Source organism: Megasphaera vaginalis (ex Srinivasan et al. 2021) (assembly GCF_000478965.1).
In the GTDB taxonomy this organism is placed as follows: Bacteria; Bacillota; Negativicutes; order Veillonellales; family Megasphaeraceae; genus Megasphaera; species Megasphaera vaginalis.
In genome coordinates this window covers 1-41,142 of the sequence record NZ_AWXA01000011.1, presented here as the reverse complement: position 1 = coordinate 41,142, position 41,142 = coordinate 1, and the positions used below count along the sequence as shown (strand labels likewise).

General features: G+C 51.2%; 43 protein-coding genes and 1 riboswitch. Of the genes, 25 read left to right on the top strand and 18 right to left on the bottom strand.

Going from position 1 to position 41,142, the window contains the following annotated elements; all coding sequences use genetic code 11:
• The coding region (locus HMPREF1250_RS03380) for an acyl CoA:acetate/3-ketoacid CoA transferase (RefSeq protein WP_023053187.1) at positions 1 to 1,541 on the bottom strand (1,541 nt) is incomplete at its 3' end.
• Positions 1,542 to 1,989: 448 nt separating this feature from the next.
• Here HMPREF1250_RS03380 and HMPREF1250_RS10885 point away from each other — a divergent pair.
• A complete protein-coding gene (locus HMPREF1250_RS10885) occupies positions 1,990 to 2,835 on the top strand; it encodes an alpha/beta hydrolase (protein ID WP_023053184.1) in 846 nt (281 codons plus the stop codon).
• A 3-nt stretch (positions 2,836 to 2,838) separates the two neighbouring features.
• Here HMPREF1250_RS10885 and HMPREF1250_RS03365 read toward each other — a convergent pair whose 3' ends face one another.
• From HMPREF1250_RS03365 to HMPREF1250_RS03350, 4 genes are all read right to left on the bottom strand, one after another.
• Positions 2,839 to 4,185, bottom strand: coding sequence for a branched-chain amino acid transport system II carrier protein (locus HMPREF1250_RS03365; RefSeq protein WP_023053193.1), 1,347 nt, complete (start codon positions 4,183 to 4,185; stop codon positions 2,839 to 2,841).
• Positions 4,186 to 4,633: 448 nt separating this feature from the next.
• Positions 4,634 to 5,308 carry a DUF4405 domain-containing protein gene (locus tag HMPREF1250_RS03360; protein ID WP_023053207.1) on the bottom strand — a complete coding sequence of 225 codons (675 nt, stop codon included), beginning with the start codon at positions 5,306 to 5,308 and terminating at the stop codon, positions 4,634 to 4,636.
• A gap of 12 nt (positions 5,309 to 5,320) precedes the next feature.
• The gene (locus HMPREF1250_RS03355) at positions 5,321 to 5,920 is read right to left on the bottom strand and encodes a flavodoxin (protein WP_023053195.1); all 600 of its coding nucleotides are present in this window, start codon (positions 5,918 to 5,920) and stop codon (positions 5,321 to 5,323) included.
• Positions 5,921 to 6,363: 443 nt separating this feature from the next.
• Positions 6,364 to 8,724 (bottom strand): YadA-like family protein, encoded by a 2,361-nt coding sequence (locus HMPREF1250_RS03350; RefSeq protein WP_023053214.1) that lies wholly within the window; start codon positions 8,722 to 8,724, stop codon positions 6,364 to 6,366.
• Positions 8,725 to 8,803: 79 nt separating this feature from the next.
• Between HMPREF1250_RS03350 and HMPREF1250_RS03345 the strand changes: the two genes are divergently transcribed.
• From HMPREF1250_RS03345 to HMPREF1250_RS03325, 5 genes are all read left to right on the top strand, one after another.
• The gene (locus HMPREF1250_RS03345) at positions 8,804 to 9,076 is read left to right on the top strand and encodes a hypothetical protein (protein WP_155914482.1); all 273 of its coding nucleotides are present in this window, start codon (positions 8,804 to 8,806) and stop codon (positions 9,074 to 9,076) included.
• A 385-nt stretch (positions 9,077 to 9,461) separates the two neighbouring features.
• Positions 9,462 to 9,677, top strand: coding sequence for a hypothetical protein (locus HMPREF1250_RS11740; RefSeq protein WP_196806844.1), 216 nt, complete (start codon positions 9,462 to 9,464; stop codon positions 9,675 to 9,677).
• Positions 9,678 to 9,843: 166 nt separating this feature from the next.
• A complete protein-coding gene (locus tag HMPREF1250_RS03335) occupies positions 9,844 to 11,208 on the top strand; it encodes an FAD-dependent oxidoreductase (protein ID WP_036242514.1) in 1,365 nt (454 codons plus the stop codon).
• 9 nt (positions 11,209 to 11,217) lie between these two features.
• Positions 11,218 to 11,799, top strand: a complete 582-nt coding sequence (locus HMPREF1250_RS03330; RefSeq protein ID WP_023053199.1) for a beta-class carbonic anhydrase — start codon at positions 11,218 to 11,220, stop codon at positions 11,797 to 11,799.
• Entirely contained in the window at positions 11,783 to 12,340 is a 558-nt protein-coding gene (locus tag HMPREF1250_RS03325; RefSeq protein ID WP_023053220.1) for a D-sedoheptulose-7-phosphate isomerase, read from the top strand. The genes HMPREF1250_RS03330 and HMPREF1250_RS03325 overlap by 17 nt, the downstream gene beginning before the upstream one ends.
• A gap of 51 nt (positions 12,341 to 12,391) precedes the next feature.
• Here the strand turns inward: HMPREF1250_RS03325 and HMPREF1250_RS03320 are convergent, their stop codons facing one another.
• Complete coding sequence (locus tag HMPREF1250_RS03320; RefSeq protein WP_023053188.1) at positions 12,392 to 13,333, bottom strand: DMT family transporter; 942 nt, start codon at positions 13,331 to 13,333, stop codon at positions 12,392 to 12,394.
• A gap of 118 nt (positions 13,334 to 13,451) precedes the next feature.
• Here HMPREF1250_RS03320 and HMPREF1250_RS03315 point away from each other — a divergent pair, with 118 nt between their 5' ends.
• Complete coding sequence (locus tag HMPREF1250_RS03315; RefSeq protein WP_023053198.1) at positions 13,452 to 14,324, top strand: LysR family transcriptional regulator; 873 nt, start codon at positions 13,452 to 13,454, stop codon at positions 14,322 to 14,324.
• A 2-nt stretch (positions 14,325 to 14,326) separates the two neighbouring features.
• On the opposite strand, the gene HMPREF1250_RS03310 is transcribed toward HMPREF1250_RS03315, so the two are convergent.
• On the bottom strand, positions 14,327 to 14,971 hold the full coding sequence (locus tag HMPREF1250_RS03310; protein ID WP_023053176.1) for a lactate utilization protein: 645 nt from the start codon (positions 14,969 to 14,971) through the stop codon (positions 14,327 to 14,329).
• A 14-nt stretch (positions 14,972 to 14,985) separates the two neighbouring features.
• On the bottom strand, positions 14,986 to 15,603 hold the full coding sequence (locus HMPREF1250_RS03305; RefSeq protein WP_023053178.1) for a tetratricopeptide repeat protein: 618 nt from the start codon (positions 15,601 to 15,603) through the stop codon (positions 14,986 to 14,988).
• A 171-nt stretch (positions 15,604 to 15,774) separates the two neighbouring features.
• On the opposite strand from HMPREF1250_RS03305, the gene HMPREF1250_RS03300 reads away from it, so the two are divergent.
• Positions 15,775 to 16,443, top strand: coding sequence for a 3'-5' exonuclease (locus tag HMPREF1250_RS03300; protein WP_023053210.1), 669 nt, complete (start codon positions 15,775 to 15,777; stop codon positions 16,441 to 16,443).
• Positions 16,444 to 16,499: 56 nt separating this feature from the next.
• Entirely contained in the window at positions 16,500 to 17,477 is a 978-nt protein-coding gene (locus tag HMPREF1250_RS03295; RefSeq protein WP_023053186.1) for an AEC family transporter, read from the top strand.
• Positions 17,478 to 17,577: 100 nt separating this feature from the next.
• Here HMPREF1250_RS03295 and HMPREF1250_RS03290 read toward each other — a convergent pair whose 3' ends face one another.
• From HMPREF1250_RS03290 to HMPREF1250_RS03280, 3 genes are read right to left on the bottom strand one after another with little or no spacing between them, the layout of a single operon-like run.
• The gene (locus tag HMPREF1250_RS03290; RefSeq protein WP_023053219.1) at positions 17,578 to 18,102 is read right to left on the bottom strand and encodes a Gx transporter family protein; all 525 of its coding nucleotides are present in this window, start codon (positions 18,100 to 18,102) and stop codon (positions 17,578 to 17,580) included.
• Positions 18,103 to 18,112: 10 nt separating this feature from the next.
• Positions 18,113 to 18,502, bottom strand: a complete 390-nt coding sequence (locus tag HMPREF1250_RS03285; protein WP_023053180.1) for a NusG domain II-containing protein — start codon at positions 18,500 to 18,502, stop codon at positions 18,113 to 18,115.
• Positions 18,503 to 18,522: 20 nt separating this feature from the next.
• On the bottom strand, positions 18,523 to 18,981 hold the full coding sequence (locus HMPREF1250_RS03280; protein WP_023053218.1) for a PTS sugar transporter subunit IIA: 459 nt from the start codon (positions 18,979 to 18,981) through the stop codon (positions 18,523 to 18,525).
• Positions 18,982 to 19,037: 56 nt separating this feature from the next.
• Here HMPREF1250_RS03280 and HMPREF1250_RS12120 point away from each other — a divergent pair, with 56 nt between their 5' ends.
• From HMPREF1250_RS12120 to HMPREF1250_RS03270, 3 genes are read left to right on the top strand one after another with little or no spacing between them, the layout of a single operon-like run.
• The gene (locus tag HMPREF1250_RS12120) at positions 19,038 to 19,163 is read left to right on the top strand and encodes a hypothetical protein (RefSeq protein ID WP_269208536.1); all 126 of its coding nucleotides are present in this window, start codon (positions 19,038 to 19,040) and stop codon (positions 19,161 to 19,163) included.
• A gap of 2 nt (positions 19,164 to 19,165) precedes the next feature.
• A complete protein-coding gene (locus HMPREF1250_RS03275; RefSeq protein ID WP_023053215.1) occupies positions 19,166 to 20,131 on the top strand; it encodes a LysR family transcriptional regulator in 966 nt (321 codons plus the stop codon).
• 29 nt (positions 20,132 to 20,160) lie between these two features.
• Positions 20,161 to 21,414, top strand: a complete 1,254-nt coding sequence (locus HMPREF1250_RS03270) for an MFS transporter (RefSeq protein WP_023053217.1) — start codon at positions 20,161 to 20,163, stop codon at positions 21,412 to 21,414.
• A 79-nt stretch (positions 21,415 to 21,493) separates the two neighbouring features.
• Here the strand turns inward: HMPREF1250_RS03270 and HMPREF1250_RS03265 are convergent, their stop codons facing one another.
• Positions 21,494 to 21,907 carry a flavodoxin gene (locus tag HMPREF1250_RS03265; protein ID WP_023053194.1) on the bottom strand — a complete coding sequence of 138 codons (414 nt, stop codon included), beginning with the start codon at positions 21,905 to 21,907 and terminating at the stop codon, positions 21,494 to 21,496.
• A 12-nt stretch (positions 21,908 to 21,919) separates the two neighbouring features.
• Positions 21,920 to 22,471, bottom strand: a complete 552-nt coding sequence (locus HMPREF1250_RS03260; protein WP_231391274.1) for a DUF3793 family protein — start codon at positions 22,469 to 22,471, stop codon at positions 21,920 to 21,922.
• Between the two features lie 164 nt (positions 22,472 to 22,635).
• Here HMPREF1250_RS03260 and HMPREF1250_RS03255 point away from each other — a divergent pair, with 164 nt between their 5' ends.
• The 9 genes from HMPREF1250_RS03255 (at position 22,636) to HMPREF1250_RS03215 (ending at position 30,261) form a co-directional block, all read left to right on the top strand.
• Positions 22,636 to 23,037, top strand: coding sequence for a PaaI family thioesterase (locus tag HMPREF1250_RS03255; protein ID WP_023053181.1), 402 nt, complete (start codon positions 22,636 to 22,638; stop codon positions 23,035 to 23,037).
• A gap of 64 nt (positions 23,038 to 23,101) precedes the next feature.
• On the top strand, positions 23,102 to 23,362 hold the full coding sequence (locus HMPREF1250_RS03250; RefSeq protein WP_023053209.1) for a GlsB/YeaQ/YmgE family stress response membrane protein: 261 nt from the start codon (positions 23,102 to 23,104) through the stop codon (positions 23,360 to 23,362).
• A gap of 236 nt (positions 23,363 to 23,598) precedes the next feature.
• Positions 23,599 to 24,297: a FadR/GntR family transcriptional regulator gene (locus tag HMPREF1250_RS03245; protein ID WP_159459044.1), complete on the top strand. Its 699-nt coding sequence runs from the start codon at positions 23,599 to 23,601 to the stop codon at positions 24,295 to 24,297.
• A gap of 262 nt (positions 24,298 to 24,559) precedes the next feature.
• Positions 24,560 to 25,393 (top strand): transketolase, encoded by an 834-nt coding sequence (locus tag HMPREF1250_RS03240; protein WP_023053182.1) that lies wholly within the window; start codon positions 24,560 to 24,562, stop codon positions 25,391 to 25,393.
• Complete coding sequence (locus HMPREF1250_RS03235; RefSeq protein WP_023053179.1) at positions 25,390 to 26,319, top strand: transketolase family protein; 930 nt, start codon at positions 25,390 to 25,392, stop codon at positions 26,317 to 26,319. Before HMPREF1250_RS03240 ends, HMPREF1250_RS03235 begins: the two co-directional genes overlap by 4 nt.
• Before the next feature lie 38 nt (positions 26,320 to 26,357).
• Complete coding sequence (locus tag HMPREF1250_RS03230) at positions 26,358 to 27,650, top strand: MFS transporter (protein WP_023053192.1); 1,293 nt, start codon at positions 26,358 to 26,360, stop codon at positions 27,648 to 27,650.
• A 56-nt stretch (positions 27,651 to 27,706) separates the two neighbouring features.
• The gene (locus tag HMPREF1250_RS03225; RefSeq protein WP_023053183.1) at positions 27,707 to 28,465 is read left to right on the top strand and encodes an SDR family NAD(P)-dependent oxidoreductase; all 759 of its coding nucleotides are present in this window, start codon (positions 27,707 to 27,709) and stop codon (positions 28,463 to 28,465) included.
• A gap of 110 nt (positions 28,466 to 28,575) precedes the next feature.
• Entirely contained in the window at positions 28,576 to 29,604 is a 1,029-nt protein-coding gene (locus tag HMPREF1250_RS03220) for a zinc-dependent alcohol dehydrogenase (protein ID WP_023053208.1), read from the top strand.
• Positions 29,605 to 29,652: 48 nt separating this feature from the next.
• Positions 29,653 to 30,261 (top strand): 6-phosphofructokinase, encoded by a 609-nt coding sequence (locus HMPREF1250_RS03215; RefSeq protein ID WP_023053177.1) that lies wholly within the window; start codon positions 29,653 to 29,655, stop codon positions 30,259 to 30,261.
• 169 nt (positions 30,262 to 30,430) lie between these two features.
• Here HMPREF1250_RS03215 and HMPREF1250_RS11520 read toward each other — a convergent pair whose 3' ends face one another.
• On the bottom strand, positions 30,431 to 30,625 hold the full coding sequence (locus HMPREF1250_RS11520; RefSeq protein WP_155914481.1) for a hypothetical protein: 195 nt from the start codon (positions 30,623 to 30,625) through the stop codon (positions 30,431 to 30,433).
• Between HMPREF1250_RS11520 and HMPREF1250_RS03205 the strand changes: the two genes are divergently transcribed.
• Positions 30,618 to 32,012 carry a PLP-dependent aminotransferase family protein gene (locus tag HMPREF1250_RS03205; RefSeq protein WP_023053196.1) on the top strand — a complete coding sequence of 465 codons (1,395 nt, stop codon included), beginning with the start codon at positions 30,618 to 30,620 and terminating at the stop codon, positions 32,010 to 32,012. The two genes, HMPREF1250_RS11520 and HMPREF1250_RS03205, sit on opposite strands and share 8 nt — an antisense overlap.
• A 55-nt stretch (positions 32,013 to 32,067) precedes the next feature.
• Here HMPREF1250_RS03205 and HMPREF1250_RS03200 read toward each other — a convergent pair whose 3' ends face one another.
• Positions 32,068 to 33,009 (bottom strand): LysR family transcriptional regulator, encoded by a 942-nt coding sequence (locus HMPREF1250_RS03200; RefSeq protein WP_023053191.1) that lies wholly within the window; start codon positions 33,007 to 33,009, stop codon positions 32,068 to 32,070.
• A 153-nt stretch (positions 33,010 to 33,162) separates the two neighbouring features.
• Here HMPREF1250_RS03200 and megL point away from each other — a divergent pair, with 153 nt between their 5' ends.
• From megL to HMPREF1250_RS03185, 3 genes are all read left to right on the top strand, one after another.
• Complete coding sequence (gene megL, locus HMPREF1250_RS03195; protein ID WP_023053185.1) at positions 33,163 to 34,365, top strand: methionine gamma-lyase; 1,203 nt, start codon at positions 33,163 to 33,165, stop codon at positions 34,363 to 34,365.
• A gap of 370 nt (positions 34,366 to 34,735) precedes the next feature.
• Complete coding sequence (locus HMPREF1250_RS03190; RefSeq protein ID WP_023053204.1) at positions 34,736 to 36,154, top strand: Na+/H+ antiporter NhaC family protein; 1,419 nt, start codon at positions 34,736 to 34,738, stop codon at positions 36,152 to 36,154.
• A gap of 149 nt (positions 36,155 to 36,303) precedes the next feature.
• Positions 36,304 to 37,077, top strand: coding sequence for a PhzF family phenazine biosynthesis protein (locus HMPREF1250_RS03185; RefSeq protein WP_023053211.1), 774 nt, complete (start codon positions 36,304 to 36,306; stop codon positions 37,075 to 37,077).
• Between the two features lie 199 nt (positions 37,078 to 37,276).
• Here HMPREF1250_RS03185 and HMPREF1250_RS03180 read toward each other — a convergent pair whose 3' ends face one another.
• The 3 genes from HMPREF1250_RS03180 to HMPREF1250_RS03170 all read right to left on the bottom strand — a co-directional run bounded on the left by HMPREF1250_RS03180 (position 37,277) and on the right by HMPREF1250_RS03170 (position 40,976).
• Entirely contained in the window at positions 37,277 to 38,095 is an 819-nt protein-coding gene (locus tag HMPREF1250_RS03180; protein WP_023053205.1) for a MetQ/NlpA family ABC transporter substrate-binding protein, read from the bottom strand.
• A gap of 113 nt (positions 38,096 to 38,208) precedes the next feature.
• Positions 38,209 to 38,307, bottom strand: a riboswitch (SAM riboswitch).
• 112 nt (positions 38,308 to 38,419) lie between these two features.
• Complete coding sequence (locus HMPREF1250_RS03175) at positions 38,420 to 39,706, bottom strand: DUF445 domain-containing protein (protein WP_023053212.1); 1,287 nt, start codon at positions 39,704 to 39,706, stop codon at positions 38,420 to 38,422.
• A 1-nt stretch (position 39,707) separates the two neighbouring features.
• Positions 39,708 to 40,976, bottom strand: a complete 1,269-nt coding sequence (locus tag HMPREF1250_RS03170; protein ID WP_036242508.1) for a DUF445 family protein — start codon at positions 40,974 to 40,976, stop codon at positions 39,708 to 39,710.
• Between the last annotated feature and the right edge of the window lie 166 nt (positions 40,977 to 41,142).

Here is a 41,142-nt window from a genome sequence, read left to right as displayed (position 1 = left end):
CCCATGAGGGCTTCTGCAAATATCTTTATATTCATCGTTTTGTATGTATCGATGATGGGGGTGAATTCCATTTGATCCAAAATATCGCGTTTCACGTCAATGCCGGGCGCTACTTCAAGCAGATGGAGCCCGGCGGCGGTCAGTTCGAACACACAGCGCTCCGTAATATAAAATACTCGCCTTTGCTGACGTGCGGCGTAAGGGCCGCTGAAGGTGATTTGGTCGACGTTCTTGACGAATTTCTTCATTTTTCCTTCTTGGAGAATCTGCAAGGCCCCGTCTTTTATCGCAATTTTTAAGCCGCCGGCCGTAAAGGTGCCGCAGAAATATACTTGCTTCGTCTTTTGGGCGATATTGGGAAAACCGCCGCAGCCGGCGATATGCGTACCGAATTTGCTGACGTTAATGCTGCCTGTCCGATCGCACTGCGCCAAGCCGAGAAAGGCCATCGTCAGGCCGCCGCCGTCATAAAAGTCGAACTGATACGGATGATCAATGAGGGCCTCCGGATTCATGGAAGCGCCGAAGCGGGCGCCGCCTTGCGGTACGCCGCCGATAGCGCCTCCTTCTACGGTCAGCGTAATGGAGTCGGCGATCCCTTCTTCCGCCGCAACGAGGGCGACGTATTCGGGAGCGCCCACACCCAGATTAGCTACGGCGCCGTTTGTCAGCTCGAGCGCCGCTCTTCTGCCGATTATTTTTTTTGCATTCAAGGGAATCATAGCGTTGGCGGCGATGAACGGATTTCGGCATTGGCCGGACAAGGTGGGGTCGTAAGCGCAGTCAAAGCTTTGTTGATGGTCCTTTTCTTCGGCAACAACGACAGCGTCCACGTAAATGCCGGGAATTTTCACCAGGCGGGGATCGAGATCGCCGCTGGCGACGACCCGCTTGACTTGAACGACGACGATGCCGCCGCTGTTTTTGACGGCTTGGGCAACGGATGTGTTTTCCAAGGGAACGATTTCCTCTTCCATCGTAATATTACCGTGCTCATCGGCGTACGTACCGCGGAGGAATGCGATGTTGACCGGAAAACAGGGATAAAACAGCTGGTCCTGACCGTTGATCTGCAGTAATTGCACCAAGTCCTCTGTCGTGCGGCTGTTGAGCTTGCCGCCGTCCTGACGCGGATCCAGATACGTTTCCAGACCGATGTCCGTGAATACGCCGAGTTTGCCGCCGGCTAAGGCGCGAAACCAATGACACAGCGTTCCCTGCGAGAAATTATAGGCCTCAATCTTGTTTTCGACAGCCAGCTTGGCCATCTGGGGAATGGTATCCCAATGGCCGATGATGGCCCGTTTGATGAGCCCTTCGTGGGCTAAATGTTCTGCACCGCGCCCGTCTCGGTTGCCTTGCGATCCGGCATACATATACGTGATGTTTCGCGGTTGTCCCGTTTCCAAGAAGCGCCGTTCCAACGCTTTAGTCAGTGCTTCCGGATGGGCGCTGCCGACAAAGCCGATCGAGGTGAAGGTGTCGTTATCCTGTACCAGCCGGGCCGCCTCATAAGCTGTGATAATTTTCACTTTCTTCATAAAACGTATGCTCTCCTTTGCGTACTGAAAGTTGTAAGCAGTAAGCCTACCTCCCTTCTCATTCAGTTAGAAAAAAGTTACAATTCTTTTGAAGAATTAATAACTTATAATTTCAATTCTGTTTAAGAATTGATTTATGTGTGAAATCATAGCACGGAATAATGAAGAGGTCAAGAAATATGCGGATTATGCAAGAGAACAGCGCACGTATGCTGAATATAAAATAAATATAACGAATTTATTTAGATTCCAAATAAGAATTAATAAATACAAAATAAATTCCTATTGCAAATTAAAGAACCTTGTGAATAAAAAGAACGTAATAGAGAAAAAATAATGTTTATTGGCGTAACGTAATAAAAAACTATGGAAAATCTGCCGTTTCATTTATAATTGTAGTTGAACTGTGTTTTTCTCAGTCCAATTTTGATTTAGGGGGAACGTATTGATGTCATTAGATTTGCAGTATATTTCACAAGATCCGCAGCACTTGCCGGAAAGGCCGGCGTCAACAGAGGGGTTTTCTCTCGAAAATCACGGTGAGTCCATTTTCGGCACCGTATTAATTCCGGGAGGTGCTGCCGTTGATGTCTATCCTGGCATTGTCTTGCTTCACGGATTTCCGGGCTACACATCTACCTTTGATTTGGCCCAGAATTTACGCCGCGCCGGTCTGGTCGTAGTCAGTCCGTATTACCGCGGCTGCTGGGGAAGCGGCGGCCGGTACACGTTTTCCGGGGCTATTGACGATGCGGTTCGGACGGCGTCGTGGATGCATGAAGAGTCAACGGCGAAGACCTATCACGTCGACAGGGATAAACTGTTTTTTATCGGGCACAGTATGGGCGGGTTTATCTCCGTCAATGCGACGCGGCGCTTACCGTGGATCAAGGGGACTGCCGTCATGTCCCCGTATGATCTGGCCGGCAGGGCTGAGGCCGGAGATGCGGCTTTGGATCAGCTGATTCGGGAAAGTGTGCCTGTTATGAACGTGGAATCTGCCGAAGCGCTGGCGGCTGACGCCAAAATGTGCGCAAAAAAAGGTTGGGCCATTTCGGACGCCTTTGAAAACGTGAAAGACCGCAACCTTTATTTTATCGGTGCTTCACAAGATGATATTGCACCGGCAGAACAGATGATTGAACCCTTGTGGAATCAGCTGACGGCTCATGAGACGAAGGCTTTGCAGAACTATGATACGCTGCCTGCCGGTCATGGGTACGACGACCGCCGTCTGACGGTGAGCGCCATGTTCGCCGCTTGGATTCAACGGGTATTGTATTCGCTGACGTAACGGTCAGCGCTTATCTGACAGCATGGGGTAGGCTTTGCCGCCTGTTGCCTTCACAATCAACGCGCCGATAATAAAGCCGATCGCCGTCGGGACAAACCAGGCAAACCCGTTATCGGCAAAAGGCAAGGCAGCGTAGAAGGCTTGCAGGGTATCTAAGGGTAAGTCGGTGATATGGCTCTTATTCAGCTGCGCCATCCCTTCGTAGAGACCGATTATCGTCGACATGGTGACGGCGCCTTTCCAGGCCCCGTGGTTGGGAACCATGTTATGGAAGACGCCGAGGAGCATGAGGACGATAGAAATCGGATAAATAGTGATGAAAATCCAGAACGTGTAGCGGATAATGTCCTGTACGCCGGCACAAGCCATCAAAAATCCCAAGAGGCAGACCGTAAACATGGCCGGACGAAAACGGATGCCGCCGTTTGTCAGTTCAACAGTCAAGTTGGCAATGGTTGAACCGACGCCGAGCGTTGTCGTCAGACACGCCAGAAAGATGCCGAGCCCTAAAATAACGTTGCCGAGAGAACCGGTCAGCGAATGGACGAGGCCGTTCAGCAAGGCTGTCTGATCCATTTTGCTGTCGAACAGAGAAGAGCCGGTGGCGCCTAAGTAGAGCAGACCGCCGTAAACGATGAGCAGACCGATAAAGGCGATGCCGGCGGCCTTTAAGGTCATCTTGTGGCGAGATGCCGTATCCGTATACCCTTTATCCTTGATCGAAGCAATGAACATCGCTGCGATGGCAATGCCGACGGCAACGTCACCGGTTTGATAGCCTTGCAGAAAAGAATAGGCAAACACATTATCGATTTGCGGCGCCAACGGTGTGCCGAGAGGCTGTGCAATGGCGATGACGATCATGACGACCAGGCAGATTAACAGAAACGGAGTCAGGTATTGGCCGACAATGTCGACAATTTTTGACGGGCGTAAGGTTAAGGCGATGACGACAAGAAAATAGAAAACAAGCAAAGCAATGCGGATCGTATCATTTCCCTGTGCCGCCGGGAACATGCTGAGGATACCGCTTTCGATGCCGACGCCTGCCTGGCGCGGCACGCCGCAGGTCATAATAAAAACAATCCATAAAATCATGTACGCTTTCGTGAACCATTTGGCTACGGGGGCGCAGATACCGCTTAAGGTACCGCCCATATTGTCGACGGCAATAATCGTTGCGATGGGAAATAATATGGCCGAAATGGATAAGGCGACAATGGAAACGCCCCAGGAACTTCCCGACATAAGGCCGATGAGCGGCGGGAAAACGAGATTGCCGGCGCCGAAGAAAACGGCGAACATGGCAAAGCCGATGATGAATGCGTTGAAACCTGAATGTGTTGACATGTTAGTACATCCCCCTCTGATAAATAATCTGATCACTTTTGAGAACAGTGTCTTTACCAGTATAAAGGAAAACGTTGTATTGTTCAATGAACACAAACAAATGTCTTTTTAAATAATAACGGCCCATTGGTTTGTCCCGGATGTGACGGATTACGCTATGTTCGGAATAGGCCGATTCTATTTTGTCAAAGCAGTCTTTTCGATAGATTCGCATCAGGCTGTTGGTTGGGCAAGATACGTTAAAGGCGTTTTATTGCAGATAGGCAGACCCGGGGAGAGGGGTAGTCGGAACGGGGGAGGGTGGGTCGAGGCGGACTGCGTAGCGGCAGCCCAGGCGCTTACCACCGCTGTACAGGCTGCCCGCTGCGCATTGTAAGGACGAGCGAAAGACCGGCGATCGGTATTTTACCGATCGCCGGTCTTTCGCAAATGGTTCTCCTATGTTGTGTCAGGCAAAGGGGCATGCCTTTTTGGACAAAGCCTTATGCAAGGCGTAACCGATTACGGCGTTCATGGCGATAAACGCCAGCAGCAACGCAATAAAGACGCCGAGACCGTACCCGATGGCAGGCGTCGTGAAGACGTGTTTGCCCATTATGCGCCCGGCGATCTGGTTCAGCGATATGCTGCAGCCGCCGAGGGCTATGAAGGCGACAACAGCCAGATAACCGGCAATACGACAGATGCCTTCGTTAGCGAGATGCATGCGCGTTTTCAACTGCTGCCAGATCATGGGCCAGTGCAGGCCGAGATGGATACCGATCAGAATGAGCATCACATAAGGGAGAGAAACGTGAAGTTGATGTATTGTCAAGTTTCTTGCCAGCGATAACGGATAGACTCCCGTAAACAAATGATGGGAAATGATCGTTCCCGTAACGACGATGGCGATGAAGCAGGAAAGCAGCGCGGCATTGACGGTCAGCGTGAGGACGCGTCTCGCCGTATAGCGTCCTTTGGCCAAAGAACGGAGCCAGCTTCGATTGAAATAAAGATGCATGCCTGTCAGTACGACTAAGGCGACGCCCGTAATCTCATGAACGATGGGCGGTAAGAGGCGGTAACAGAAGGTTATGAGAAAAGAAACAAGCAATAGGGAAGAAAGGATATTTCGCTTTTTCATTTTTTCGAACGCTTATTTGGCTGTCGTTTCAGCCAGCCATTTGGCCAGATCTTCTTTGCTGACGGAACCGTCGCCGAAGTTTTTGCCGGCTTTCCAAGTGCCTTTGTCCTTAGCCAACGTCTTCAAATAATCCGCGCTTGTCCCGATTTCACTGCCTTCTGAAGTTGACATGGGAATGATGGTTTTGTCCGACCAGTCATAGCTTTCAACAAAAGCGTCTACGATGCGCGGCGCCTGTTCCCACCAAATCGGGTAAGCTAAGACAATATTCTTGTACTGCGCGAAATTGTCGATTTTTGGGCTTTTTATTGCCGGGCGGAACGTATCATCGCGCTGTTCTTTCGTCGCGCGATGCGATTCGTCGTTGTAGTCGAGATCTTCTGCCGTATAAGGAATTTCCGGCTGGATTTCGTACGTGTCGGCATGCAGAATTTCGGCAGCTTTCTCAGCCAACGCTTTCGTATGACCGGTGTTGGAAAAATAGACGACCAATGTTTTGCCCTGCAGCGGAACGTCATTTGCCGCCTGCTTTTGCTGCCCCTCGTTATTGCCACAGCCGGCAAAAAGGACCAGCAGGCAAAGGGAAAAGGCGAATACGAGTAATTTACGCATAACAACATCTCCTTGTATATTTGCTAAAGTATAGTAATTTCATATACTTTTTGTTATAGGGAAATTCAGTAAAATAGCAATGGTTTTTTGGCTGAAAATCGACGGGGAATTGAAGAGAGAACGGTTACGCGCAACGTTGTCATATTCCGCCTTCAGGCGCGTATACGGAAATATTCTTGACTAGGAGCGGTACTGCCTATGAAAGCAAGCATTCCGCGCGAAGAAATCTCCGGCTCCCGTGCGGCCCTATCTCCGTTGGCGGATAAAGCCATGACCGGCGTGCCTGACGGCAAGCGGACATCGTCATTGCGCTCGGGCGGCCGAAAAGGCCTGCGTTCGATAGCATATCGAACGCAGGCCCGAGGAATCGTTTACATAATTCGTTCAATGAAACAGGTGCAGATCAGAGGCTTTGCCCCTTTTTTTCTTCTGCAAATAGATTCTTATTTCTTCAGCATCGCTTTGATTTCTTCCAACTCTCGCCGCAGATTTTCGTTGTCCGCTTCCAAATCGGCCACCCGTTTGGCCATCGTTCCGCTTGTGCCTTTCACCGTGCCGCTTCCTACGGCTACGCTGACGCCGGCGTTCAGCATGTTTTCTCCGCCGCCGAAGGCTCCTCCCACGCTCAGGAGGACGGCTTCACTGGGACGGTAGAACAGGCCTACGGCTGCCGCATTCGCATTCTTGTAGTGGCCCAGGCCGGCTGCCACGCTCCACTTGTCGTCTGTCAGATCCATCGGATGGAGAGCTGCCAGCGCGGCGGCTCCTGCGCCTACCTTGCTGAGTCGATTGTCCAGGCTGCTGATGTGGTTATTGGCGGCTTTCAAATCGGCGTCGATGGTATTCACGTCAAACCCTGCGGCTTTATTTAACTGGCGTACGGTTACGGCATCCGAGTCGGCAGTGCCGTCCGCCACGTTCTTGATTTGCCGTTCGCTTCCTTTCGCGCCGACAGATACGGCGTTGTCCGCGCCTTCGGAATTATTCCCGAGAACGACGGCGTTCTTGGCGGAGGTATTCACATTACTACCCAGTACGAAAGTATTGTTACCGCTGATCGTGTTACCGTTTCCTACCGAATAGCTGCCATTGCCGGTGATCGTAGTGGGATCGCCGAAGGCGCCGCTTCCCTTGCCGGTTACTTGATTGCCGAAGCCGATGGCGATGGAATTCATGCCTGTCGCCGCGCTGTCTTTGCCCAGGGAAATGGTATTGCCGTGGAGATAATCATAGACAGTGGTTCCTTTCACAAATTCCGTTGCTTTCGCCGTTCCCGCGGGAGCAACTACGCCGTCTTGCGTTTTAATGCTGTTGATGGCTGCTTTATTGGCGGCAATATCGGCTTTATTGGCGGCGATGGCGGTAGTATTGCCAGTCATTTTCTTATCCAGATTTTTCAACTGCTTAAAGTTTACGGCATCGCTATCGGCGGTTCCGTCTGCGACTCCCGTAACTTTCTTATTCCCTGCATGGAGTCCGGCGGCATCAATTTTCACGCCGCTCTCGGTGGTGAGGCTGGAAATGCCCTGAATGTCCTTGGCGAGCTTGACTTTCAAGGCGCCGGCTTCCGACGCCACTCCGATATTGTTATCTGACAAGGCGGCCGGTGCAGCGCCGCCGAGGATGTCCATCTTCTGCCCATCCGTTTTCGTAATTACCGGCCCGTCGTCCCCGGCAAACTTCAGAGAAGCCATACCGCCGCTGCCTGCGGAAGCAGGCAGCTCGAAGCTGTAGGTGCCGCCGTCATTACGGGTGAAGGTGACCGTGTTTCCCACCAGTTCAACGCCTGTAGTGTATTTATCCGTAAAGCCCGCAATGGACGCGATGGTGCTTCCGACGCCGTTCTTCAGCGTCAGGGTGCCGTTTCCGGTCGCAGTATAGGCGACGCTGCCGCCACCAATGACTGCTCCGCCGGCGCCTGACAGTGAAGATAGATCTACCTCAAAAGCTTTGTTTGCCGCCTGCGTGTAAAATTGTAATTTGCTGCCGCTTAAACCGGCGGATCTTATTAACTGTCCAAAATTAGCCGCATCCGTATCAGATTCGCCGGCAGACACATACATCAGGCGCCGGGTCGCACCAGAGCTGCCAAAGGAAACGGTATTCGCCGCGCCTACCGAGGAATTGTAGCCGATGGCCACACTGTTCTCCAGACTCGCTGTCGCATTGTATCCGAGCGCCAGTGCATTCTTCCCACTAGCTTTCGCCTTGTATCCCAAAACCGTTGCGCTCTCTCCATCAGCGTTTGCGCCGCTCCCGATGGCAATTGCCCATTTCTTCTGCGCCTTTGCCGTGTAGCCGATGGCGATGGCCTCCGTTCCTGATGCGGGACTGCTTTCTGTCCCTGTTTTTGCCCCAGATCCGAAAGCTACACTGTTGTCTCCCCGGGCGTACGCGTAATTCCCTAAAGAAGATCCTCCGCGGGTTGCATAAGCGCCGGCTCCAATGGCCGTAGCGCTCATACCATCCGCGCTCGTGCCCTCCGCCTTTGCATTGTCTCCCAAGGCTGTGTTGCCCTGCGCTGTGGCCTTTGCATACGCTCCGATAGCAGTAGCATGGTTCCCGGTAGCCTCGGCGTCGTCTCCCAAAGCCGTCTGCCAGGGCTTCGTAGCTAAGCCGCTGAGGGTGAGTTCGACCGACCCGCTGTTGGCATTTACGCGGATATTTTTATTAGTATTAGTGGGAGTCATGGTGTAAACAATGGCGCTTACCGTACCGTGTCCTCCCAACAGGCAGGTGCCTAACAACAGCGCGCAGAGAATGCGCAGGGAAAGGGTTCTGTGTGTGTTTCCATACTTGGTCATGATGACTCCTCCTCATATCTTCCTATGTATCGATTTCCGTATTTTTGGCGGCCCCTTTTTTTGCATAGCCGCGTTTTCATTGCTCAGCGCCTTGCTTTTTCCGCCACCCATGCGTGTTGACTCGGACGCCCTGCCCTTTATCCGACGCGAAGGTCGCGCTTGCGTCCGCCTCGTTTTCGCCGTCGCGCCGACATTGCAGACGCGCCTCCTGCGGCGCTGGCCGCATCGTTCTGTTCACGGTTCCCGGCGCCGTTCAGACGGTTTCTTTGCCGGTTCCGGAAAAGAGTGTCGGCAGTACAAGCGCAGCGATGAGCTCCCCGTGCCGGCTATTCCCTTTGCGGGTTTTTCCTGAAGAGCTGTTTTTCTGCTGGTTTCCTGTGCTTTTGCATATAACACGCCTCCTCTCCGTAAACAACATAAGATACGGTTACCTTACGGGAAAGGAAATACACGTCTCCTTTCGCTGTCCCGGAAAAACACCTGCGTAAAACATCTATCTCTTTATTACCATTGTATAGAAATATGTCGCATTTGTGACCTGTTATAAATTACAGGTTTTCCCATTTTTTTTAAATTACCGATACTGTTTTTGCAATAGATCGCATATAAATGAGTTTAGATCATAAATAAATACAAATTGCCCCGTATTTCCCATGATTTCCATCATGCCCGTCCTCTTCTCCGTCCTTTATGGCGAACGGCAAAGACGCTATGCAGACGTCGGTCCCGCGAGGATAGTGCCTAAACGCCAAGGCAGTAAACTTCGTCTGCCGGAGAAAGGTGTTGTCTGCCGGGCGCGTTTTAAGCAGTTCGCTTTCATCGTGTACCGGCGGAAAATTGCGCGCCACGGGATGACCAGAAACGGTGCGGCGGCGGAACCCAAGGAACAACGGACAACGGAGACGCGTAAATGGCGCGTATACGGAAATATTCTTGACTATATGCGGTGTTAACCTATATGATAAAGAAGATATGGTACCGTGTCTTTCCGGCGAAGGGAACGGGTGCCGGCAGGCCGCGGTGGCTTTTGCACGCGTTGTGACGGCGCAGGCGCGGCCGGAAACCGGCAGTCGTTCCCTTCGCTTAAAACCGGCGCGGCGAAGAAAGGATATAATGATAATGGCTGATACATCTACGAATCCGTTGGCATCATTTCATGACGAAATCATGCGCGATCATGATTATACGTTGCCGGAAGCATTAACGGAAGCAAGGCGTTGCTTACATTGCAAGGTGCCTCTGTGCCGGCAGGGATGCCCTATCGAAAATGAAATACCGCAGTTTATTCAGGCCCTGGCACAAGGGAATTTCGGCACGGCTGCCGAATACATTTATCATCGCAACAATCTGCCCGCTATTTGCGGCCGGGTGTGTCCCCGTGAAAATCAGTGTGAAGGCGCATGTGTCCTGAATCGGGCTAAAAAGCCGATCCAGATCGGCAAATTGGAACGATTTGTCGCCGATCTGGTTCTGGATAACGGACTTCTCGACGGGAAGAAAAAATATCCCGCTGCGGCTGCAGTGGCGATTGTCGGCAGCGGGCCCGCAGGACTTGCGGCGGCGTATGATTTGCGTAAAGCCGGGTACGGCGTAACCGTGTTCGAACAGGCGTCGCAGCCTGGCGGCACGATTTTTTACGGCATACCGACTTTTCGCCTGCATAAGGAATTTGTCGTACGGGAAGCGGCGCATTTGGAAGCGCTGGGCGTCACCTTCGTTTACAATACGGAAATCGGCGAAGACAAATCGATCGACGATCTTTTTGCCGACGGGTTTGCCGCCGTCTTCATTGCTGTCGGCACGATGGATTCCTGGGGGCTCGGCGTGAAAAATTACACGATTCCCGGCGTCGTCGACGCGGCGTCGTTTTTGCAAAAAGTACAGGAAGTACAGTTGGGAGAAGCGATGCTGGCCGATGTTCCGATCCGGAAGGGCGATACGGTGGCGGTCATCGGTGCCGGCAATGTGGCTATCGATGCGGCGCGGACGGCTTTGCGCCTTCAGGCCGAGGTGACTGTCGTTTACCGGCGGGCAGAAAAAAACATGAAGTGCCTGCCGTCCGAATACGAGGAAGCCAAAGAAGAAGGCATTCACTTCCAGTTTTATTCGGATCCGACGGCGATTATCGGTGTCGATACCGTCGAAGGCCTGCAATATGAGCGGCAAGAAATATTGGAAGATGCGACGATGGTGCCGACCGGTGAATTCGGCGTCGTTAAGGCCAACAAGGTAATCGCCGCTATCGGCAACAGGCCGCAGTTGTCGGCGATACGGACTTTTGGCGTCCATGCCAGCGATGAGGGATATATCGCCGTGTCTTCGGAACCGTATGCCAACATGACCGACCGGCCCGGCGTCTTTGCTGCCGGCGATATTGTTCACAAGCCGCAGACCGTCGTTCTCGCCATGCGTGAAGGGAAGAAAGCGGCAGCCGGGATTGCCGCTTATTTGCAGCGTCGGGACAGCGGCGCGGAATCGGTGTAGGAGGCGGCTATGGCACAACTTTTAGCGGAGATTGAAGCCGCCAATGCGGCGTTTCTCGCCGGAGACGGCGGACAGCGGCCGCTGCGGAAAGTCGGTAAGATGCCGCGGCGCCGTGTAGTTATTCTAACTTGCATGGATACGCGTCTTGTCGAGCTTCTGGAGCCGGCGATGGGCATTCGCCGGGGCGAGGCAAAAATCGTCAAGGTTGCCGGCAATACGGTCGGCGACGGCTTTGACAGCGTCATGGGGAGTCTCCTCGTTGCCGTTTATGAATTGGGCGTTGAAGCGATCATCGTCGTCGGTCATGAAGGCTGCGGTATGCTCGCCACAACAGCGGCGAGCCTGTTGGCAAAGATGGCTGCAGCCGGTGTGGTTGCGGCCGCGCTTGACAAGCTTCGCCCGTCACTGGTCAAATGGGCCGATTCGATCAATTGCGTCGAAGGGGCCGTTGCCGAAACGGTGCGGCGTCTCCGCCAATCGCCGTATTTTCCGGACTATGTCACCGTTTACGGTGCCGTCATGGATCCCGAAACGGGGGCGTTGCGCATCATTGACAGAGGAAGAGAGGATAAGCATGACGATTGCAAATGAACGCATTACTGAGCATGCGGCTGTATTACAGGCGACGAGAGAACTGGCGCCGCGTATTGAAGAAGCCGGTGAGATCGTTCGCCAGGCGTTGGCGACGGGCCATAAGATTCTGTTTTGCGGTAACGGCGGCAGCGCTGCCGATTCGCAGCATTGGGCGGCGGAAATCGTCGGTCGCTTCCAAAAAGAACGGCCGTCTTTGCCGGCCATCGCCTTGACTGTCGATACGTCCATTTTGACGGCTGTCGGCAACGACTATGGGTTTGACGTCATTTTCAGCCGTCAAGTCGAAGGATTGGGGTGCGCCGGCGATGTTTTTGTCGGCATTACGACGTCAGGCAACAGCGGCAATATCCTTGCCGCTGCTGCAGTTGCCCGCGATAAAGGACTGCAAGTCGTCGGCCTGACCGGCAGCGGCGGCGGTAAGTTGGCGGAACTCTGTGACGTTTGCCTGGCCGTGCCGTCTTCGGTGACGGCGCGCGTACAGGAAATGCATAGTCTTATTGGACACATCCTTTGTGAAATTGCCGAGAGAGAGTACTGAAAATAAAAAAACGGCGGCGTCGTGCTGTTCTGCACGGCGCTGCCGTCTTTTTTATTGGCCCGAAGGCTGTCCGTTGACTTTTGCCGTCCCGATCTTCGGCAGTTTCGGTGTGGCTGTGTTTTTTGCCGTCCCTTCTTTTTCTTTGCCGACAGTCTGGAGCAGAATGATGCCGGTCAGGATCAGCGTGCTGCCGGCGATTTGCGGCAAGCCCATTTCTTCCTGAAGGACGAGCCAGCCGAGAATGGCAGCGACGAGGGGATTCAAGGCCGAGAAGAGCCCCGCTTTTTCCGCCGTCGTGTAGCGCTGGGCGACGGGCTGGAAGGTAAAGCCGAAAATCGTGCAGACGAAGGTCAGGACCAGAATGACTTCCCATTCAATCGGTTGTGCCGGCAAGACGGGAGTTTCAAAAAGGACGGCGCCGATACCGGTAAAGCAGGCGAGAACGCCAAACTGCACGATGCCGAGGACCAGCGGGTCCGATTGGCGGGAGAGCGTGTTGGTCGCCAGCAGCCAGACGGCATAGAAGAGAGAAGCGCAGAGGCAGATTCCTTCGCCGAGGGAAAATTGAAACGCCGTGCCGCGGAGCGTGAGCAGGGCGATACCGCAGAAAATGGCGAGCGTACAAGCTCCCGTCAGTTTATTGGGGAGCCGGCGATGCCGCAGCGCCCCCAACAGAAGAACCCAGACGACGGCCGTATTTTCCAGAAAGGCGGCCGTCGAGGAATTGATCATCGTCAGGCTGATCAGTTCGCAAGACATGCAGGCCGAGAGAAGACCGCCCATGATAACGGCGTTGTGCAGTACTTGCCTGGTTAAGGTCATTCCTATCCGTTTGCGGAAAATAACGGCGAGAATGACGAAGGCCAGTGAAAAACGAATTGCCAGCAATTCCAGAGGCGGCAGGGAATCTAACCCGACTTTGGAGCACAAATAGGATGTGCTGCGCAGGATAATGACGGTCATCAATAAAAGTTCGGCATGACTTCGTTTCATTGTGACTCCTCCTTGAAGATAGCATATATCTGAGTCGTATGATAATATAAAATCGGATGTGAAGGAATAGACTGTTTTACACAATGAATATGATAAACTATCACAATGAGGAGGGCCTATGGACACGGAAAAATGCCGGCTTTTGTTGCAGGTAATCGACGCCGGAAGCTTATCGGCCGCGGCAGTGCGGCTGGGGTATACGCCGTCCGGGGTGCTGCGCGCCGTCAACAGCATCGAGCGGGCGTTGGGCTTCGCCGTTTTGCGCCGTAGTACGCGAGGCGTTACGCTGACGAAAGAAGGCGAGTTGCTGCTGCCGAAACTGCGTGAATTCGTTCACTGGGGCAGACAGGTCGAGGAAACGGGGGCGCAAATATGCGGACTGGAGATTGGAGAACTGGCAGTCGGCACGTATTTCAGCGTTGCCGCCAATTGGCTGCCGCCTGTTATCCGTTCTTTTCAGGAAACGTACCCCCACGTTCGGATCCATTTGGAAGAAGGCGGCAATAAAGACTTGTATCGTTGGCTCGAAGAGAGGCGGATCCAATGTTGCATAGCGACATACCGGCCGTTCAAGGGAGATTGGCTGGCACTGCGGCAAGATGAAATGGTATTGTGGCTGCCGCCGAACCATCGAGAGGCAAAAAAAAAGGCAGTCTCTTTGACTGCCTTAAAAGAAGATACCTTTATTAATACGTTGCCCGATCTGGATACGGACACGGACAACTTGCTGCGCAAAGTCCAATCGCCGATGGAGCCGCGGTTTACCAGTGTGGACAATTATACGACGTATCGCATGGTTGAAGCCGGCCTCGGTTTCGGCATCAACAATCGGCTGATGACGGCATCGTGGCACGGCAAGGTAGCCGTACGCTCCTTTGATCCGCCTCAATATATCACCCTCGGTGTCGCCGTCCCGTCGCTAGAAGAAGCGTCGCCGGTGACCAAGACCTTCATCAACTATTTAAAAAGCGGCGTCGCCGACGGTTTGTAATCTCAAAAACCGAGGTTTTCGCCGACGAGGATGATCTTGATCCGCCCTGCCGGACGGCAGGTGCGTGTACGCAGGAGCTGGGCGCAGTTCGAATCGGCGCTGGTGCAATGATGACAGATGCCGGTAAGGTAACACGGTAATTTTGAGCCGGCAAAACGCTGGGCATTGATCGGAGCGGCTGCGGAGCGGGCCCTGGCCATGGCTGATTCGACTGTCGGCATGACCTTGTTCATGCCGACGATGACGACGACTTGTTTCGGCCCGTAAGCGAGGGCGGCCAGCCGGTTGCCGTTGCCGTCGATATTGAAGAGTTGCCCGTCTTCTACGGCGGCGTTCGTACCCATGATAAAGGTGTCGCAAAGCAGCGCCTGGCGCATAATTTCCATGCGTTCTTCCGGCGTTTTTGCCGTATCGCGGTCAATGACGCGGTGGTTTTCCAAGGAATACGGGCGCAGGCCGATTTCGTTGATAGACGTCGAACCGCCCCAGGAAATGACATGGTCCTGCGGAATCAGGGCGATGGCCTTTTGCAAGGCTTCTTCGCACGTCGGACAGTAGTAGGCGTCAAAGCCGCGTTTGGAAAAGTTTTTAGCCACGACTGGTCCCTTTTTGTCGTACATGACATGAGTTACATCTGATCGATCCATAATACATTGCCTCCTTAACGGATAAGTTCTCGGAAAGCGGCGTTGCTGCGAACGGCGTCGAAATGATGTTGGCTGCGAGCGGCGTCTTTGACGGCGTCACCGCCGTAGGTGATCGCCTTTTCCAGATAGAAAACGGCGGCGTCGGCTTTGCCGAGATCCCCGTAGATCGTGGCGATACCGTAGTAACTCCACGTATTGTCCGGCTCTTTTTCGATAACCTTTTTGAACCATCTTTCGGCCTCTTCATATTGGCCGTTGATCTTATAGGCCAAGGCGAGATCATAAAAGGCGGCCGTATTGTCGGCGTTCAGGGCGAGCGACTCCTTGATCAGCGTCAACGCCTCATCCTTGTCCTGCTGACTGCCGGTTTCGTTACCGCGCATGGCCAGGGCGATACCTTTGCCGGCCAGGGCTTCGTCATTCCGGTCATCTTCGGCCAAGGCCCGGTCATAGTACGCAATGGCCGCGTCATATTGGAACGCTTCGTAAGCCTGTTGGCCTTTTTGCGCTGCCGCCGCCGATTCGGGAGCGATCACGTGCGCGGCAGCCGGCTGTTCCTGTGCCTGCTGCTGCGGTTCCGCCCCGCAGGCCGTGAGCAGGGAGACGAGCGCCGTTGTCAGTAATATCGTCATAAGTACCCTCATAAGCAACCCCTTTCCTCGCTTTATTATACCACACCCATTATACTGCACGACGAGGCGGGAGAAGATTTTTTTACTGCGCCATTTTCTTTGTCCTTCCCGTCGTCTGTGCTATAATAAAGGCCATGAGAACTTGGCTGAAAGAGGGAAAGGAGTTCTTCCATGAAAGCTGTTTTTGTCGATTTTGAAATGAATCCGATCGGAAGGGAAGAGAAAGAGGCGCGACGTCTTTGCAAGGGAGAGATCATTGAAATCGGCGCCGTAAAATTGGCTGAAGACGGCAGGGAAATTTCGTCATATAAGGAATACGTTTTGCCTGAATATGCGACGGTCATGAATGAGACTTGCCGGGAACTGACCGGCATCACGATGGAAATGCTTGCGACGGCGCCGCATTTCGACGAGGCCTTTGCCCGTTTTCTCGCCTGGTGTAACGAAGGCGGCAGCAATGGATATGAAATGTATGCCTGGAGTGAAAATGACTGGCGGCAGCTGGACGCGGAAATGCGCCTGAAGCACGTGGATACGTCGCTGCCGGACGTGCGCTGGATGCTTGATCACTGGCAGAATTTTCAGCAGATCTACTGTAATCTGCTCGGCCTTGACCGAGCGATTTCTCTCGATAAAGCCGTCAGCGCCTTGGGAGCCGTTTTTGACGGGCAGATGCACGATGCGCTTTGGGATGCCCGCAATACGTCGAAGCTCTATGTGCTGGCCAAAGAGAAAGAAGACTTTCACAAGATCATGGAACCGATCATCGCCGCGACGAAGCCGACCGAACCGCTTACGGTTTCCCTGGCCGATGCGTTCAGGGCGGCAAAACACAGATAGCAGAGCACCTGCAGCTTGACTGCAGGTGCGTTTATTTTCGGAAAAGAGGAACCGTCGTGGAAGGAATAGGGATTAAGATCTCGTTTATCTTTATCGATATCATTTTACCGCTGGTTGTCGGGTATATCTGCAAAAAGAAAGATTGGCTGTCGTCCCGGCAATACAACGTGCTGATCCGCTTCAATATTATCGTCGTCATGACGATTCTCACGCTCCTCAGTTTCTGGATTCTGCCGCTGCGCGCGGAACTGGCGATGTTGCCGGTTTTTTCCTTTCTGAACGTGTTGTTGCCGTGGGGGCTGGTGAAATTGTCGGGGCGGCATAAAAAATTTTCGTCGTTAACCGATCAGGGCAGTTACCTCATCGTTTCCATGCCGGCCAATATCGGTTCTCTTGCCGGTCTGTGCGGATTTATCCTGTATGGGGAACTGTCGTTTGCCTATGTTCAGATTGTCGGCGTTTTTCAAAATTTAGTCATGCTTTTCGTGCTCTTTCCGATGGCCTATTATTATAAGTACAACAGCGAGCACGGCGGCGTCGTCAACTTGGGAGCGATGAATTGGCGGGCCCTCTTCCTTAACTGGAATCAGTTATCCGTCGCCGGCATTATTGTCGGCATGATTCTTTATTCTTTCGACGTACCGCGGCCGCAGATTCTGGGGGACTTTTTCCAGTTCCTCATTCATTTCAGCGCTTGGGCGGCTCTCGTGCCTATCGGCTATATGATCGAGTTTACTCATTTGCAGACCTATTGCAGGCAGACGTTGGATATTATTCCGGTCAAGATGATTATTACGCCCTTGGTGCTGTATCTGGTCGGGACCTTGTTTTTTTCCGATGCCGTCCTGTTGGGAACGCTGATTATTATGATGGCGGCGCCGTGCGCGATTAATTCGCTGATTACGGCACGGCTTTACGGTCTTAATGTCAATTTGGCGATGGCGCCGTTCATTACGACGACCGTCGTTTATGTTTTTGTTTTATATCCCCTGTTTTATATCCTCGTTGCCATGGGAATACTGCCTTTTCGTTGACGCCCCGTTCGCCGGCGGGGAGCGGCTGTTTTCCTTTTCGCCGTTTCAGGCGCGAAAAAAACGGCCTGCCGTTCGAACGGCAAGCCGTGCAGCTATGATGTTATGATAGGGCCGTCATTCGTTCATAAATGGGGAGCCGTCTTAATTTGGACAAGGCAAAGGCCGCCGTAATGCCGATCAATATTCCCGTACCCACGCCGGCGACGGAGAGAATCGGCAGGTAAAGCATGATTTTGGCGTTTTCGACGATGAGCGAAGCGATGATGAGTTGGCCGAGGTTATGAAAGATGCCGCCAGCTGCACTGACGCCGATGATGGAAAAGCAGGAACGGTTGTGAAGCAGCGCCATGACGGCAAAGCTGAAGGCGGCGCCGGCAACGCTGTAAAAGAAAGCGTTGATGCCGCCGGCGAAGGCTGTCGAAATGAGAATCCGGAGGAGAAGAATCAGCACGACATCCCGTTTGCGCGGCAAGACGTAAAGGGCGATGACGGTGATCAAATTCGCTAAACCCAATTTTGCGCCGGGCGCGATGAAGGGAACGGGGAGCATGCCTTCGACGATATACAGGACGAGCGATTGGGCGACGAAAAGCCCCAGAATAATGATGTGAAATGATTTATTCATGGAAATACCTCTAGCGGGCCCGAATGACATCGGCGTCGCTGTTATCGGATGCGCGGACTTCAATCAGCACCTTGTGGGGCAGGCAGACGCTGGTCGCCCCCGGTTTGGAGATGAAACCTTCACTGATGCAGACTCCGTCGGGACAGTCGGCTTCTACGATGCCGATCGTGTTCTCTTTGACGACGACGGTGTTGAACCCTCGTTCCGTACGGATCGTGAAGGTATCGGTTCCCGTATGCTCCGACAGGGGAAGCGTTTTGTACATTTCCCCGTCGACGTAAATGACGGCATAGGTTTTGTCCATGGCCGTGTCTGCGCCGCTGAGAAGGAAAATCCCTTCCGGAATGAAGGAGCAGAGGAGAAGGAAGACGATCAACAGGATATCGCCTTTTTTTAACATAGCTGACCTCCTACGGAAAATCAGAAGGACACGGCCGCTTCCAGCGCCGTAATCTCGGCAGGGCCGATGAGGCGTACCGGTCTGGTGTCGGACAGCGACGTGAAAACGCAGATGAACGCGTCGGATAGCGCCTTGTCGCGTAAGGCGTCGAGGTCGGCGGTAATCAGCAAATCGCCTTTTCTGACGACGCTGCCGTTTTTGACATGTACGGTAAACACGTCGCGTATTGTGGCGGAATCGACGCCGAGATGAATCAGGTATTCGACGCCGCCGGAGGTGGTCATGGCCAATGCGTGGCCTGTTTCGGCAGCGTAAATAACGGCGCCGTCATCAGGCGCCAACACGCGGCCGTCGGCGGGATAGACGAAAAAACCGTCGCCCGTCATTTTTTTGGCGAAAACCGGATCAGGTGCGTCCGTAATCGGGTGCAGTTCTCCTGAAAAGGGGGAAGCAAAGATTATCGCGTCAGGTGAGCTCATGGTTTCACGATCCTTTATTAAAAATTATGTCTATTTTATCATAGACGCCGCGCCCCGTGCAAATGGAGGATACGCTGGCGGTGCAACGCTGCCGGCAGTCCTTCCGTGCAAGGCGCGGCGCCGGTGCTGCCAAGTCAGGCAGGTATGAAGCCGTTCAACGGAATGGCGGGAAAGAGGAATGACAATGGAATTACCGAGTATCCAGGAATTGAAGAGTTTTATTCTGTACGGTCAGCTGCGGAATTTTACGTCAGCCGCCAAGGCGGCCAATGTGACGCAGTCGGCTTTCAGCGCGCAAATTAAAAAACTGGAAGACATCCTCGGCGTGCCTCTGATTATTCGCAACAATCGCGGCAGCGCCCTGACTGTCGAAGGAGAGAGCTTTCTGCGTGATGCCGAAGCGGTTGTCGCCTCGCTGGAAACGGCAGCGGAGCGGGTACGGCGCCTTTATGCGCGGCGTCTTCCCGTTTTGCATGTCGGCGTAATGCGCAGCATGGGCGATATTCTCATGAATGCGCACATCGCTTACCTGCACGCTCATCACGAGGATCTTTCAATCAATGTCTACGATATGGAAGAGAGCGAAGTGATGACCGATCTGCACGCCGGAAAAATTGATATGGCATCTGTTTATGCCGACGATGCCGCGCGTTGGCACGGTTATGAAATGGTTCCGTTCGCGACGGATTCCTTTGTTTATTTTGCGCCGCACGTTGCGCCGGGCGGAGCCGTATCGAAGGAATTCATGTGGAACCGGCAGCTGGTCATGTATCCGCCGAAGTATTTCATGGACCGACGGCTGCGCACGTATTTTGCCGGTACGGAGACCTGCGGTTCACACGCGGAAATACAGCTGTCCAATCCCTACGCCAGCGTGGATTTTTGCAGAAATAACAAAGCCGGCTGCCTTGTATCCGAACGACTTGCCGCCGTCATGGGGCTTGCCGGTCAGTGCTGCGCTCTGGCGGATCCGCTGACGCTTACGGCTTACATTGTCTATCGTAAACATACGGAAAAAGAAACGTATATTCGCTTGTTTATCGAATATATGCGGAAACAGGGGAAGCCGGTTGCCGGCCCGGTCTCATCGAATTTTCTGATGACACGATCTTTTTTTTCTGTTATACAGACGGTCACTGTCGTTTTATAATCGTCACTATCCGATAGGAGGGAAAAGAAATGAGTGACGCTAAAGAACGATTGTGGACACGGTCCTTTATTCTGGATACGGTCATCAACTTGTTGGTTTTTTTGATTTATTATTTATTGATGGTCATCATCGCCGTCGTTGCCAAGGACGAGTTGCAGGCCAGCCTGAGCGAGGCCGGCCTGGCCGTCGGCATCTATATTATCGGCACCGTCGCGGCACGTCTCTTTGCCGGCAAATTTGTCGGTGTTTACGGCTGCCGGAAGGTGTTGCATACAGGCCTGTTCTTATATCTTATTTCCACGGCCTTTTATTTGTATATCCCCAATTTAATCGTGCTTGACGCCGTTCGTTTTGTAAACAGTTTTGCTTATGGCGTTACCTCTACGGCGACGAGCACGATTGTTGCCGGCATCATACCGGGAAAACGACGCGGCGAAGGCATCAATTATTATGGACTAAGTACCAGTCTGGCGGCTGCCGTCGGCCCGTTTCTCGGGATTTTGCTGCTTTCGTTGACGGCGTTTACCGTGATCGTCTGGCTTTGTATCGCGCTGATCGTATTTTGCATCGGCGGCGCCTTACTGATGAAATACCGGGAACCGGCATTTGGCGTCGCCGCTGTTGAGGAGAACAAGGGGCGGTCCCTTGCCGACTACATTGAGCCGCGTGTCAATGCGATTACCGTCGTTTCCGTTCTCGTCGGTTTTGCTTATTCCGGAGTTTTGGGCTTTATGGCCTCGTACACGCGGGAAATTCATATGGTCGAAGCGGGAACACTTTTCTTCGTCGTTTATGCCGCCGTGATCACGCTGACGCGACCGGCGTTGGGCATCCTTTTTGATCGGAAAGGGGAAAACTATGTTCTCTATCCGTGTTTCGTCTCCCTGGCGTTGGGGATTCTCTTGCTGAGTCTGGCCGCCTCTTCCTGGATGGTTCTGGTGTCCGCCGTTTTTGTCGGTCTCGGGTACGGCACCTATATGTCCAACGGGCAGGCCGTCGTCGTCAAAATGGTACCGGTTCATCGTATCGGCGTTGCGACTTCGACGTATTTTGTGGCCCTTGATCTCGGCCTCGGCATCGGCCCCTATCTTTTAGGGGCGATAAAGGAGAGCGCCGGTTTTACGTGGATGTTTTTTCTGACGGCAGTGATCGCGCTTGCCGCTTTGGGCGTTTATCATATTTCGTACGGCCGCCTGCTGGGAACGCGCGCCGATCCTCGGACCAGAGTGAAAGCAGAGGAAATCAGGGCGAAACGGCGTCAGGCGGCGACGTTGCAGTCATAAAGCTGTTTTTCAGCAAAATGAAGGGCATTACAGTTTTCTGTAATGCCCTTCATCGTTTAAGGGATTGTTGTTTAGGCGCTTATGCTTGCGCGGCCGCTTTGCCGAGAGCAACGCATTCTTCGGCGTTATCCGGCGTTTCATTGACAATGGCGGTACCGATGACGGTAGCGCCGGCATTTTCCGCGCGCTGCTTCCAGTTGTCCATCCATTCGCCTGTGCCCCAGCCGTAAGAGCCGAAAAGGCCGATTTTTTTGCCGCTTAATTTACCTTCCAATTCTACGAAAAACGGTTCGACGATTGTTTCTTCCAATTCTTCGGCACCCATGGCGGGGCAGCCGAGCAAAACAACGTCTTTACCCGCCACAGCATCGACTGACGTATCTTCAAAAAGCAAGGTTTCCACTTCCGCCCCGGCGCTCTTTACGGCCTCTTCAATTTCTTTCGCCATTGCTTCCGTGTTTCCCGTACCGCTCCAGTATACGATTGTTACCATAATAATTCCTCCTTAGGCGACGATTAACGTCTCTAAATTTATGCCAACAGCAAATCGGTTGATGTAATGCTGACGACAGGCTTTAAAGGTCTTAAAAAGATGCTTCGCTTGCTCCGCGTCGCCGTATACTTTCCAGCAGCCGCAAAGCTTGGCGCCGTTTCCCTTGTTCAAGATAAAGCCGCAGACATCTTCCAGCGGGTAACCGAGAAAAATTCCCGTTTCATGGGGGAAATCCGATTCTTTCCGGAATCGTTTTTCGAGCCTGGCAAGATAGGCGGATAACACGTCTTCCCGGCGATAGCCGTAGGACTGCAGAAAACGGGAAACCGTCGGCGTCGAAAGATACGCCGCAACCATATCAGGGCGGTAAACATATACCAAGGACCGGGCGCAGCAGTGATGAAGAACGCGAAAATACAATCCTTTTTGATTGTATTTATGATTGTAACTATCAATAATTTTCTTAAAATCACTGCCCGCGTCTTCCCGCTTCAAACAGATAAGAGAAGCCATTTTTAAGCGGGCCAACGTAGGTGAACAGTAAGAGACAAGCAGAGAATCCATATTCACTTTCAGGCCCCCTTTGCAACCTTCATCTTCTGCATTTACTATAACAATTATGAAAACAATTGTCAATATAAAAGGAAGGAGAAACAACTAAGTCGTACAGATTTATGATATAATTAAATAACAGAAGAAGTATGTTGAAGAAATGAGGGAATGGGACGATGGATAAAAAAGAAAACGAATATACCTGGTGTTTTGCCTGCGGCAAAGACAATCCGATCGGTTTGAAGCTTGACATGCAGTTGGAAGGCGAGACGTGCACAGCCGTTTTCTTACCGCAACGGCAGCATCAAAGCTATGACAACTGCATGCATGGCGGCCTTATCAGTACGATTCTTGACGAAGTCATGGGGCACTATGTATTTAAGAAAACAGGCATGCCGGCATATACGGCCGACTTGCACATTCGATTCCGGGAAGCCGTGCCGATCGGTGAAGAAATCCGCGTTGTCGGCCGTTTGAAAAGTCAGCGCAACCGTCTGTATTTGATGGAGGGCATCGTTTATAAAGCGACCGGCGCCGTTGCGGCGACAGCCGAAGCCAAGCTGATGGCAGAGAAATGAATCAGGCGGTGTAGGCCTAGGCCGCGTTATCAAAACATTACATGGTTACAGTACAGGAGGCGATATGATGAGTTGGATATCATGGTTGATTATCGGCGCTTTTTCCGGTTGGGTAGGCAGCAAGATTATGGGTGTCGATGAAAAAATGGGCAGCATTGCCAATATTCTTTCAGGAATTGTCGGCGGTATGGGATTAAATGCTATTTTAGCTCATTTCGGTATCGTCGGGATCAACGGTTTTTTTGAGATCGAATCGTGGCTTACCAGCATCGTCGGAGCGGTCATTTTGATTGCTGCCGTCAAATGTTTGAAAAACAGGTCATAAGAAAAACGCCGCCAAGTCGGGACAGATGGTGTAGCCGTACCGCTTGCCGGCAGGCGTCGCAGTATTTGCGTAAATTATGTGAAAAAAAACACATAACGATTGACAAGGCATTTGTTTATGTGTATGCTAAAATAAATTAGCATGGCACCGTGTATTCAAGGCATTTTTATATTGTCGTCAAATTAGACATGATTTTAAGAAAGGCATAGACGATTATGACGGAGAGCAGGCCTTATTTGAAACCGATAAAAAATAAGTCTGTCGTGCAACAAGTGGTTGACGGACTGACACAGGCCTTAATCGAGAAGACGATCCGTCCGGGTGACAGAATCCCGCCGGAGCAGGATTTGGCCGATATGTTCGGCGTATCGCGGAACTCGGTCCGCGAGGCGATTAAGATCCTTGTCTCGTTCGGCGTTTTGGAGATAAAACGGCCTGAAGGTACCTTTGTGACGAAAGGCATCTCCGATTCCATGATTGACCCGTTGCTGTACGGTATCATCTTGGAAGATTCCGAATCCCTCGGGGCGCTGAAAGCATTGCGTGAGTGGATCGATATCGGCATTATACGATTGAATATCATAGAAGCGACGGATAAAGACATACAGGCGCTGAAAGCCGCGCTGGCGCATTTCAAAGAGATGACGAAAACGGAAGACGTTGAGGCTGTCTTTGAGGCCGACAATGCTTTTCATGAAGCCTTGTCTATTGGCACGCATAACAGCCTGTTCGCCAAAGTCGCTGCTGTAACGCGGTTATTGACGAAAGAAATACGCTATAAGACGATTCGGCATATGACCAGGAATCATAAGCTTGAGGAATTGTATGACGTCCACCAAGAGCTGTATTGCATTATTAAAGGGAGAGTATTCAATGACGTCGAAAAAATAATTCAAAAAAGTTATTTTTATGACGAAGGCGCATTGGAAGAGTAGAGAATATAGGAAAAAGCCGGATCTGCGTGAATAAAAGCAGGTTCGGCTTTTTCCTATTATTTATTATGGGAAGAGATAATTCTCGTTAGAAAATGCAAATAAAGCATTAATGAATTAGTCAAAACGCATTGACATGAAGATTCTTGAGAGTATAATTGAAATCGTAAACAAGATAACATCCTACGTTCAACATATAATGATAAAAAGATCGTGATGTTACCGCATTCAGCAGTATAGTTCGATTTAGATGGGGTGAAAGATAATGAGACGAAAAAGTGTGGAAGAGTTGAAAGGCATTGCCGCTGACTTGAGGAAAAAGGCGATAACCATGATTTATGAGGCTCAATCGGGACATCCGGGCGGCTCTCTGTCGGCAGCTGATTTTGTCGCAGCATGTTATTTTGACGAAATGGATATTGATCCGGAAAATCCCAAATGGGAAGACCGTGACCGCTTTATCCTCTCTAAGGGGCACGTTTGTCCGATTCAGTATGCGGCTTTGGCTTCACGCGGATATTTTCCTGAGTCGGAATTACATACGCTTCGTAAGGAAGGGAGTATTTTACAGGGCCATCCGGATATGAAAAAATGTCCGGGAATCGATATTTCTACAGGCTCTTTAGGCCAAGGGCTGGCTTGCGGCGTCGGCATGGCATTGGCTGGGAAACGGGACAATAAAAATTATCGCGTTTTCGTGGTTATCGGTGACGGAGAAGCGCAAGAAGGGGAAATTTGGGAGGCCGCCAATACAGCGCACAAATATGAATTGGATAACCTGATCGTTTTTATAGATAACAACAATTTGCAACTTGACGGCACGACTGATGAAGTTATGCCCAATATTGATTTGGGTCAAAAATTTGCGGCATTCGGGTTTGACACTTATGAAATTGACGGGCATAGCATGGAAGAGATTACCAAGACGCTTGAAATGATTCGCATGCGAAAAAATAAAAAACCGCACTGTATTTTTGCACATACCGTGAAGGGGAAAGGCGTATCCTTTATGGAAAATGAGTGCAGCTGGCATGGCGTGGCACCAAATGATGAAGAATATAAGCAGGCAATGGCGGAACTTGAAGGAGGGTTAAAATGATGGGTGTAAAAAAAGCGACTCGCGAAGGGTTTGGCGAAGAAATACTCGCGTTGGGCAGGAAAAATAAAGATATTTATGTAGTTGACGTTGATATTGCTAAATCCTGCAAAACGACGCCATTTTCCAAAGAATTGCCGCAACAGCATGTTAATGTCGGGATTGCTGAACAGAATGCCGCAGGCGTGGCGGCAGGACTGGCAACGACGGGAAAAATTCCGTTTGTCGTCACGTATGCCGTATTCGGATCGCTGCGCATGTGTGAAATGATCCGTCAGGAGATCTGTTATCCGAACTTGAATGTTAAAATCGCCTGCTCGCATGGTGGCGTGACACCTGCCAATGACGGGGCCAGCCATCAGTCGATTGAAGATATGGGCGTACTTCGCACCATTCCGAATATGACGGTTATTATGCCGGCTGATTATTACGCCGCCAAACAGTTAACGGCGGCTGCCGCTGCAAGTTATGGTCCTGTTTATCTGCGTTTTACACGCGACGCCATTCCCGCCATTTATGACGAGGGTGTCGAACTGGAAATCGGCAAGGCTCATTTGATCCGAGACGGTAAAGACGTAGCCCTTATTGCCAACGGTGATACGGTTCGTCTGGCCATTGAAGCGGCAGAGGAACTGAGAAAGCTCGGTATTTCCGCAAAGGTGCTTGACATGCACACAATCAAACCGCTTGATGTTGATGCTGTAAAGGAATGCATTGAAAAGATCGGCAAAGTGGTTACCGTTGAAGATCACAATATTATCAACGGCTTGGGCAGCGCCGTTTGTGAGGTAGCGGCCGAAATGGGGAAAGGCATTGTTAAACGTATCGGGATCCAGGATCGTTTCGGCGAATCGGCTCCTTATGATCGACTCCTTGCCAAAAATGGCATTACTGTCGAGAATATTGTGGCAACGGTTCAACGCCTTTAACTCGGTAAAGATATACGATAATTTGAGGAGTGATCATAATGGATGTATCCGCTATTGAACGGAGTACAGTAAAAAAGGTTACGCATAGGCTGATTCCATTTTTGTTCCTTTGCTTTGCTATTTCCATTTTGGATCGCGTCAATATCGGTTTTGCAGCGTTGCAAATGAACTCTGATCTGGGATTTTCCAGTGCTGTCTTCGGTTTTGGCGCCGGTATTTTCTTTTTTGGATATTTTTTGCTTGAAGTGCCGGGCGGGGCTTTAATGACGAAGTTCGGCGCCCGTCGCTGGATTTCTCGGATCATGATTTCCTGGGGAATTGTTTCCATATTGACGGCATTTGTACAGAATGATCTGCAATTCTATCTTGTCCGTTTTGCCTTGGGAATCTGTGAAGCCAGCTTCTTCCCTTGTATGGCTTGGTATTTGAGCAATTGGTACCAAACAAAAAATCACGCCAAAGCCATTGCCGGTTTTATGGTGGCGATTCCCAGCGCGAGCGCTTTCGGGTCGCCGATATCTACGTATTTACTGCAAATGAATCTTTTTGGACTTCACGGTTGGCAAAGCCTCTTTATTTTGGAAGCCGTTCCTTCGGTAATTTTGGGTATTGTCGTTTATTTTTATTTGACGGATAAGATAGAAGACGCCGACTGGCTTGAACCGGAAGAGCGGGAATGGCTACAAAAGGTTGTCGCCGAAGAACAGGCCGTAAAAGCGGAAAAGAAGAAAGTATCTTTCTTGTCTGCGCTGAAGGAGCGGGACGTGTTAATTTTGTCAGGCGGTTATTTTGCCTGGATCTGCGGGTATTACGGCATCGTCATGTTCTTGCCGACACTGGTGAAGCAGCTTTCGGGGAGGCTTTCTACGACGATTATCGGTTGGACTATCGGCGCGATGTACTTATTGGCAGCTTTTGTCATGTACGGCGTCGGACGTCATTCTGACAAGGTCAATGAACGCCGTTTTCATGTCGCCGCTTGTTTGGTTGCTGCCGCTATCGGTCTGGTCGCCAGTGTGTATATTGCCCATGCCAGCGTTGTTCTCAGTTTGGCTGTTTATGCAGTGGCGCTTTGCGGCGCTTATGGGGCGTATTCGCCGTTTTGGGCTATTCCGCCGGCCTATCTTTCCGGTACGGCTGCGGCAGCGGGTATCGCGCTGATCAATAGTGTCGGTAATTTGGGCGGTTTTGTAGGGCCTTACGTTATGGGCTATGTCAGTACGGCTACCGGATCTTTTGATGCCGGCGTGCTCTTTCTGGCGGTCTGCATGGTTATCAGCGCGCTCGTTGTTACCGTTTGTGTAAAGCAGAATGGCAAGGCGTTGGAATAGAAGTCATCGGTTATCGTATCGGGTATGTTATGGATGAATAATAGGAGGTAAGCAATATGTTGGATTTCAAAGATCAAGTCGTTATTGTTACGGGCAGCGGTTCGCCAAAAGGAATCGGACGGATTATTGCCAAAACATTTTCTCAGCAAGGCGCGCAGCTGATCATTGCCGACATCAACATGGAGGGAGTAAAGGAAACTGTTGAAATGATTACGGCAGCAGGCGGCAAGGCTGAAGGAGTAAGACTTGACGTTACGAGCAAGGAGTCATGTCAGGCTATGGTAGATCATGTCATGAATACATATGGCCATCTTGACGTTTTGATCAATAATGCCGGTGTTTCACAACACGTTACGGTTGAGGACATGACGCTTGAGGATATGAAACGTATTTTTAATGTAAATATGTTTGGCCTCTTCCTCTGCACACAAGCCTGCATGAAGCCGATGGTGGAAGCCGGTTATGGCCGTATTGTCAATCTTTCTTCCGTATCCGCCAAGCGAGGCGGCGGAATTTTCGGCGGCGCACATTATTCCGCCGCTAAAGCGGCAGTATTGGCTTTTTCTAAAAATCTTTCTCGAGAAATTTCTCAGAAAGGGGTTACCATTAACAGTGTATGTCCCGGTTTGATCAATACGGAAATTTGGAAATCGCTTCCGCAAGAAGAAGCGCAGAAAGTTATCGACGGTATCCCCATGGGACGCCCCGGCGAAACGCAGGAAGTTGCCGATACGATTGTATTCCTCGCATCCAAGGAAGCCTCGTACATTACCGGTGAAGAGATTGACATCAACGGCGGTCAGCATATGGACTGATTGTCCGCCGTCAACGGACTGACAGATTGCCGTCAAGGTACGTGTTTGCTGCAGAGGCGGACAGTAACGTTTCTTGACGGCAGTTTTTGCAGGAAAGGGGAAAAGGAACCATGCGTGGCGGATTTATAGAAAAACCGATGAAAGCGTATTTCAGAAACGATTTGGAAGAACCGCAGTTGATAGACGAGTACAGTGTGAAAATTCAAGTAAAAATAAGTGGTATTTGCGGCTCTGAAGTGCATGCTTACCATGGAAAGCATGCCTGGCGGGTCCCGCCTCTGGTATCGGGTCATGAATTTTCCGGCGTTGTTGTAGCACTGGGCAGCGCCGTTACAACCTGCAAGATTGGCGACAGGGTTACGGCGGAACCGCAATATGGCTGCGGCCATTGCGAATTGTGTGCAAGCGGCGCGTATAATCTTTGCGAAGACAAAAAGATATTGGGCGCTACCTATTGGAGCGGTTCTTTTGGCGAGTTTGTCGTTGTGCCGGAACGCTGTGTTATCCGTTTACAAGATACGGTTTCTTTTGACGCAGGAGCGCTGATAGAGCCACTTGCTGTCGGTATGCACGCCGTACGCAGCAACCGGGTGGGGGAAGGCGACACCATTGCCGTCATCGGCTGCGGCACCATCGGTTTGGGTGTGATTCTCAGCGCGCTTTCCCAAGGAGTAAAGACCATCATCGGCATTGATGTTTTCGATTTCAATTTGATGAAAGCGAAGGAAATGGGGGCTTCGCATGTTTACAACAGTCTTACCGTCGACGTCGCGCGAACGATCATGGATTTGACCGGGGGAAGAGGCGTGGATGTGACCTTTTTGGCATTCGGTAATGCCGCTTGCATGGTGCAGGCCGCAGAGATTACCAAACGTGGCGGTACAATTTCCGAGATTGCCGTTATGGGGAATGACGTGGCGGCGCCTTTCGGACTGATTCAAGTTAAAGAGCTGCGCGTTATCGGTTCCAATATGTATACTGGCGACGATTTCAAGGCTGTCATAGAAGCGTTGGCTTCCGGCCGTATCCGCACGGAGGGATTTATAACCAAAAGGTTCCCTATAGAAGAAATGTCTGCGGCTATGCGTTTCGCAGATCAACGGCCGGAACCGTTGGTTAAGGTTGTCTTGGAATTTTAATAGGCGAAATTGACGGTTATGGTCAGGATGAAAGGATCGGCTACGTAAATGATCAAAAAAATAGGTGTTTTAACCAGCGGAGGAGACGCCCCCGGTATGAATGCGGCTATCCGCGGCATTGCCAGATATGCCATTTATAAAGGGTTGGCTGTCGAAGGTATTCAAAAGGGTTATGAAGGATTGATCAACGGAGAAAGTGTACCGTTGAATCGAAGATCTGTCGGCGGGATCATTCATCGCGGCGGCACACTGTTGAAAACGGCGCGCTCAAAAGAGTTTGAAACTGAAGCTGGCAGACAAAAGGCGATGGCATTTTTGCGGCAGAACGATATTGACGCATTAGTCGTCATTGTCGCCGAAGGAGCGATGAGCGGCAATGAAGTATATGAACATATCCATCACTATCATGCGGAGCTCAACCCCAGTTTGACCGTTTTGGGGTATTTGCAGCGCGGCGGTTCACCGACTGCGTACGATGCGAAAATGGCGGGGAAATTCGCGCAGAAGGCGGTGGATACCTTATTGGCAGGGAAAGCGAACGTGATTGTCGGACTGATTGATAATCATGTTACGGCCATACCTTATCAGCAGGCGGAACGGTATATTTACGGTATTGATGAAGAAGAGTATGACCTGGTTCACGCGCTGGGAAAGTAAGGGATGATCGGATATAGGCGAACAGGCCGGTATACATCTGTATACCGGCCTGTTCGCTTGTTCGCGGCCGCGAGCCTAATGACGCCGGAGTTTCGGCCGTTTTTGGCTTGCGGCGTTTGCTTCGCTATTGGCGGCCAGTTGACACTGCACGGGAGAGATTATTATAATTTTAAGAAATACCTGTTTTCGTCAGCAGATTCGATTGGCGACCGCTTCGTGTAGCCGTCGTCATCGACTCGTTGTTGCCGGAAATCTTTTTGACGCGCACTGCCGACGGCACATGATGGAAGAGGCTATTGCGGAGAACGGTGTTTTGGATACCGGTAGAAACTGAGGCTGAAAAAGGAGAAAGGGCCATGTCCATAAATTCATTTGATGATTATCCGCTGACCTGGCGGCCTGTCCTGCCGCCGTCAACGTTGCCGCTGTACCGTGTGTTGGCGCAGGAGTTGGAACGGGCCGTGCGGCAGCGCACGCTGCTGCCGGGGACGAAATTGCCGCCGCAGCGGGAATTGGCCGATTACTTGGGGATGAATGTCAGTACCGTAACGAGAGCGTTTCGGCTTTGCTCCGATAAGGGATTGTTGACAGCCCAGGTAGGCCGCGGAACCTATGTGGCCTATACGGTCAATACCGATCTGGCAACAGCAGAAAAGCCGCCGCAGCAGATTGAAATGGCGTCGATGATGCCGGAAACGTTGCAGCAGGACGAGGCTTCCGAAATACTGCAGCTCATGCTGCTTGAGAAAGGCAGGGGTCGTTTTTTCCAATACAGTCAGGAGCGGGGCGCTTATGATGCGGCGGCGACAGTCCTGCTGAAGCGGGTCGGGCTCTCGCTTGGCCGGAACGATGCGGTGCTTTTAGCCGGCGGCGGGCAGAATGCCATTGCCGCCGTTCTGGCTTCTTTCTTTCGGCGCGGCGATCGTATCGGCGTCGATCCGCTGGTTTATTCCGGCTTCAAGGACAGCGCCCGCCTTTTCGGCATCAGACTCATTCCTGTCGGGCAGGAGAACGGGGAAATGAGTGCCGCCGGAATTGCCTACGCCGTCAAAAACCATCATATCAAGGGCCTTTACATTACTCCCGATTTTCAGAATCCGACGACGCATATACTGAGCAAGGAAGGGAGAACCATGTTGGCTGAAGCGGCGAATACGTATGATCTGCTGATTATAGAAGACGCGATCACGTCTCTCTTGTTGGCGCAACCGCTGTTGCCGGTTAAAGCGTTGGCGCCGGATCGGGTCATTTACGTGCTCAGCCTTTCGAAAACGCTGCTGCCGTCTTTGCGCCTGGCGTACGTCGTCTGTCCTGCCGCGCAGGCAGCGGTTCTCAGCGAGGCGTTGCATGCCATTAATTTGTCCCAATCGGAACTTTTGCTGGAACTGGCTTCACGCCTGATTCTTTCCGGGAAGTACGAGGAACTGATGCGTTTGCGCCGCGAACGTGTCGCCAGGAGGAATCGCCTGGTGAATGCTGTTCTCGGAGCGTATGACATCGCCGGCACGGCGGAATGTATCAGTCGCTGGCTGACGTTGCCGCCTGCCGTGACGGGACTGGAGTTTGAGAAAGACGCCGCTGCCGCCGGTGTTTCCATTTACGGTGCGGAACACTTTGCCGTCGGCGCCGCTGCGTCCGTCAACGGCGCTCGTCTGGCTATTGCGTCACCGCGGGATGAAGCGGAACTGACGGACGGCTTGCGGCGTCTCAAAATCCTTTTGGACGGATACGCCTATGAAGGAAAGAAATAAAGAACGGCGGTCACCTGTTCGTATTCATGCTAACAGGTGACCGCCGTTCTTTATTTTACGAGACATAATCGCTTTTGGACATAACCTTGTTCAGCGAATCTTGCAGGTAAGCGATATATTTGGTCATTTCCGGACTCATGGCAGCGTTTTTTCTCTTTACCCAGCCGATCTTCATCGTGCCGACGGGACCTTTTATCGGCACGGAAATGACGTCGGGGCCGACGATGCGGGGCAGGAGGCAACCGGTTCCCAGATTATAGGCATTCGTATTGGCGATGATGCTGAGCATTGTCGAGCGGTCCGTGACGTAGATTGTCTTTTGTGAATAAACCTTGGGAATCACCACTTCTTCCGACAGCTGGGCCGGATCGCTGCCTTGTTCATAGCGGATATAGGGATAGGGAAGTAGTTGTTCGATAGTGAGCTCTTTTTGCGAAGACAACGGATGCCGGCTGCTGATATAGGCGTGCGGCGGAAAGTCGAAAAAGGGGACGAATTCGAGCCCGTTTTTGGTGAATGTGCGATGCATGAACTGTTCCGTCATGTCGGAAACGTAAAGAATTCCGATCTGGCTGCGTTGAACCAGCACATCCTGAATTACTTGTGAAGTCCGTACTTCGTGGATGCGCAGCGTATAGCGGGCCGTGTCCGGCAGATTCAGGATGAAGCTGATCAGGCCGTCAACGGCAAAGAGGTAGTGTTGCGACGAAATGGACAAATGCAAAGCTTCCGGCATGGCTCTTTCTTTAGCGAAATAATCGCGCATCGTATTTGAAGCTTCCAGCACGTGATTGGCAAAATGGAGAAATTTCGTCCCCTCCGGTGTAAAGGCGATGCCGTGTCGGTTGCGGCGCAGAATCTTGATTTGAAATTCTTCTTCCAGATCCTTTACGACCTTGCTTAAGCTCGGTTGGGCAATGAACAATTTGTTTGCCGCTGCGGAAATGGAGCCGCATTTCGAAATCTCAATAATATATTTCAACTGCTGCAGTGTCATATAGAACCTCCTGTCATAACTTTTTTCTATGCATTTGTGAGGCTACACGGTATTATTCACAAAAAATTATATATGATATACTTTGCAGTGTCAAAAGGATATGTCCGTATTACGAATCAGGCTTCACACAACGACAGTCAGGAGGAATGAAGGATGAAAAGAGAAGAGTTAATGAAAATGGGATTTGCAACGCGCGCTATTCACGGCGGTGCTTCGACAAATACGTTCGGCGCATTGACAGCGCCTATTTACCAAACTTCTACGTTTGTTTTCGATTCTGCTGAACAGGGCGGCAATCGGTTTGCGTTGGCGGAGGAAGGCTATATTTACAGTCGTCTCGGCAATCCGACGAATGCCGTTGTCGAAGAAAAAGTAGCTATTCTCGAAAATACGGAAGCTTGCGTTTCCACCGGCTCCGGCATGGGAGCTATTTCGGCGGCTCTTTGGACGGCTGTCCAGTCCGGCGACCACATCGTTGCCAGTGATACGCTTTACGGCTGCACCTTTGCCTTGATGAATCACGGGCTGCCTCGCGCCGGCATAGAAGTATCCTTTGTCGATATGACCGATCTCGATGCCGTGCAAAAAGCGATGAAGAGCAATACGAAGGTCGTCTACATGGAAACGCCGGCCAATCCGACGCTGAAAATTGTCGATATTGAAGCGATCAGCAAAATCGCGCACACTGTTGAATGTTGTATTGCCATTGTCGATAATACGTTCTGCACGCCGTATATCCAGCGGCCGGCAGAATTGGGCGCCGACGTAGTCGTTCATTCGGCAACAAAATATCTGAACGGCCACGGTGACGTTATCGCCGGTTTTGTTTGCGGTAAGACGGATTTTATCACCCAAGTACGCCTCTTCGGCATTAAAGATATGACCGGAACGGTACTCAGTCCTTTCGATGCTTTTCTTATCGCTCGCGGCATGAAGACCTTGCAGATTCGCATGGAAAAACATTGCGCCAACGCGATGAAGGTGGCCGAATTCCTCGAAAGCCACCCTGCCGTAGCCACGGTCAGCTATCCTGGATTGAAGAGCTTCCCGCAATATGAGCTGGCAAAAAAACAGATGGCTCTTCCTGGCGGCATGATTTCCTTTGAATTGAACGGCGGTAAAGAAGAAGGCGCCGTGGTCATGAACAACGTTCACGTCTGCAAGCTTGCCGTATCTCTTGGAGACGCCGAAACATTGATCGAACATGCCGCATCGATGACGCACTCGACGTATACGAGTGAAGAACTCAAAATGGCCGGTATCAGCGAAGGCCTGGTGCGTTTGTCCGTAGGGCTTGAAGATGCCGAAGATATTATTGCCGATTTGAAGCAGGCGTTGGATCTGATCGTTAAATAACCTATACCCATATTCATCACCGAGAAGCAGCAAGAGCAGATCTGGCTGCTTCTTTTTTTTGCGCAGTTGTTTTTGAGGTGTTGCTTTAAAGAAAATAATTGCAGTAAGACAGGGCATAAAAAAATATAGAAAATTTCTATAGATGATTAAAATAAAAATATATTATACAAATAAATATGATTGTGATAAATTTAACATATATATTTCGTGGGGCAGATGTACAGCCGGATTAAATCTTTTTGACGTATTTTTTAGCTAAGACAGAACGAAACTCTTTTACCGATTCGGGGGGCAGTCAAGGGGAAGAGCGTATGGTTGTTTAACGGCGTATTGTTAAGGAGATGTGTTTTAATCGAAGGGAGAGATCGTTGTGAGTACAGAAGAGCAAGTTCGTACAGAGGAGGAAAAGGGGAAAAAGGTGGTGGAAGAAAATACCGTAAAACCGAGCGGCAAGGCGCTGATTCCTTTTCTCGTTTTTGTGGCCGTTTATCTGGGCAGCGGGATGATTCTTCATCTGAGCGGCGTGCCGATGGCTTTTTACCAGTTTCCGGCGCCGTTGGCGGCGATCATCGGCGTTATGGCAGCCTTTATTTTGATCAGCGGTTCTTTTGATGATAAGTTCGATACCTTTGTTAAAGGCTGCGGCGATTCCAATATTTTGATTATGTGCGTGGTCTTTTTATTGGCCGGCGGCTTTGCTACCGTTTGCAAGGTGATGGGCGGCATTGATTCGACAGTCAACCTCGGCTTGACGTATATTCCGCCGGAATATTTGGCGGCCGGTATTTTTATCATTTCCGGATTCATTGCTACGGCAACGGGAACGTCGGTAGGCAGCGCCGCCGCCGTAGGTCCTATTGCCATCGGGATTGCCGACAAGACGGGCGCATCGCTGCCGCTGATCATGGGCTGTGTTCTGGGCGGCATCATGCTGGGCGATAATTTGTCGATCATTTCCGATACGACGATCGCTTCGACGCGGACGCAGGGCTGTGAAATGAAGGATAAATTTAAGCTGAACTTCTGGCTGACGCTGGTCCCGGCGATCCTTACCGTTATCCTGTTGATCTTTTTCGGGCAGTCGGAAACGATTGTGACGACGGGAGAGCATGAATTTAATCTCATCAAGGTGCTTCCGTATATCGTCGTTTTGGTGACGGCCGTCGCCGGGGTCAACGTTTTTCTGGTTCTGGTCATGGGGACGGTGTTGGCCGGCCTCATCGGTATCGCATATGGAGATTTGACTTTCTTGACGTTTATGCAGGCCATTTATAAAGGCTTTGTCAGCATGAACGATATTTTCCTCTTGTCCATGTTTACCGGCGGCTTGGCGGCAATGGTCAGCAAAGCCGGGGGCATAGCGTATCTGTTGACGAATATACAGAAATTCATCAAAGGAAAAATTTCAGCTGAACTCGGCATTTCGGCGCTGGTTTCCATTACGGACATCGCCTTGGCCAATAATACGGTGGCTATCATTGTTAACGGTGAAGTTGCCAAGCGGATCTGCTATACCTTCCACGTCGATCCGCGGCGCAGCGCGGCCTTGCTCAGCACCTTTTCCAGTATTTTCCAAGGCTTGGTTCCGTATGGGGCGCAAATGTTGATCGTGACGGGCTTTGCCGGCGGCGCCGTCTCACCGCTGGAAGTCTTGCCGTATACATGGTTTATTTATCTCTTGGGCATCTCGGCTGTCGTATCCGTATTCATTCCCTTTTCGGACGGGTTTATCAAGAGAGATCCCTGGAATTTCGAAGAAGGGAAAGCACAGAGCAAAGTTTCGGCATAACGTGCGGGAAAGGGTGTTCCCTTCGATGCAACACGTCCGTGTGCCATACATTGTACGCCATACAATCTTTTGATTGTATGGCGTACTTCTTTGTGATACGCTAAAAACAGGAACAGTTTTTAGCAATTTTGTATGAGGAGGAGAGGAAAATGAAAGCCTATCATGTGGACGCTTTTGCAAAAAACGTTTTTACCGGGAACCCGGCCGTCGTCTGTGTTCTGGATCATTGGCCCGATGACGGCCTGATGCGGCAGATCGCCATCGAAAATAATTTGTCCGAGACGGCGTATACCGTTCCGGAAGGAGATGATTATCGCCTGCGCTGGTTTACGCCGGGAGGAGAAATCGACCTTTGCGGTCATGCAACCTTGGCAACGGCGTTCGTTCTGGCTAATTTTATTGAGCCGGAACGGCAGGTCTTTCACTTTCATACGCTGGGCGGCGATTTGACTGTTCGGCGTGAAGGGGAACTGTTTTCCATGGATTTTCCGGCGTATGCGATGCAGCCTGTGGCCGTGACGGCGGCGATGACGGCGGCGATCGGCCGTCGGCCGTTGGCGGCGTATATGGCGCGGGATCTCGTTTGCATCATGGATGATGAAGATTTCGTTCGACAGGCGGAACCGAATCAGGAGAAGATCCGGGAACTTGACGGGTTGCTGCTGCATATTACGGCTAAAGGCCGGGATTATGATTGTGTCAGCCGCAGCTTTGCGCCGAAGCTCAAAGTGCCTGAAGATCCGGTCTGCGGTTCCGGCCACTGTCATATTTTGCCGATTTGGGCCGCGCGTGAGGGGAAGACGGCGTTGCATGCGTATCAGGCTTCCCAACGAGGCGGCGAGCTGTTTTGCCAAGTACACGGCGACCGTGTTACTTTGTCCGGATATGCCTGCCTGTATTCGACGGCAGAACTGCATGTATAGGTAAGGAAAAGGAGGGGCCCATCTGTTGCTCCTCCTTTTCCTGTGATGTGGCTGCTTTTTTTGCGCGCAAAGATGGCAGCCAGATCGGACCGGACCGACAGACGGCGTCGACCTCTTGGGAGCAGCCTGCGTATAACGGTGATCCTTGCGCGGGCTTTAAGCCAATAAAAAAACACGCTCTGCAGAGCGTGTTTTTTTATTAGAACGCCGGCAAGATGGTGCCTTGGAAGTGTTCTTCAATAAACTTTTTAATCGCTTCCGACTGATAAATGGCGACGACCTTTTTGTACGTTTCATTGTTTGCATCTTCGTCACGAACGACGATGACGTTAGCGTAAGGCGAGTTTTTGTCTTCGACGATGAGCGAGTCTTTTTGCGGATTCAGGCCTGCCGGAATCGCGTAGTTCGTATTGACGCAAGCCAGATCGGTATCGTCAAGAGAGCGGGAAATCTGGGCGGCATCCAATTCGACGAACTGCAAATTCTTCGGATTTTCGACGATATCGGTTACGGAAGCGTCAACGGAATTGCCGTTTTTCAAGGTAATCAATCTTGCCTGCTGCAGCAGAAGAAGTGCGCGCGCACCGTTTGTCGGATCGTTCGGAATGGCGACTTTGGCTCCCGGGGTGACGTCGGCAAGGGATTTGTATTTATGGGAATACGCCGCCATCGGCAAGATGATGGATTTGCCGATAGACGTTAACTTCAGCCCCTGTTTCTTGATGACATTGTCAAGGTAAGGCTGGTGCTGCATGGAGTTCATATCGAGGTCTTTGTCGGCAAGGGCTTTGTTCGGCTGGACATAGTCGTTAAATTCGACGACTTTCAGCGTAATGCCCTGTTTGGCCGCTTCCTTGGCCACTTCTTCCATTACCTCTGCATGCGGTCCTGCCGTTACGCCGACTTTGATTTCTTTTTTTGTAGTATCGGCAGTGTCGGAGCTGCCGCAGCCTGCTGCAAAGATACATGTTGCCGCAATTAGGGCGAGACTGATAACTTTTTTTACGGATACGTTCATTTGATGATTCCCCCTGTATATTATAATGATGAGTATAAATTTCAACCGGCATAGCAGCGTCTTCAAGTGACAAAAGAAAAGCCGTCATGACGATGACGGCTTGTGTATATGCTCCTTCATCTGTCGGTAAAACCGCTGGAATTAGCACCTTTCCCCGAAAGGAGGTTGCCGCAGCTTCACAGGGCCAGTCCCTCTGCTGCTCTTGATGAAAACGGTATGCAGTTGTTGAAAGTAATGATAACGCGTCGCCGCGATCTTGTCAAGAGGAAATGACAGCTCGTCGCATATGACGATTTTTCAAGACGGAAAGTCGTGGCTTTGCGGCTACGTGAAGGCCCAATTACGGATCAGCGGCACGACTAGGGGCTGATAAAGGAAATATAAGAAGGAAAAGACGCAAAAGCCTATGGATGCGCCCACAATGGCTCCGTTGATGCGGATCCACGACAAGTCTTCGCCCAGTTTGTTTTCAAGGAATTCGTTAAATTTCCGCTTGTCAAAAGTTGACAGGACGTCACGGACGGCAATGGCGATGAGACTGTGTTCGTGTTCGAGAAGAATGTTGCAGGCGCGGCAGATCTGTTCATCAAGCCAGTTTTTTACGGATTCATGGGAACGGCAATAGGCAATGTACCGAAAGAACTGCGTTTCCAACATATCCTTCAGTTCCTCCTGTCCTGTCTGACCGCTTGTAAAATAGATTTCAACAGACCCTTGGGTGGCATCTAGCCATTGTTCGAGCGGCAGGGAATCGATGAACTGGTCTTGCCAGTTCTGGACGGCGAAGGCCAATTGACCGCTCATGGAATAGAGAAACAATTCAAACTTGCGGCAGAGCCACTCTTTTTGCGCCGCATCGGCCTGTTCCCAATGATCAAGCCAGATGAGCAGGCCGCTTTTGATATCCTGAGCTATTTTTTGCGGGTCCACGATGCCGAGTACTTTGTTAATTGTCAGCGTGGAGACCGTCGAATGTTTGGATTCTTCCTGCCATTGCAGGATCAGATCTTTTATCACCGTGTCAAATTCGTCGCTGGCAATAAGTTCTCTGATGAGATTGAGCGTATCTGTGAACATGTTGCTGTTCGGGTCAGCCAACAGGGAAATGAGACGGTCCTGGAAAAAGTTGACGAGCGGTTGCTTTTTGAGATAGCTGCGTAAACGAATAAGGATCGCTTGTTGTGTGTCTCCTTTTTGAGCAAAACCGTAGGCTCGGATTGAAACGGCATAAAGCAGATTTCGAAATTTTTCCTTTCCCGCCGGTTCGCGCAGCCATACCGATAATTTATCGATGAACGAAATGTTGCGCAGCTTATCTTGCCAAATCTTGGGCTGCAGCAGCTGTTTGGAAATAATTTTAGTAATACTGTCGATAATCTGTTCCCGATTGCTATACAGCAGTTCCGTATGGTAGGGAAATCCCAGCGGTTTCTCGAACAAGGCGGTGACGGCGAACCAGTCGGCGATACTGCCGATGAGGGCTGATTGAATGACGAACAGGAGCAGCTGTTCCGGCAAGGAAAGATCGTGCGTGGCCCACCACAGGAAGGCAAGGATGAAACAGATGAATGAGCCGAGGAGAATGAGATTTGCTTTTCGACGGTAGGTCATATTACGCACCTCCTTTGACGGCGTACATGATCAGGTAAATTACGGCTCCTAAAAGGGCGCCTACGAGGGATCCGTTGATGCGGATGACTTGCAGATCATACCACACGCTGTTTTCCAATTGCTCCGCCAAGTAGGTTCCGTCATATTTCAGGATTTCCTGTTCTGCCGTTTTACCGAACCATTCCTGCAGTTTTTTCAGTTCTTGCGACAGGAAGGTGAGCAGCGTATGATTCAGCTGCTCAATCCGATCGGGGCTTTCGCGCCATGATTCTAGCTTGCGAATGACGTAGGCAGCTACCCAATTGCAGATTCGGCGCTGTCTTTCCGGATCCCGGATGTATCGCTGCCAGGCTTCGCCCGTATCGGGACGCGTAACGAGGCTTTGGTACATGCGGTTTTTATAGCTGTCAATACGTTTGTGCCAATCATCGTTGAATTGGATTTGCTCTGTTTTTTTCCATAAATAACGCAGCGCCTGTTCACGCTGCACGGAGTTGTCCGCTTTTGCTTCTGTCAGCAGAGAAAGTCCTTTTTTTTGCAGTATTCCGGCTACGTAGGGGGGGCGAAGGACCTCGACTTTCAGCGCCGTTTTGATCGCCCAGCCTAGAAAGATATTGCGTTTCGCATATTGCAGCAAGGAAGCTTCATAAATTTCGCCAATCGCTTGGCCCATCATGTCGCTGCGAATAATTTTTTCCAAGTAGAGAATCATAAAATCGAGAAAATCTTTGCCAGATTCGCCGCGAAGACCGATCTTAATGGCTTTGCTCATAATGGGAGCCAAATCTATTTTTTCTACGGCCTGGCCGCCCTTTGAGGAAAATGCGTTCACCAGCGTTTGGATATCCACCGTATACAGAAAGGTAGTGAGCATCTGTCCGAATACGTGCTCGGCGGCTTGAAACCCTTTGCCGGTATGCAGGTAGTCTAAGGTAGAGCCTAGAATGGGATGATGTTTGAGCACGGCGTACATGTTGGGAACGGTCAGAATTTCATGTTCGACCATGTGGCGGGCCATTTCGGCAATGCGGACCTTGCTGTTGGGGATAATTGCCGTTTTGAAGGCGATTCCCAAAGGACGGCGAAATAAAGCGGTAACGGCATACCAATCTGCCAGTCCGCCGATCAGCGCAGCTGATGAAACATGGGTAAAAAAGCCGCCGCAGAACGTGTCCCGGAACGGGAAGGCGGCGAGCAGCATGATGGCGGCTGCTATTAAGATGTATGTAGCTGCGTGCGTGCGGGCAGGCGGTGACATTTTATTCGGCACAGACATATATCCTCCTTACGTGGTGAGCCTGTTTTTTGATTTGCAGCAGAGCCGTACGGTCAAGTGATTATGTATACTATACCATATCCTCTTATCAGATCAACCGTACTGGACGGGAATGTGTTGCTGACGATAAAAAATACATGTAAAAAACGATACTAGATAT

Coding starts and splice junctions, on each gene's coding strand:
- HMPREF1250_RS10885 (WP_023053184.1), top strand. CDS start 1,990: ATGTCATTAGATTTGCAGTATATTTCACAAGATCCGCAGCACTTGCCG.
- HMPREF1250_RS03365 (WP_023053193.1), bottom strand. CDS start 4,185: ATGTCAACACATTCAGGTTTCAACGCATTCATCATCGGCTTTGCCATG.
- HMPREF1250_RS03360 (WP_023053207.1), bottom strand. CDS start 5,308: ATGAAAAAGCGAAATATCCTTTCTTCCCTATTGCTTGTTTCTTTTCTC.
- HMPREF1250_RS03355 (WP_023053195.1), bottom strand. CDS start 5,920: ATGCGTAAATTACTCGTATTCGCCTTTTCCCTTTGCCTGCTGGTCCTT.
- HMPREF1250_RS03350 (WP_023053214.1), bottom strand. CDS start 8,724: ATGACCAAGTATGGAAACACACACAGAACCCTTTCCCTGCGCATTCTC.
- HMPREF1250_RS03335 (WP_036242514.1), top strand. CDS start 9,844: ATGGCTGATACATCTACGAATCCGTTGGCATCATTTCATGACGAAATC.
- HMPREF1250_RS03330 (WP_023053199.1), top strand. CDS start 11,218: ATGGCACAACTTTTAGCGGAGATTGAAGCCGCCAATGCGGCGTTTCTC.
- HMPREF1250_RS03325 (WP_023053220.1), top strand. CDS start 11,783: ATGACGATTGCAAATGAACGCATTACTGAGCATGCGGCTGTATTACAG.
- HMPREF1250_RS03320 (WP_023053188.1), bottom strand. CDS start 13,333: ATGAAACGAAGTCATGCCGAACTTTTATTGATGACCGTCATTATCCTG.
- HMPREF1250_RS03315 (WP_023053198.1), top strand. CDS start 13,452: ATGGACACGGAAAAATGCCGGCTTTTGTTGCAGGTAATCGACGCCGGA.
- HMPREF1250_RS03310 (WP_023053176.1), bottom strand. CDS start 14,971: ATGGATCGATCAGATGTAACTCATGTCATGTACGACAAAAAGGGACCA.
- HMPREF1250_RS03305 (WP_023053178.1), bottom strand. CDS start 15,603: ATGACGATATTACTGACAACGGCGCTCGTCTCCCTGCTCACGGCCTGC.
- HMPREF1250_RS03300 (WP_023053210.1), top strand. CDS start 15,775: ATGAAAGCTGTTTTTGTCGATTTTGAAATGAATCCGATCGGAAGGGAA.
- HMPREF1250_RS03290 (WP_023053219.1), bottom strand. CDS start 18,102: ATGAATAAATCATTTCACATCATTATTCTGGGGCTTTTCGTCGCCCAA.
- HMPREF1250_RS03285 (WP_023053180.1), bottom strand. CDS start 18,502: ATGTTAAAAAAAGGCGATATCCTGTTGATCGTCTTCCTTCTCCTCTGC.
- HMPREF1250_RS03280 (WP_023053218.1), bottom strand. CDS start 18,981: ATGAGCTCACCTGACGCGATAATCTTTGCTTCCCCCTTTTCAGGAGAA.
- HMPREF1250_RS03275 (WP_023053215.1), top strand. CDS start 19,166: ATGGAATTACCGAGTATCCAGGAATTGAAGAGTTTTATTCTGTACGGT.
- HMPREF1250_RS03270 (WP_023053217.1), top strand. CDS start 20,161: ATGAGTGACGCTAAAGAACGATTGTGGACACGGTCCTTTATTCTGGAT.
- HMPREF1250_RS03265 (WP_023053194.1), bottom strand. CDS start 21,907: ATGGTAACAATCGTATACTGGAGCGGTACGGGAAACACGGAAGCAATG.
- HMPREF1250_RS03260 (WP_231391274.1), bottom strand. CDS start 22,471: ATGGATTCTCTGCTTGTCTCTTACTGTTCACCTACGTTGGCCCGCTTA.
- HMPREF1250_RS03255 (WP_023053181.1), top strand. CDS start 22,636: ATGGATAAAAAAGAAAACGAATATACCTGGTGTTTTGCCTGCGGCAAA.
- HMPREF1250_RS03250 (WP_023053209.1), top strand. CDS start 23,102: ATGATGAGTTGGATATCATGGTTGATTATCGGCGCTTTTTCCGGTTGG.
- HMPREF1250_RS03240 (WP_023053182.1), top strand. CDS start 24,560: ATGAGACGAAAAAGTGTGGAAGAGTTGAAAGGCATTGCCGCTGACTTG.
- HMPREF1250_RS03235 (WP_023053179.1), top strand. CDS start 25,390: ATGATGGGTGTAAAAAAAGCGACTCGCGAAGGGTTTGGCGAAGAAATA.
- HMPREF1250_RS03230 (WP_023053192.1), top strand. CDS start 26,358: ATGGATGTATCCGCTATTGAACGGAGTACAGTAAAAAAGGTTACGCAT.
- HMPREF1250_RS03225 (WP_023053183.1), top strand. CDS start 27,707: ATGTTGGATTTCAAAGATCAAGTCGTTATTGTTACGGGCAGCGGTTCG.
- HMPREF1250_RS03220 (WP_023053208.1), top strand. CDS start 28,576: ATGCGTGGCGGATTTATAGAAAAACCGATGAAAGCGTATTTCAGAAAC.
- HMPREF1250_RS03215 (WP_023053177.1), top strand. CDS start 29,653: ATGATCAAAAAAATAGGTGTTTTAACCAGCGGAGGAGACGCCCCCGGT.
- HMPREF1250_RS03205 (WP_023053196.1), top strand. CDS start 30,618: ATGTCCATAAATTCATTTGATGATTATCCGCTGACCTGGCGGCCTGTC.
- HMPREF1250_RS11520 (WP_155914481.1), bottom strand. CDS start 30,625: ATGGACATGGCCCTTTCTCCTTTTTCAGCCTCAGTTTCTACCGGTATC.
- HMPREF1250_RS03200 (WP_023053191.1), bottom strand. CDS start 33,009: ATGACACTGCAGCAGTTGAAATATATTATTGAGATTTCGAAATGCGGC.
- megL (WP_023053185.1), top strand. CDS start 33,163: ATGAAAAGAGAAGAGTTAATGAAAATGGGATTTGCAACGCGCGCTATT.
- HMPREF1250_RS03185 (WP_023053211.1), top strand. CDS start 36,304: ATGAAAGCCTATCATGTGGACGCTTTTGCAAAAAACGTTTTTACCGGG.
- HMPREF1250_RS03180 (WP_023053205.1), bottom strand. CDS start 38,095: ATGAACGTATCCGTAAAAAAAGTTATCAGTCTCGCCCTAATTGCGGCA.
- HMPREF1250_RS03175 (WP_023053212.1), bottom strand. CDS start 39,706: ATGACCTACCGTCGAAAAGCAAATCTCATTCTCCTCGGCTCATTCATC.